Below are 57,074 nucleotides of genomic sequence, written 5' to 3'. Positions count from 1 at the left end.
CCTGCGCGACCTTCAGGTCCTTGCGCACCTTGCTGCGCTTCTTCCACGGCACGCCCAGCAGCCAATCCAGATAGTTGCGCACGACCGCGGCCTCGGCCGACATCGGCGACATCTGCTTGAGCTTGTTGAGCTCGGCCTTGGCCTTGGTCTCCACCGGCTTGGGCATGCCCGCCTCGGCGATCTTGCGCGCCAGCTCTTCCAGTTCGCCGGGCGCGTCGTCGAGATCGCCCAGCTCCTTCTGGATCGCCTTCATCTGCTCGTTGAGGTAGTACTCGCGCTGGCTCTTCTCCATCTGCGACTTGACCCGGCCGCGGATGCGCTTCTCCAGCTGCTGCACGTCGATCTCGCCGTCGACCAGGCCGACCAGCATCTCCAGGCGCTCGCCCACTTCCAGGGTTTCCAGCAGGCGCTGCTTGTCCGACAGGCGCACGCCGATATGCGCGGCGATGGTGTCGGCCAGGCGACCCGGCTCGTCGATGCCCGCTAGCGTCTGCAGCAGCTCCGGCGGCAGCTTGCGGTTGGTCTTGACGTACTGCTCGAACAGCGACATCAGCGAGCGCGCGATCGCCTCGACCTCGCGCTCCTCGCGCGACTCGGCGGCCTCGATCTCGCTGCCTTCGCCCTGCAGCGCGCCGTCGCGCTCGACCACCTTGTCGACGCTGACCCGCGACAGCCCCTCGACCAGCACCTTGATGGTGCCATCGGGCAGCTTCAGCAGTTGCAGGACCTGCGCCAGGGTGCCGACGTTGTACAGATCGGCGGCCACCGGATCGTCGGTCTCGGCGGATTTCTGCGCGACCAGCAGGATGCGCTTGTCGGCCTCCATCGCGTGCTCGAGCGCGCGCATCGACTTGTCGCGGCCGACGAACAGCGGGATGACCATGTGCGGGAAGACCACGACGTCGCGCAACGGCAGGACCGGCAGGTCGAGGACTTCGGATTTGGACTGGGCCATGAGGGTTCCGATGTGGGGTGCGGGAATGCGTAAAAGGCGGGCATAAAAATGCCGATGGCCCCGTTATGGGGCCATCGGCTGGATGATGCAAGGGCAGCGAAAAAGCCCCTTTTCTTTCAACCGCTTAGCCGGCCGCGAAGACCACGGCGGGACAGCGCCGCGGCCTCACCCGAGCCTCACTCGGCGGACGCCACCTTCGGCGCCGGCGGCGGGGTCTGGTAGATCAGGTACGGCTCGGACTTGTGCTCGATCACCGACTCGTCGACCACCACCTTGCTGACGTTTTCCTGCGACGGCAATTCGTACATCGTGTCCAGCAGGACCGACTCGACGATGGTACGCAGGCCGCGCGCGCCGGTCTTGCGCTTGAGCGCCTTCTTGGCGATGGCCAGCAGCGCGTCGGGCCGGAATTCCAGCTCCACGCCTTCCATCTCGAACAGCTTCTTGAACTGCTTGGTGATCGCGTTCTTCGGCTCGGTCAGGATCCGGATCAGCGCCGGCTCGTCCAGTTCTTCGAGCGTGGCGACCACCGGCAGGCGGCCGACGAACTCGGGGATCAGGCCGAACTTGATCAAGTCCTCCGGCTCCACTTCCGCCAGGATCTTGCCGACTTCGCGCTTGCGCTCGGAACTCTTCACCTTGGCGCCGAAGCCGATGCCGCCGACGTCGTTGGAGCGCTGCTGGATCACCTTGTCCAGGCCGGCGAACGCGCCGCCGCAGATGAACAGGATGTTCTTGGTATCCACCTGCAGGAATTCCTGCTGCGGATGCTTGCGCCCGCCCTGCGGCGGCACCGAAGCGACCGTGCCCTCGATCAGCTTCAGCAGCGCCTGCTGCACGCCTTCGCCGGACACGTCGCGGGTGATCGACGGGTTCTCGCTCTTGCGCGAGATCTTGTCGATCTCGTCGATGTAGACGATGCCCTGCTGCGCCTTGTCGACGTCGTAGTCGCACTTCTGCAGCAGCTTCTGGATGATGTTTTCCACGTCCTCGCCGACATAGCCGGCTTCGGTCAGCGTGGTCGCATCGGCGATCGTGAACGGCACGTTGAGCAGTCGCGCCAGCGTTTCGGCCAGCAGCGTCTTGCCCGAACCGGTCGGGCCGACCAGCAGGATGTTGGATTTGGCCAGTTCGACTTCGTCGTTCTTCTGGCGGCTCTCGATGCGCTTGTAGTGGTTGTACACGGCCACGGCGAGCGTGCGCTTGGCGCGCAGCTGCCCGATCACGTACTGGTCCAGTACCTCGAGGATTTCCTTGGGCTTGGGCAGGCTGCTGCGTGCGGACTGCGCCTTCTCCTCGAGTTCCTCGCGGATGATGTCGTTGCACAGCTCGACACATTCGTCGCAGATGAACACGCTCGGCCCGGCGATCAGCTTACGGACCTCGTGTTGACTCTTGCCGCAGAACGAGCAGTACAGAATCTTGTTGCTGTCGCCGGAACGGCCTTGCCGGTCTTCGCTCATTGCTTCGCTTACCCAGTTACCCCACCCGATGAACGGGGGTTCGATTTCGAGAATAGCACAGGGCCGGGAGGACGCTAGCCCGACCCCGGCCCTGCGGAATACGCTGCGTTTTGCAGTACATGCAAGCCTTATGCCGGCTGGATCGACTCTTCCGGACGGCGCTCCAACACCTGATCGACTAGCCCGTAGGTCTGCGCGTCGACGGCGCTCTTGAAGTTGTCGCGCTCGGTGTCGCGGGCGATGGTTTCCAGCGACTGGCCGGTGTGCTTGGCCAGGATTTCGTTCAGCCGCGCGCGCAGGGTCAGGATCTCGCGGGCGTGGATGTCGATGTCGGTGGCCTGGCCCTGGAAGCCGCCCAGCGGCTGGTGGATCATCACCCGCGAATTCGGCAGCGCGTAGCGCTTGCCGGCCGCGCCCGACGCCAGCAGCAGCGCGCCCATCGAGGCGGCCTGGCCGACGCAGATGGTGCTCACGTCCGGCTTGATGTACTGCATGGTGTCGTAGATCGCCATGCCGGCGGTGACCACGCCGCCCGGCGAGTTGATGTAGATGCTGATGTCCTTTTCCGGGTTGTCCGCTTCCAGGAACAGCATCTGCGCCACGATCACGTTGGCCATGTGGTCGTCGATCGGACCGACCAGGAAGATCAGACGCTCCTTCAGCAGGCGCGAATAGATGTCATAGGCGCGCTCGCCGCGGCTGGTCTGCTCGACCACCATCGGAACCAGATTCAAGGCCTTGGTCACATTGTCCACGCGGGAACTCCTGCTCTGTGTGTCGTCCCTGCACGGGGATGTGCAGGGATTGCATCGTGTCGCGCCCCACGGCTGCGAGGGCTTGGATTGCGTCTCCAACCCGCATGCAACATGCGGGCCGCCGCGAAGCGTCGCCTTACTGGCGGATCGCTTCCTGGAACGTCATCGCCTGCTCGGTGTGCTTGGCGCGCTCGGCGATCCAGTCGATCACCTGCTCCTCCATCACACGGCTCTGCAGTCCACCCATCAATTGGGGGTCGTTGCGGTACATCTCAATGACCTGTTCCGGCTCTTCGTAGGTCGAGGCGATCAGGCGCAGGGTTTCCGAGACCCGCTTGGGGTCCAGACGCAGCTCGTTGCGGCGGGCGACCTCGCCGACCAGCAGGCCGACCAGCACGCGCTTGCGCGCCGCGTCGACGAAGCCCTGGTGGGCGTCGTCCGGCACCTGGCCCGGGTCGCGGCCGGAGCGGCGCATCTGCTCGACCTGCTGCGCCAGCATCGAACGCGCTTCGTTCTCGACCAGCCGCGGCGGCATTTCCACCGAGGCGTAGGCGGCGATCAGCTGCTCGCCGACCTCGCGGCGCAGCCGGTTCATCAGCGCGCCCTTGAGCTCGCGCTCCAGGTTGATGCGGATGTCCTTGCGGAACTGCTCGGCATCGCCGCTCTTCACGCCGAAGCTCTTGATGAACTCCTTGTCCACCTCCGGCAGCACCGGCGCGGCGACGTCGACCGCCTTCACGTGCACCTGGACCTGCTTGCCGGCGAACTGCGGCACGCGCCAGTCGGCCGGGAAATCGACCGTCAGGGTCTTTTCCTCGTCCTTGGACAGGCCGACCAGGCCCTGCTCGATCGCCGGGAACATCACGCCCGAGCCGATCACACTGCTGCCCTTCTCCACGCCCTCGGCGGGCAGGCGCTCGTCGCCGGCCTGCGACCAGGTCTCCAGGGTCACCAGGTCGCCGTCCTGCGCCGGGCGCTCGGCAGGCTGCCAGGTGCGGCGCTGCAGGCGCAGGTTCTCGATCATCTGCTCGATGTCGGCATCGGTGACCTCGGCGGTGTGGCGGACCACTTCCAGCTTGGCCACGTCGATGTCGCCGAAGTCCGGCACCACTTCGAAGGTCGCCACGAACTGCAGTTCGTTGTCGCCGGCGCGGTCGATGCGCGGGTTGCCGGCCAGGCGCAGCTCGTGCTCGCGCACCGCCGAGTCGAAGGTCTCGCGCAGCAGGCCGTCCAGCGCCTCGGCGCGGATCTGCGGGCCGAAGCGCTGCTCGATCACCTTCGGCGGGATCTTGCCGGGGCGGAAACCCTTGATCCGCGCGGTCCGCGCGACTTCGCGCAGGCGGCCGCCGATATGGGTCTCCAGGCGCTCCTCCGGCAGGGTGAAGGTCAGACGCCGTTCCAGGGTACCGGTGGTTTCGATCGAAGCTTGCATGTGGACTCCTGCCACCGGGAGCCCACGGCTCTCGGCACGATGTAGAGAAATACGGGTTGACGCGGGCACGGGACGGCCGCCGCAGCCGGATAGTTTCGCCTATTCCCGCGGTGCCTGCCAGCGCACCCGGTCGACCGGCGCCGGCATGGGCCTGGCGCGACGGGCCTGCGGACGGGGCTGCAGGGGGACGGCGGGCCGCGCGAGCGGCGCCGGGATGGTGCGAAAGAGGGGACTCGAACCCCTACGCCTTGCGGCACTGGTACCTAAAACCAGGGCGTCTACCAATTCCGCCACTTTCGCGCTGCGGCGCAGGACGCGCTCGCCTGCGCATTGTTGCAGGCCTGCCGGCAAAGAAAAAGGCACCTGGCGGGGTGGATGCCGCCCATCTGGTCGGCGACCGGGGATGCGCGGCTCGCCTCCTGCCACGCGGGGAAGCGACGCCGACCAGCTTTGCGATCACTACGTTGGGCATGCCTGTCGCGAAGACGGAGGCCGCGTGGCCGACAGATAGGGCGCCTGCCGCTCCTGCGGCCCGCCAGCCGCGAGGCCACGCCCCGCCGCCCTTTCAGCGCTTGGGCGCTCGGCGCCGGCCGCGCACCGCCGCCGGCGCGAGCACGAACGCCAGCGACATCGGCCGGTCGCGCGAGGGATCGCGCGGGCGGCTCAACAGGTCGCACAGCCGCTCCAGCAAGGCGTTGGCTTCGGCCAGTTCGGCCGCGTTGAGCCAGCCCTTGTTGCGTGCCGCCCACAGTTGCCGGGCGGGGCCTTCGACCTCGACCCCGGGCTGCTTCAAGGCCGCCTGGAAGTCGCGCTCGGCGACCTGCGCCAGGCCCTTGGCATACGCGGCCAGGGCCGCAGCCGCCTGTTCGTCGGCCAGATCGTAGGCCAGGCGCAGCGGTGCGCCGGCGCTGCCCGCGAGCCGGAAGATCCGCTCCCCGGCCGCGCCCTCGCCTTCGCGCACGAGTTCGCTCTCGGCGAGCAGTTGCAGGTGGTAGTAGAGGCCGTCCGCCGGCCGCCCCAACTGTTCCGAGAGCTCCGCGACGCTGGCCTCCCCGCCCAGCGACGCCAGCGTATCGACCAGTTCCTGGCGGACCGGCGAGGCCAGAAGACGGATGTGGGCCGGATCACGGATCGCGGCGGCATCGAGCGACGGTTTGGCTTTCTTCGTCATATTGAAATTTTATGGTATTTTTTCAACATACTTTCCGGGAGGTCGTCATGCCAAGGCTGCCACTGCTCCGAGCATGCCTGCTCTTGCTTGCCGCCACGCCGGCGCTGATCGCGCCCGCCCTGGCGGCTGAACGCTACAGCACGCAGCAGCTGCGCGCCGACATCGACGCCCTGGAAGCGGGAATCGCCGCGACCCACCCGCAGCCATCGCATTCGACCGATCCCATGCGGCTGCAGTCCGCGCTCGACGCGCTGCGCCAGCGGGTCGCGAGCGGATTGGACCGCGATGCGGCCTGGCGGGAATTCTCCACGCTCAACCCGCTGCTTGCCGATGGCCACTTCTTCGTCGGCTATGCCGACTGGCGCGCGGAGACGGAACGCCATCTGCGCGACGGGGGCGCCCTGTTTCCCTTCGAGGTCACGGTCGATGCGCAGGCGCGGGTGCGGATCCTGTCCGACCTGGGCGGCGCCCCGACCGCCCTCGCCGGCCGCCGGGTCGCGACCATCAACGGCGTTCGCGCGGACGCGGTCGCGCGCGCATTGCTCGCGCACGTGCACGGCGACAGCGCGCGCTTCCGCGCCGACCTGCTGTCGCGGCGCTGGTGGTTCTTCTACTGGAAAGTGTACGGCGCACCCGCGACATTCCGGCTGACCCTCGCCGGGCCGCCGCAGGCGCGACTGCGCCAGCCCGCAAGCCACGCCCGCCCTTCGATCCTGGTCGGCGAGAACGAGTTCGACCGGCAGTTCGGCTTCGAGCTGCGCCCGGGCGCCGCCGCGGTCATGACCATCCGCACCTTCTCGTGGCCGGAGCCGGCCGCCTTCCTGGAGTTCACGCGCCGCGCGTTCCAGCAGATGCAGGCCAGCGGCGCGCGGACGCTGATCATCGACGTACGGCAGAACGGCGGCGGCGACGATGCGCTGTGGCTGCAAGGGCTGCTGCCCTACATCGCCGATCGCCCCTACCGCTGGGCATCGCGCTACACCAAGAAAGTGATCCGCGCCGATCCGTCGAAACACGAACGGCTGGGCGAGGTGCTGAGCGGCCCCATAGAGACATGGAGTGCCCCGCAGACGGCGGACCCGCTGCACTTCGACGGCAAGGTCTATGTACTGGTCGGCCGCGGCACCTATTCCTCGGCGGTGCTGTTCGCCGACACGATGCAGGACTTCGGCTTCGGAACGCTGCTCGGCGAAGGCGCCAGCGTCAGGAGCACGCAGACCGGCGGCGTGCAGAAGATCGTGCTGCCGCACACCGGGCTGGCCCTGTGGGTTCCGCGGCTGCTGCTGGTGCGGCCGTCGGCAGCGGCGACACCGACGCTGCTGACGCCGGACATCGCCATCGACGACGATCCGCTGCGGCCCGACGCGATGGTGGAGGCGGCATTGGCGATCGCGGCGGCGGCGCGGGACTGAGCAAGGCACCGTGCGCGCCCATGCCATCGCCGGCCGCTCCGCGCGCGGCACATAAAAAAACAGCCACTTGGCTTGCGCTAAGTGGCTGCTTGATTTGGTGGGCCGTCAAGGATTCGAACCTTGGACCTATTGATTAAGAGTCAACTGCTCTACCAACTGAGCTAACGGCCCTGAAACTGAGTCGCGCATTTTATGCGCTTTTTTGCTTCGTTGCAACACTCCGCGAAGCAGCGGGTCACACGATCAATGGGGTGGCTGAGGGGACTCGAACCCCCGACATCTGGAATCACAATCCAGTACTCTAACCAGCTGAGCTACAGCCACCATTGAACTCTTGCAACACCCTGCCCGGCACCGATGTGGCGCGCCCGACAGGAATCGAACCTGTAACCGCCGGCTTAGAAGGCCGGTGCTCTATCCGGTTGAGCTACGGGCGCCCGGGGCCGGATTGTCGCATTCCTCTCCGCCGTTTGGACATCGGATTGGTCGGGGTAGAGGGATTCGAACCCCCGACATCCTGCTCCCAAAGCAGGCGCGCTACCAGACTGCGCTATACCCCGGCGGAACATCCCTCGCGGCCGAGGCCGGAAAGGTCGGCTATTGTGGGAACCTCGCGGCCCGGTGTCAACGGCACGCGGCGTCACCGCGGCCTGCGCTATGCTCGGCACTTGCGGCCGACACGGGCCAATCGTCTTTTTTACAGGGAGAAACAGCATGATCCGCAGCGGCAACCCCGCCTTGAAGGAATCCACCTTCCTCGACCTCGGCAGCGGCGCGGTGGTCTCGCGCGACGGCGAGGCGATGACCCTGAACGGCACCATCCACAAGACCGGCGCGTTGCTGCTGTTGACCGTGCTGACGGCGGCGTTCGCTTGGAGCCAGTCGATCTCGATCGACGGCGCCGGCAAAGAAGTGATCGCCCCGGGCATCATCGGCTACGTGCTGGGCGGCGCCATCGGCGGCTTCATCCTGGCCATGATCACCACCTTCAAGAAGACCTGGGCGCCGATCACCGCGCCGCTGTACGCGCTGGTGGAAGGCTTCTTCCTGGGTTCGATCTCGGCGATGTACGAAGTGCGCTTCAACGGCATCGTGCTGCAGGCGGTGCTGCTGACCTTCGGCACCCTGTTCGCGCTGCTGTTCGCGTACCGCAGCGGGCTGATCAAGGCCACCGAGAACTTCAAGCTCGGCGTGGTCGCGGCCACCGGCGGCATCGCGCTGGTGTACCTGGCGACCATCGTGCTCGGCTTCTTCAACATCCAGATCCCCTTCATCCACGCCTCCGGCACGGTCGGCATCCTGTTCAGCCTGTTCGTGGTGGTGGTGGCGGCGCTGAACCTGGTGCTGGACTTCGACTTCATCGAGAGTGGCGTGGAACAGGGCGCGCCCAAGTACATGGAGTGGTACGGCGCGTTCGGGCTGATGGTCACCCTGGTGTGGCTGTACATCGAGTTCCTGCGGCTGCTGTCGAAGTTGCAGTCGCGAAATTAAGCCGGGAATCGGGAATCGGGATTGGGGATTCGCAAGAGCGGCTCCCCGCGATCGATGAGCGGAAGTGGCTTCAGACAAACTTCCGAGCAAAAGAAAGGGCGCATCGAGGCGCCCTTTCTTTTTTGCGATCTTCCGGCGCGCTCAGAGGCGGCTGGCGATGGCCTTGGCGAAGCCCATGGTGTTGCCGCTGCCGCCGAGGTCCGGGGTCAGTCCGTCCTTGGCTTCCAGCGTGGCGACGATGGCGTTGCGCAGGCGCTCGGCGTTCTGCGGCTGGCCGACGTGGTCCAGCAGCTGCGCCGCGCCCAGCAGCAGCGCGCACGGGTTGGCCTTGCCCTGCCCGGCGATGTCCGGCGCCGAGCCGTGCACGGCCTCGAAGATCGCCGCGTCGACGCCGATGTTGGCGCCCGGGGCCAGACCCAGGCCGCCGACCAGGCCGGCGCACAGGTCCGACAGGATGTCGCCGAACAGGTTGGTGGTGACGATGACGTCGAACTGCTCCGGACGCATCACCAGCTGCATGCAGGCGTTGTCGACGATCATTTCCTGGAATTCGATCTCCGGGTAGTTCGCCGCCACTTCGCGCGCCACCTTCAGGAACAGGCCCGAGGTCGACTTGATGATGTTGGCCTTGTGCACCGCGGTGACCTTCTTGCGGCCGGTCGCCCGCGCCAGGTCGAAGGCGTAGCGGACGATGCGCTCGGAGCCCTTGCGGGTCACCTTGGCCATCGACACCGCGGTCTCGCCGTCGGCCGACACTTCCTGGCCTTCGCTCAGGTAGGCGCCTTCGGTGTTCTCGCGCACGGTGATCAGGTCCACGCCGGCGCCGAAGCGCGACTTGGTGTTCGGGAACGACTTGGCCGGACGCACGTTGGCGTACAGGTCGAACTGGCGGCGCATGGCCACGTTGATCGAGCTGAAGCCCTCGCCCACCGGCGTCGTCAGCGGGCTCTTCAGCGCGATCCTGTTCTTGCGGATCGAGTCCAGGGTGGCGGCCGGCAACAGATCGCCGTGCTTCTCCAGGGCGACCAGGCCGGCGTCGGCGTATTCGTAGGTGAGGCCGGCGTTCAGCGCGTCGAGCACGAACAGCGTGGCGTCCATGATCTCGGGGCCGATGCCATCGCCACGGATGACCGTGATTGTCTGCGTCATAGGATTGCGGTTTCCGTACAGAGGGGGAGCGCGCCGGCCGGAAGCCCGGGCTGCAGGCGCAAGGAGGTTTCACCGGTAATTATGCCCGAAGCCGGTGAAGGCTCCCAAACCGCCGCGGCGCCGAAACGCAGCGCGCCGCCCGCAGGCGGCGCGCATCGGGCCGATCCGGGCGGCGCTCAGGCGTGCGCGTGCTCCGACGGCGCGGCGGCGGCGCCGTCCTCGAGCTTGTCGAGGAAATCCACCGCCCGGCGCAGGTGCGGGATCACGATCGAGCCGCCCACCACCAGGCCCACCGAGAAGGTCTCGAAGAACTCGTCGCGCTGCACGCCGGCCTCCTTGCACTGGGCCACGTGGTAGCTGATGCAGTCGTCGCAGCGCAGCACCAGCGAGGCGACCAGGCCGAGCAGTTCCTTGGTCTTCACGTCCAGCGCGCCAGCCTGGTAGGTCTGGGTGTCGAGCGCGAAGAAACGCCGCACCACCTGGTTCGGCTCGGCCAGGATGCGCTGGTTCATGCGCTGGCGGAACTCGGTGAACTCGCGCACCCGGTCCTGGCCGTCGCCACCCTCGCCGCCGGTCTGCGCAGCGCTCATGCCTGCGCCTCGGGCGCCTGTCCGTCGAGCAGCGGCTGCAGCTTGCCGGCGCGGTGCAGCGCCATCATGTCGTCGTAGCCGCCGACGTGGGTGTCGCCGACGAAGATCTGCGGCACGCTGGTGCGGCGCGCCAGCGCCACCATTTTCTCGCGCTCGGCCGGGTCCAGGTCGATGCGTACCTCGGTCCAGCTGCGGCCCTTGCTCTTCAGGAAGTTCTTGGCCGCCACGCAGTACGGGCAGATCGCGGTGGAGTACAGGGTGATCGGCGGGCCGCCGGCCTGGCCGGCGTCGGCATGCTGGGTGTCCATGGGAAACTCCGGGCGCTGTAAGTGGTCCAAGCCACTATGGTAGCGGGCGGGTGGATTTTCGAGTCCGCTGCCGCAACACTGCGGATTACCCTGGATTCACCCGTCGTTTCCAAACGCCGCCCGCGGCGCCCTGCTTTTCTCCTGGAGCCTGCCTTGCGCCCGCTGCCGCTTGCCTTCGCAATTACCCTGGCCACTGCCGCCGCCGTCGCGCCGGCGCAGGAGAACAAGCTCCCGGACATCGGCTCCTCGGCCGGGGAATTGCTGACCCCGGCGCGCCAGGCCGAGTACGGCAAGATGATGCTGGCCGAGCTGCGCAACTACGACTACGTGCTCGAGGACCCGCTGATCGGCGACTGGCTGCAGACCATGGGCACCCGGCTCGGCGCCAACAGCGACCAGCCGCAGCAGAAGTACACCTTCTTCATGCTGCGCGACCGCCAGATCAACGCCTTCGCCACGCTGGGCGGCTACGTCGCGGTCAACGCTGGGCTGGTGCTGACCGCCGAGCGCGAGGACGAGGTCGCCGCGGTGCTGTCGCACGAGATCGCGCACATCACCCAGCAGCACGTGCTGCGTGGGGTGGAGCGGGCGCAGCGCGACCAGGTGCCGATCCTGCTCGGCATGCTCGCCGCGGTGGTCGCCGCGCAGCAGGCCGGCGGCCGTTCCAGCGGCGACGCCACCCAGGCGGCGATCGCCAGCGGCCTGGGACTGATGCAGCAACGCCAGATCGACTACACCCGTTCCAACGAATCGGAGGCCGACCGGCTGGGCATCCGCACCCTGGCCCGCAGCGGCTACGACGTGGATGCGATGGCCGGCTTCTTCGAGCGCATGTCGCTGGCGATGCGCGGCAACCAGGGCGGCTACAGCACCCCCGACTACCTGATGACCCACCCGGTCACCACCACCCGCATCAGCGAGGCGCGGCAGCGCGCCGAGCAGATGAAGAAGAACACCGTCACCCTGACCACCCGCGTGCCCGGCGGCACCTTGCAGGAGCGGGTCGACCCCAACGACGTGTCGCTGAGCCAGCCGCTGGGCGCGCCCAGCAACCCGTTGCTGCCCGGGAGCCTGCAGCTGCCGTTCGACACCTATGCGCGCGGCACCAGCGGCCAGTTCGAATGGGCCCGCGAGCGCCTGCGCGTGCTCAGCGCCAATACGCCGGCCGATGCGGTGCGCGAGTACGAGGGCCTGCGCCAGGGCAGCAAGCAGGGCCTCAGCGATGCCCAGCGCTACGGCTTGGCGCTGGCCCGGCTGCGCGGCGGCGGCAGCGCGCTGGACGCGACCAAGACCCTGGAGGAGCTGTTGCAGGCGCACCCGGACAGCTGGTGGCTGGGCCTGGCGGTGGCCGAGGCCGAATCGCGCAACGGCCGCGTCGCGCAGGCCAACCAGCGCTTCGACGGCTTGCTCAAGCGGCTGCCGAGCAACCGCGCGGTGGCGCTGACCTATGCCGCCGCGCTGAACGAGCAAGGCGGCCGTGCCGCCGGCCAGCGCGCGCAGGCGGTGCTGCGGCCATTGCTGGCCGCGGCGGCCGACGATCCGGTGTTCCAGCGCACCTTCGCCCGCGCCTGCGAGCTGGCCGGAGACGGCAATCGCGCCGGCGAGGCCTATGCGGAAGCCGCGTATCTGAACGGACGCCCCGAACAGGCGCTGATCCAGTTGAACAACCTGAAGAAGCGCGAGGACCTGGATTACGTGGCGCGCGCCCGCATCGATGCGCGCATTGCGGCGATCACCCCCACGGTGCTGGAGCTGCGCCGCCAGGGCGTGGAGGATCCGGATGTGAAACAACGCTGAAACGCCACACGAGCGCCGTCACTGAATCGTAATAAAACCGTAGTCTACTGGCGACCTCTCCTCCCAGTCCCACGGTGCCGTCGTGCAGAAACGCATCCTGATCGTCGACGACGAACCCGCCATCCGCGACATGGTGGCGTTCGCCCTGCGCAAGGGCGACTTCGAACCGGTCCACGCCGGCGACGCGCGGGAAGCGCAGACCTCCATCGCCGACCGCGTTCCCGACCTGATCCTGCTGGACTGGATGCTGCCCGGCACCAGCGGCCTGGAACTGGCCCGGCGCTGGCGCAAGGACGCGATGACCCGCGAGGTGCCGATCATCATGCTCACCGCGCGCGGCGAGGAAAACGACCGGGTCGGCGGCCTGGAAGCCGGGGTCGACGACTACGTGGTCAAGCCGTTCTCGGCGCGCGAGCTGCTGGCGCGGATCCGCGCGGTGATGCGCCGCACCCGCGACGACGACGAGGACGGCAGCGTCTCGGTCGGCAGCCTGCGCATCGACGGCGCCGCGCACCGCGTGTTCGCCGGCGACGCGCCGGTGCCGATCGGCCCCACCGAATACCGCCTGCTGCATTTCTTCATGACCCATCCCGAGCGCGTCTACAGCCGCGCGCAGCTGCTCGACCACGTGTGGGGCGGCAGCGTCTACGTCGAGGAGCGCACCATCGACGTGCACATCCGCCGGCTGCGCAAGACCCTGGAGCCGTTCGCGGTGGAGAACATGGTGCAGACGGTGCGCGGCTCCGGCTATCGCTTCTCGTCCTCCATCTGACTGCAGCCTTCGCCTGCTATAAACGGCGGACGGACACGATCCATTGCGACAGAGCGCGCTCCCGATGCCCCGCCACATCCGTTCCGCCTGGTTCAAGACCCTCGGCACCCTGGCCGCGCTGCTGCTGCTGGCGGTGCTGGTCGGCTGGCTCGGCGGCCACGTGTGGATGGCGCTGACCCTGATGTCGCTGGCGGTGATGGGCTGGCACTACTGGCGCCTGCGCCGCGTGCTGCGCCGGCTGACCGCGCGCCAGCGCTGGGAGCCGCCGGCCGGCACCGGCGTGTGGAACGAACTGGACCGGCTGCTGTACCGCAGCCAGGCGGAAATGCGCACGCGCAAGCGGCGCCTGCTGGACATGCTGCGCGCCTACCGCGCCGCCGCCGCCGCGCTTCCCGACGCGGTGGTGGTGGTGGACCGCAACAGCCAGCGCATCCAGTGGTTCAACGAAGCCGCCGGCACCCTGCTCGGCCTGCGCCATCCCGGTGACCTCAACGTGCCGGTGGTCGAACGGCTGCAGCCGATGCCGCTGGCGCACTGGCTGGCCGGCGGCCGCAACGCCGAGCCGATGCTGGACACGCCCTCGCCGATCGACGACCGGCTGCGCCTGAACCTGCGCCTGATCCCCTACTCCGACGACTACTGGCTGCTGGTCGCGCGCGACGTCAGCAAGCTGCTGCAGCTGGAGCAGGTGCGCCGCGACTTCGTCGCCAACGTCTCGCACGAACTGCGCACGCCGCTGACCGTGGTGCACGGCTACCTGGACATGCTCGACCCGGAGGATTTCCCCGATTCCGGGCCGATGATCGCCGAGATGCGCAAGCAGTCGCAGCGCATGACCCAACTGGTCGAAGACCTGCTGACCCTGTCGCGGCTGGAATCGCAGGAACACGCCAACGAGGAGAGCATTGCGATGGCGCCGATGCTGGCCACGCTGCGCCGCGAGGCCGAGGCGCATAGCCAGGGCCGGCACCGCATCGAGGTGCACGACGAGGCCGATCTGGATCTGGTCGGCTCCAACAAGGAACTGCACAGCGCGTTCTCCAATCTGGTCACCAATGCAGTGCGCTATACCCCTGCCGGCGGCGCGGTCAGCATCACCTTTGCGCGCGAAGGCGACGGTGCGGTGCTGTCGGTGCGCGACAGCGGCTACGGCATCCCGTCGCACCATCTGCCGCGCATCACCGAACGCTTCTACCGCGTCTCCAGCAGCCGCTCGCGCGAAAGCGGCGGCACCGGGCTGGGACTGTCGATCGTCAAGCACGTGCTGGGCCTGCACCAGGCGCGGCTGGACATCGAAAGCGAAGTCGGCAAGGGCAGCACGTTCTCCTGCCACTTCGGCGCCGGACGCGTGCATCCGCGGCACGACCATGCCACCCTGACCTCCGCCTAACGAGTACCGCCATGCCACGCGCCGCCGCCCTGCCGCCCACGCCGCCACCGGACGTTCCCAGCGACCCGCTGCGCGACCCGTCGCTGTACCTCAACCGCGAACTGTCGCAGCTGGACTTCAATTTCCGCGTGCTGGCGCAGGCGCAGGACCCGAGCGTGCCGCTGCTGGAGCGGCTGCGCTTCCTGTGCATCTCCTGCACCAACCTCGACGAATTCTTCGAGATCCGCGCCGCCACCGTGCGCCACGCGCTGGAATTCGGCTTGCCGCCGGCGCCGGACGGGCTGAGCTCGAGCGCGATCCTCAACACCATCCACGATCGCGCCGCGCAGCTGGTCGACCATCAGTACCGCTGCTGGAACGAGGTGCTGCGCCCGGCGCTGAAGGAAGCCGGCATCGGCGTGCTCGGCCGCAACAGCTGGAACGCGCGGCAGAAGCGCTGGCTGCGCGCCTACTTCCGCAACGAGATCATGCCGGTGCTGTCGCCGCTGGGCCTGGACCCGGCGCATCCGTTCCCGAAGATCCTCAACAAGTCGCTGAACATCGTGGTGGTGCTGAAGGGTACCGATGCGTTCGGCCGCGTTGGCCACCTGGCGATCGTGCGTGCGCCGCGCTCGCTGCCGCGCATCATCCAGCTGCCGGAAAGCCTGTCCGAAGGCGGGCAGAGCTTCGTGTTCCTGTCCTCGGTGCTGTCCACCTTCGTCGACGAACTGTTCCCGGGCATGGAGGTGATGGGGTCCTACCAGTTCCGCGTGACCCGCAATTCCGAGCTGGTGGTGGACGAGGAGGAAGTGGAGAACCTGGCGCTGGCGTTGCGCGACGAGTTGGTCAACCGCGGCTACCGGCCGGCGGTGCGGCTGGAGATCGCCGAGGACTGCCCGAAGTCGATCATGCGCACGCTGCTGCAGAACTTCGAATTGCCGGAGAACGCGGTCTATCGCATCGACGGCCCGGTCAACCTGAGCCGGGTCAACCAGGTCTACGACCTGGTGCAGCGCCCGGACCTGAAGTACCCGTCGATGAATCCGCGCACGCTGCGCGACAGCGAGGGCATCTTCGAGATCGCCGCCGCCGGCGACGTGCTGCTGCACCATCCGTTCGACGCGTTCACCGCGGTGCTGGACCTGATCAAGCAGGCCGCAGTGGACCCGCAGGTGCTGGCGATCAAGCAGACCCTGTACCGCACCGGCAAGGACTCGGGCATCGTCGATGCGCTGGTGCTGGCCGCGCGCAACGGCAAGGACGTGACCGTGGTGGTCGAACTGCGCGCGCGCTTCGACGAGGAAGCCAACCTGGGCCTGGCCGATCGCCTGCAGGAAGCCGGCGTGCAGGTGGTGTACGGCGTGGTCGGCTACAAGACCCACGCCAAGATGCTGCTGATCGTGCGCCGCGAAGGGCGCAAGCTGCGCCGCTACGTGCACCTGGGCACCGGCAACTACCACAGCGGCACCGCGCGCGCCTACACCGACCTGAGCCTGATCACCGCCGATGCGGACATCTGCAACGACGTGCACCTGCTGTTCCAGCAGCTGTCCGGGCTGGCGCCGAAGATCCGCCTCAAACGCCTGCTGCAATCGCCGTTCACCCTGCACCCGGGCGTGCTGCACCGGATCGAGCGCGAGACCAAGCTGGCCCTGGCCGGGCGTCCCGGCCGCATCATCGCTAAGATGAACGCGCTCAACGAGCCGCAGGTGATCCGCGCGCTGTACGTGGCCTCGCAGGCCGGGGTCAAGATCGACCTGATCGTGCGCGGCGCGTGCACGCTGCGCCCCGGCGTGCCGGGCGTATCGGACAACATCCGGGTGCGCTCGATCGTCGGCCGCTTCCTCGAGCACAGCCGCGTCTACTGGTTCGGCAACGACGGCGCGCCGGAACTGTTCTGCGCCAGCGCCGACTGGCTGGAGCGCAACCTGCTGCGCCGGGTCGAGACCTGCTTCCCGATCCTGGATCCGAAGCTGATCCAGCGCATCCATCGCGAAGTGCTGAAGAACTACATGGACGACAACCTCAACGCGTGGGAACTGGACGCCAGCGGCACCTACCGCAAGCTGACGCCGGGCCAGGACCAGCCGCCGCATTCGGCGCAGCTGGCGCTGCTCGACGGGCTCTGAGCCACGCCACGCGCGCGCCGATGGACGGCACCCGCCGTGCATCGGCTACCATTCCGCCCATGCCTCCCATCTCCCCGTACACGCCGTTGCGCGATGGCGACCTGCTGGCCGCCGTCGACCTGGGTTCCAACAGTTTCCACATGGTCGTGGCGCGGTATCAGCTCGGGCAGTTGCGGGTGGTGGACCGCTTGCGCGAGACCGTGCGCATGGCCGACGGCCTGGACAACAAGGGCGGGCTGTCGGCCGAAGCCCGGCAGCGTGCGCTGGAGTGCCTGGCGCGCTTCGGCCAACGTATCCGCGACGTGCCGTCGCTGCGGGTGCGCGCGCTGGCCACCAACACCGTGCGCCAGCTGCGCTCGCCGCAGGCGTTCCTGATCCCCGGCGAGACCGCGCTCGGCCATCCGATCGAAGTGGTCAGCGGGCGCGAGGAAGCGCGCCTGATCTACCTGGGCGTGGCGCATGCGCAGCCGCCCAAGCCGGACCAGCGCCGGCTGGTGATCGACATCGGCGGCGGCTCCACCGAATTCATCATCGGCCGCGGCTTCCAGACCCTGGAGCGCGAGAGCCTGCAGGCCGGCTGCATCGCCAGCACGCGGCGCTTTTTCCCCGGCGGCAAGCTGTCGAAGAAAAAATGGAAGGACGCGCTGACCGAGATCGGCGCCGAGTTCCAGCAGTTCGCCGGGCTGTACCGCGCGCTGGGCTGGCACGAGGCGCTGGGCTCGTCGGGCACGCACAAGGCGATCGGCGAGATCTGCGCGGCGATGAAGCTGACCAAGGGCGCGATCACCGCCGAGGCGCTGCCGCAACTGCGCGAGCGCCTGCTGCTGGCCAAGCGCATCGAGGACATCGACCTGCCCGGCCTGTCCGCCGACCGCCGGCCGATCATCGCCGGCGGCGTGCTGGTGCTGGAAGCCGCGTTCCAGGCGCTGGGCCTGCAGCGCCTGATGGTGAGCAAGGCGGCCATGCGCGAAGGCATCCTGTACGACATGCTCGGCCGCGGCGGCGAGAACGATCCGCGCGAGACCGCGATCGCCGCGCTCACCCAGCGCTACGGCATCGACGAGACCCAGGCCGCGCGCGTGGAAGGCACCGCGATGGCGCTGTTCGAACAGGTCGCCACGGCCTGGGCGCTGGATGCCGACGATGGGCGCATGCTCGGCTGGGCCGCGCGCCTGCACGAGCTGGGCCAGGTCATCGCGCACAGCCAGTACCACGTGCACGGCGCCTACGTGCTCGAGCACTCCGACATCGCCGGCTTCTCGCGGCAGGAGCAGCAGGTGCTGGCGACGCTGGTGCGCACCCACCGCCGCAACGTGCCCAAGACCGCGTTCGATGCCCTGCCCGACCGCCTGCTGCTCAGCGCCAAGCGCAAGGCCGCGCTGCTGCGGCTGGCGGTGCTGCTGCATCGCGCGCACGAATCCGAACCGATCCCGTCGCTGGAGCTGAAGGCCGACGGCGACAACCTGCACCTGATCCTGTCGCAGCCGTGGATCGAAGCGCGGCCGTTGCAGCGCGCCGACCTGATCGGCGAGGTCGAGGGCATGGCCGGGTTGGGGATCAATTTCCGGCCGTTCGTGGCTTGAAGGCCGGGATTGGAGATTGGGGATTCGGGATCGGTAGCGGCGCAGTAGCTGGCGCGTCGCTAAACGCCCTGGGCCGGCGTCATCATTCCTACATCCTCTGGACATGTTCGCTTCACCGCTGCGCGCGAAGCTTTGGCAAACCGGAGCCTCAACATGCGCTACGCGATCGTCACCGAGACGTACCCCCCTGAGGTCAACGGCGTCGCGCTGACCGTGCAGGGGCTGGAACTGGGATTGCGTGCGCTCGGCCATCAGGTCGACGTGGTGCGGCCGCGTCAGGTCGGCGACCACGACGACGATGCGCATCTGGTGCGCGGTGCGGCGCTGCCGCGCTACCCCGGCCTGAAGTTCGGCCTGCCCGCGCCGCGGCGCCTGGCCCGGTTGTGGCAGGCCACGCCGCCAGACGCGGTCTACATCGCCACCGAAGGCCCGCTGGGCTGGTCGGCGCTGCGCACCGCGCGGCGCCTGGGCATTCCGATCGCCACCGGCTTCCACACCCGCTTCGACGAATACCTGCCGCAGTACGGCGCCGCCTGGCTGCAGTCGACCGCGCTGCGTTGGATGCGGCGCTTCCACAACCAGGCCGACGCGACCCTGGTGCCGACTCGCGAACTGCTCGGGTTCCTCGCCGGGCAAGGCTTCGAGCGCGTGCGCCTGCTGGCGCGCGCGGTGGACAACCGCCAGTTCGAACCGCAGCGCCGCGATGCGCAGCTGCGCCGCGAATGGGGCCTGGACGACGCTGGCTGCGCGGCGCTGTACGTCGGCCGCATCGCCTCGGAGAAGAACCTGCCGCTGGCGGTGCGCGCGTTCCGCGAACTGCAGCAGCGGCGGCCGGACGCGCGCTTCGTGTGGGTCGGCGACGGCCCGATGCGCGAGCGCCTGGCGCAGGAGAATCCCGACTTCATCTTCTGCGGCGTGCAGCGCGGCGACGCGCTGGCGCGTCACTTCGCCAGCGGCGACCTGTTCCTGTTCCCCAGCCGCAGCGAGACCTTCGGCAACGTGACCCTGGAAGCGATGGCCAGCGGCGTGGCTACCGTCGCCTTCGACTACGGCGCGGCGCGCGAATACCTGCGCGACGGCGTCAACGGCGCGGCGGTGGCCGACGACGCGGACTTCGTCGCCGCGGCGCTGCGCCTGGGCGGCGACGACGCGCTGCGCCGGCGCCTGGGCGAGGCCGCCTGCGCGGCGATGCAGCAGCTGCGCCCGGAACGGGTGGTGGCCGATTTCGAAGCGCTACTGGGCGAACTGGCATCCAGCAGGAGGACACATGTCGACGCGGCTTGAGATCTTGCGCGGGCACGAAGCCCGCTGGTGCCGTCAGGCCAACCACTGGTGCCGGCAACGTTCCGTGCGGCGCTTCTTCGCGATGATCAGCCGGCTCGGCGACGGCGTGTTCTGGTATGCGCTGATGGCCTTGCTGGTGGTGTGCGACGGCATGGACGGCGTATTCGCGTCCGCGCACATGGCCGCCACCGGGGTGGTCGCGCTGAGCCTGTACAAGGGCCTCAAGCGCTGGACCCGGCGCCCGCGCCCGTACGCGGCCGACCTGCGCATCCGCGCCTGGGTGGCGCCGCTGGACGAGTTCAGCTTTCCGTCCGGGCACACCTTGCATGCGGTGTCGTTCGGCATCGTGGCACTGGCGTACTACCCGTGGCTGGCACCGCTGCTGATCCCGTTCATCGCCTGCGTGGCGCTGTCGCGGGTGGTGCTGGGCCTGCACTACCCCAGCGACGTGCTCGCCGCCACCGGCATCGGCGCGCTGCTGGCCGGGATGTCGCTGTGGCTGCTGCCGATGCCGGCGTTGCTTGGGTGAGACTCGGGACTCGGGACTCGGGACTCGGGACTCGGGACTCGGGACTCGGGACTCGGGACTCGGGACTCGGGACTCGGGACTCGGGACTGCAGGATGATGTCCCGGCGCAAATCGCTGTCAAGCGATTTGATGCAAAAGGGCCGCTGTTTTTAAAGAAAAAAGCGGCCTTTTTTTTGGCTATAGCCAACCGCTTTCTGTAGGAGGGGCTTCAGCCCCGACGCCTTACCGGTAACGCGTCGGGGCTGAAGCCCCTCCTACAGAAAACGCGCATTGCTGCAGACATGGGAAAATCCCGAGTCCCGAGTCCCGAGTCCCGAGTCCCGAGTCCCGAGTTCCGGGTTCCCGAGTCCCGCCCCGTACAATGCCCCAATGACCACCCTGTTCATCTCAGACCTGCATCTGGATCCGGCGCGGCCGGCGATCACCGAGTTGTTCCTCGAGTTCCTGCGTGGCGAAGCGCGCGCTGCCGACGCCCTGTACATCCTCGGCGACCTGTTCGAGGCGTGGATCGGCGACGACACGCCGTCCGCGGCGGCCGATGCGGTGGCGCTCGAACTGCGCGCAGTGAGCGACGCCGGCGTGCCGGTGTATTTCATGCATGGCAACCGCGATTTCCTGCTCGGCGCCGACTACGCGCGCCGCGCCGGCATGCGCCTGCTGCCCGATCCGTGCGTGATCGACCTGTACGGCGAACCGACGCTGCTGCTGCACGGCGACCTGCTGTGCACCGACGACACCGCTTACCAGGCGTTCCGCGCACAGACCCGCGATCCGGCGTTCCAGCAGCAGTTCCTGGCGCAGCCGCTGGCCGCGCGCATCGCCTATGCGCAGCAGGCGCGCGCCGCCAGCCAGGCGCGGCAGGCGGAAATGAAGCAAGGCGATCGGGCGCAGTTCGAAACCGTCACCGACGTGGCGCCGGACGAGGTCGTGGCCACGTTCGCGCGCTACGGCGTGGCGCGGATGATCCATGGCCATACCCATCGCCCCGCGGTGCACACGCTGGAGGCGAACGGCCGCAGTTGCACCCGCATCGTGCTCGGCGACTGGTACGAACAGGGCTCGGTGCTGCGCGTGGACGCGCAGGATTGCCGGCTGCAGCAGCTGTAGTCCGCCGCCGCGAAACAACGCGACAGACGAGCGGCGCGGGCTAGAGCATGCCGCCGGTGCGGTCCTGCGCACGTTGCGCATAGCTGACGAAATCGCCCTCGGTCACGTCGTACCACAGGATCGCGCCGGAGCGTTCGACCCGGTAGCGGTCGCGCACCGGCGCGGTCTGCGGGTCGCCCGGGCAGCCGTCGCCGTGCTTCTCGCGCACCGCGAACTCGATCGCAGCCGGTGCGGCGGCGGCGGCTCCGCTGGTCGCGGGTGGCGGAGCAGCGGCGTCATCGGCCACCGGTTCGGCGTCGGTCTCGGCGTCGTACTGCAGGCACTGCGCATCGGCATAGACATGGTCGGCCGCCAGCCGCGTCTCCAGCATGTCCAGCGCCCGGGTTTCGTCGAACGCCGCCGCAGGCGCATCGCGCGCGACAGGGGCGGCGGCCGGTGCGGCAGCGCTGGCCGGCGCCTGCTGCGGCGCTGCCGGCGGATCGGCCGCCGGGCCGCAGCCCATGCTCAACATCGCCAGCGCCAAGGCGGCTGGCACGCCTATGCTTTTCAACACCATCGCCGGATCCACACGTAGTGAGCGGTGCGCCCGGCCATGCCCGGACGCGTCGTCGCGCAGCATAGCCGAAGCCGGACGCCACGGCGTCCGGCCGGCCGGCAGGATCGGCAAGCGGGGCGTTCCGGCACGCGCCTGGCGCGGCTTGCACCGGAACGCCCCTGGAACGTACTGCCTCGGTCAGCGGAACGCGGCGACCGCCGCCTTGGTGTTGACCAGCACGCGCTGGTTGTCGGCGCTGGTGGCATTGCCCATCGGCACGCCGCCGTAGGTAATGTTCGGGTTGGACCAGTAGTTCAGGCGCGGGCAGCTGACCGGGCAGTTGTAGGCCATGATCGTGCGCCAGTTGTTGCCGTAGCGGTAGCCGTGGCCATAGGCGTACGGCGAGGTGCTGGGATCGGTGGCGATGTCGTGGCGCGCGCTCTGCAGGTGGCCGATCTCGTGGGCGAAGCTGTAATAGCCGGTGGCACAGTCCCAGTACACCGCGGCGAACGCGGTGGCCGCGGTCGAACCAATGCCCGAGGCCAGGCCGCAGTAGCTGGCGTTGTCGATGATCAGCACGCCGACGTCGGCGGCCACGCTGTTGCGCGTGGTGTGGATGCTGTCCATGTAGCCGTCGCTGGTACCGCGGAAGCGGGTCAGGTCGGTGGTGAAGTTGCCCGACTCGGTGTAGGTGGTGGTCTGATAGCCGGCGAGGACCAAGTTGATGCCGACGTTGCTGTTGACATAGCCCTGGTTGGACTCGGCCACCGCCAGCTGCACCAACGACTGCATGTTGCCGCCGTAGCCGCTCACCGCCTGGTTGGTGGCCACCACCAGCACGCGGATCGTCGCGGTCGGGCCGGCGGTCGGGGACGCGATGACCGCACGGTCGTCGATCGCGGCCTGCGGCATGCGGATGGTCGGCAGCAGCGCGTATTCGCCCGGATGCTCGGCCGGCATGCGGCTTTCGTCGACCTCGACCAGCACGTGGCCGCCGCCGGCGATCGGACGCAGGTGGAACAGCGTGCCGTTGCTGCGGATGCTGCCGGTGATGGTGTCGCCGCTGCGCACCAGGATCGCCGAATTCAGCGGATCCAGGCCGGAGCGGGCGCGCGCCTTGGCCGCGGCGGCATTGCCGAGATTGCCGTACCAGATGCTGTTGCCGCCTTCCAGCCGCTCGGTCTTCAGTTGCGTGGCGGTGACGCGCTGGCCCAGCAGGTCCAGTTCCAGCTGCGCCTGCGTGGCATCGACCGCGGCGGCGTCCACGCGCACGCTCTGCACGGCGCCGGTGGCGGGATTGGCCAGCACGCGGCTCAATCCGGGCTCGCCAGGAATGGCCTTGGAAATGTACTGACTGCTCTGGAACAGGGGTTTTCCGGCCGCGGAGGCGGAACCGGCGACACACAGCGCAAGCATCGCGGTAAGGCAGCAGATCGACTTCATGTCGTACTCCCAGGGGTGGTGAGAAGAGACGGAGCGTCGTCCCTCGCGCAGAAGGCGCGTCCACAGCGCGCGGGGATTCCGATTAGCCGCCCGGCCGACAGCCAGCGCAAGCGACAAATGCGCGGCGTTTCCACTCAGAGATAGCCATTCCAGAAGGCGCCGTGATCGCCATCAACGCCGACGACGTCGTGGTTCACGCATCGACTGCACCTGCACGCCATTTCATCTTCGTCATGTCAGCGGCCCGCGCCAGTCGGTGCCGTGCGCGGTCGGTGCAGGAAGGCCCACCCGGCAGCGCGCGCTGCGCAGTTTCGCCGCCGCGCGTCAACCTGCCTGGTGCTGCAGCGCCAGCAGTTCGTCCTCGTCGAAGCCGGCCAGCAAGCGTGCCGGCAGGTTGAACGGGCCGTGCAGATAGCCGCCGGCGTATTCGCGCAGCAGCTCGGCGAAACGGGCGCGCGGCTCGATGCCGGCGCGCGCGCAATACCAGCGGTACCAGCGCGAGCCGGCGGCGACGTGCGCCACTTCCTCGCGCAGGATCAGTTCCAGGATCTCGACCGTGGCCTCGTCACCGAGCGCGCGTAGCTTGACGATCATGCCCGGGGTCACATCCAGCCCGCGCGCCTCCAGCACGCGCGGCACCAGCGCCATGCGCGCCAGGCCGTCGTGCGCGGTCTTCTCGCACATCTCCCACAGCCCGTTGTGCGCGGCGAAATCGCCGTAGTCGTGGCCCAGCGCGCGCAGCCGATCGCGCAGCAGCGCGAAGTGGCGCGATTCGTCGGCTGCCACCGCCACCCAGTCGGCATAGAACGCGTCGGGCAATCCGCGGAAGCGGTACACCGCATCCCAGGCCAGGTCGATCGCGTTGAGCTCGATGTGCGCGATCGCATGGACGAAGGCGGCGCGGCCTTCGGCGCTGCCGAGCCCGCGCCGCGGCAGCTCGCGCGGATGCACCAGCACTGGCCGCGGCGGACGCCCCGGCATGCGGATCGGCTCCGGTTCGCCGGCATCGGCCGGCACGCGCAGTTCGCCGGCGGCGAACGCAGCGGCGTAGTGCTGGGTCAGGGCGACCTTGTCCTCGGGCGCGCTGGCGGCCAGGCACCGCCGCGCGGCTTGCAGCAGATCTCCGCCGGCGTGCGCGTCCTGCATCCGTGCGCTCCGCAGCGCCGCGTCAGGCGCGGCGCTTCTTCTTCGCTTCGTCCGAACGCAGTTGCATGATGCGCTCGAAGTAGCCGGGCTCGATGCCGGTGGTGTATTCGCCGTTGAAGCACGAGGAATCGAAGGTCTTCAGTTCCGGGTTGCCCTCGCGCACCGCGGTCTCCAGGTCTTCCAGGTCCTGGTAGATCAGCCAGTCGCAGCCGAGGAATTCCTGGATCTCCTGCTCGCTGCGGCCGTGCGCGATCAGCTCGTCGGCGGCCGGCATGTCGATGCCGTAGATGTTCGGGTAGCGCACCGGCGGCGCGGCGCTGGCCAGGTAGACCTTGCGCGCGCCGGCCTCGCGCGCCATCTGCACGATCTGCCGGCTGGTGGTGCCGCGCACGATCGAATCGTCGACCAGCAGCACCACGCGGTTGCGGAACTCCAGGTGGATCGGATTGAGCTTGCGGCGCACCGACTTCACCCGCTCGACCTGCCCCGGCATGATGAAGGTGCGGCCGACGTAGCGGTTCTTGACGAAGCCCTCGCGGTACTTCACCCCGAGCACGTTGGACATCTCCAGCGCGGCGTCGCGCGAGGTGTCCGGGATCGGGATGATGGTGTCGATGTCGTGGTCCGGGCGCAGGCGCAGGATCTTCTCGCCCAGCTTCATGCCCATGCGCATGCGCGCCTTGTGCACCGAGACGTTGTCGATCATCGAGTCCGGGCGCGCGAAGTACACGTACTCGAAGATGCACGGGGTATGGTCGGTCGGCGAGGCGCAGACCTCGGAGAACAGCTCGCCGCGGCCGGTGATGACCAGCGCCTCGCCCGGGCGCACGTCGCGCAGGCGGGTGAAGCCGAGGATGTCCAGCGCCGAGGACTCGGAGGCGACGATGTACTCGTCGCCTTCGGCGCTCTCGCGCTTGCCCAGCACCAGCGGACGGATGCCGTGCGGGTCGCGGAACGCCACCAGGCCCAGGCCCAGCACCACGCTGACCACCGCGTAGCCGCCCTTGCAGCGGCGGTGCACGCCGGCCACCGCGCGGATCGCCGCTTCCGGGGTCAGCATGCGCTGCGCGTCCAGCTCGTAGGCGAACACGTTCAGCAGCACTTCGCTGTCCGAATCGGTGTTGATGTTGCGCCGGTCGGCCTCGAACACCTGCTGCCGCAGCGCCTCGGTATTGATCAGGTTGCCGTTGTGCGCCAGCGCGATGCCGTAGGGCGAATTGACGTAGAACGGCTGCGCCTCGTCCATGCCTTCCGAGCCGGCGGTGGGGTAGCGGCAATGGGCGATGCCGACCCGGCCTTCCAGCACCGCCATGCGCTTCTCGTCGAAGACGTCGCGGACCAGGCCATTGGCCTTCTGCACGCGCAGGCGGGTGCCATCGGCGGTGGCGATGCCTGCGGCATCCTGTCCGCGATGCTGCAGCACGGCCAGGCCGTCATACAGTTGCGCAGCGACATTCTGATTGCCGACGATTCCGACGATGCCACACATTTGAGCGCTCTCCGCGGCGACTGCGCCGCTATTGGGAAGGTGGCCGTGCCTGGCCGTTGGATTCGACCCGTGCCGGGTCGTTTGCTGCCGGACGCGCCTGCGCCGGATCGATGTTCGCAGGCAGAACCTGGGTCGGATCGCCTCCGGGCTGCGCGGATTGGGCACCCGGACGCCCCAGGGCCTTGGACACGATGTCCTGCAGGCCGCTGGCCGACAGGGCATTGCCCAGGGCGGCATTATCGCCTGCCGCGGGCAACTTGCCCAAATCCATCTGCTGCATGTTCATCTGCTGCATGTTCAGTTGCGGCATCTGCGGCATCTGCGGCATGCGCCAGTCCGGCAACTGCGCGCGCATCCAGTGCACGCCGGGGCTGAGCACCGGCAGCACCACCGACTGGTGCCAGGCCGGTTCGCGGGTCAGCGGGGTGAAGCTCATCAGCAGCACCAGCACCGCGGCGAAGAACCCTCCGCGCAGCGTGCCCAGGCCGAAGCCCAGCGCGCGGTCGGTGCCGGACAGCGCGGTGGCGCGCACCGCGCTGCGGATCACCATGCCGGTGATGCCGACCACCGCCATCGTCACCACGAAGGTCAGCGCATAGCCGCCGAGATAGTAGGTCATGCTCGGGCGCGCGCCGTCGGCCAGCCAGCGTCCGGCGTCGCCGCCGAACTGGAAGGTGGCCCAGCCGGACAGCAGCCACGACAGCGTGCCGACCACGATGCCGACGAAGCCGCGCAGGGCGCCGAGCAGCGCCGAGACCAGGATCACCGCCAGCAGCACCATGTCGATCATGCGCGCCTCCCGCGGTCGGGCCGTGCCATGGCGGCGGCAGCGCGCCGCGGTTCCCTTCCCTGGTACATGCTTGCGACTCCGCGGGCCGAAACCCGGTTCAAGGGTGTGGACGTACCATACCGCTGATGCCGACCTTCGATGCGACCTGCGCGCGCAGCTGCTCGGCATCGGCGCGATTGGCGACCGGGCCGACCCGCACCCGGTTCAACGCGCCCTTGTCGGTGCGCACCTGTTCGACGAAGGCGCTGAAGCCGGCGGCGCGGACCTTGTCGCGCAAGGCGTTGGCATCCTCGGCCTTGCCGAAGGCGCCCAGCTGCACGGCGAAGCCGGTGCCGGACGCGGCCGGGGCCGCCGGCACGCTCGGGGCGGGCTTGGCCGCCGCGACCGGCGCCGGCGTCGCCGCCGGCTTGGCCGGTTCGGGCCTGGCCGGTTCGGGCTTGGGCGTCGCGGCGACCGGCGGCTTGGCCGCGGCCACCGGCTTGGCCGGCTCCGGCGGTAGGGTTTCGGTCTTGGCCGGCGCGGCGGCGGCTGGCGCCGCGGCGGCCACCGACGTGGCGCTCGGCGCGTCCAGGGTCACCACCTGGGCGTTGACGTCGTTGCGCACCTTGACCGCCTGCAGCCGCACCGACTCGGCCTGGGCCCGGTCGGCATACGGGCCGATGCGCACGCGCCAGGCCTGGCGCCCGCCGATCGTGGCCGCCTCGCGGAAGCCCGGCAGCTGCGCCTGCTTGAGCCGCGCGATCACCGCATCGGCGTCGGCCGGCGTGGAGTAGGCGCCGAAATTGACCGCGTAGTTGCCGGCCGCCACGGTCGGCGGCAACGGCTGCGCGGCACTGCCGGCGGCGGCCGGCGCTGGCGTGGCCAGATCGGCGGCATCGGGGTTGTCCTGCACCGGCGCCGGCGCGGCGGGCGCGCTGGCCATGCCCACGGCGCCGCCGCTGGGCGTGTCGCCCGGCGTCACCAGCGGCAATTCGCGGGTCTGGAACTGGCCGTCGGCCGGAGCGTCCGGGGCGTTCAGCGGGACATTGGCGACGCCGCTGTCGGGCGCGGGGCCCTTGACCAGCATCGGCAGGAAGATCACGGCGAGCGCCACCAGGACGAGGGCGCCAATCAGTCGCTGTTTCAGGACGGTATCCACGGAAAGCTTGAGGGGGCGGCATGGCGGAGTGCCGCCGCGATTATAAGGTCGAGCCGGCCGCGGGCGGGGTCAGCCGGCTGAATGCAGCCAGTGCAAGGCGTCGGCGGCGGTGCGGAACGAGCCGAATACCAGCACCCGATCGCCCGGCTGCGCCTGCGCCAGGGCCTGCTGCAGCGCCTGCGCCACGCTGTCGGCGACCGTGGCCGCAGCCGCCGCGTCGGTACCGGCCAGACGCGCCTGCAGCTGCGCACCGCTCTGGCCGCGCGCGCCCGGCAGCCCGGCCAGGTACCAGGCAGCGACCTGCCCGGCCAGCGCCTGCACCGCGCCGGCCGCGTCCTTGTCGGCCAGCGCGGCGAACACCGCGCGGGTGCTGCCGGCGCGCGGTTGCGCCTGCAGCGCCGCGGCCAGCTCGCGCGCGGCCTGCGGGTTGTGGCCGACGTCGACCAGCACCTCCACGCCATCGCGCACGAACGGCTGCAGGCGTCCGCGCAGCTGCGCCGCGGCGACGCCTTCGGCATAGGCGTTGCGCGGCAAGGCTTTGCGCAGCGCGCGCAACGCGGCGATGGCGGTGGCGGCATTGGCGCGCTGCACCGGCGCGCGCAGCTGCGGCGATGGCAGTTCCAGTGTGGTGCCGACGTCGCGCCAACGCCATTGCTCGGCGTCGATCGGCTCATGGAAGAAATCGCTGCCGGCGCGGATCGCGTTGGCGCCGATCGCATAGGCGCGGCGCAGCACGCTCGACGGCGGATCGATCTCGCCCAGCACCAGCGGCTTCCACGGCCGCGCGATGCCGGCCTTCTCCGTACCGATCGCCTCGCGGTCCGCGCCCAGCCAGTCGGTGTGGTCGATGTCGACGGTGGTGATCACCGCCACGTCGGCATCGACCAGGTTCACTGCGTCCAGGCGCCCGCCCAGGCCCACTTCCAGCACCGCCAGGTCCAGGTCGGCCTGCTCGAACAGCCACAGCGCGGCCAGCGTGCCGTATTCGAAATAGGTCAGCGGCGTGTCGCCGCGCGCGGCCTCCACCGCCTCGAAGCCGGCCACCAGTTGCGCGTCGCCGGCCTCTTCGCCGCCGATGCGCACGCGCTCGTTGTAGCGCAGCAGGTGCGGCGAGGTGTAGCTGCCCACCGCCCAGCCGCCGGCGCGTGCGATCGCCTCGACGAAGGCCACGGTCGAGCCCTTGCCGTTGGTACCGCCGACGGTGATGACCTTCTTCGCCGGCCGGGTCAGGCGCATCCGTTCGGCCACCGCGCGCACGCGCTCCAGGCCCATCGCGATGTCCTGCGGGTGTTGCTGCTCGATGTAGGCGAGCCATTCGGGGAGGGTTTTCACGGCATTCACGGGCATGAGAAAGGGAACCAGCAGCCTCTCATTATCGCGATTTCAGCAAGCGCAAGCGGCGCGGCATCCGGCAGTGATCCCTATCCGCAGGCGTCACCAGACATCACGCCCGCGCAGCACCGTGCGTCGCTATTGAGTGGTGTAAACCTTTTCGATTCGCATGCCGAGCGCAGAACGCTGGCCGGTCAACAGCACGGGTACCTCCTGCTCAGGATGGCGTCGGTAGAAGGATTCGCTGATGCAAAGATATTTCGGGATCGAATGCTTCATCGGCCCGCCTAGCAATCGGTAGTCGCAGGAGCGCCGGCTGTGCTGGTAGTGCGCTTGCATGACGTAGACCTCGCGAAACGGCGTACCTGCCATCCGCGTGAACATCCACGGCAAGCTCTTGGCCACGATCAGCCAGCTCATGAAGCCAAGCAGCAGCGGCGATGCGAAGATCATGAAGACTGAAAAGAGCGGGCCTTTTTCGGTAATGACAGACAGTCGCCCCTGGCGATGCCCATGCACGAACAGCAAGGCAGTCAGCACGCCCCCGACAAGCAGCATCGGCAACAGCCACTGTCGTCCGTACGGAAATACCGCCGGCACGAAATCAACGAACATGCCCAGCGGTACAAGCCCCAATAGGGCGAGCAACGCGAGCAGCTTGCCCAACAGGACATACTTTTCTTTCTTCCAAGCCACCGTCCACCTCCATGTGGCGCGAATCAGAGCGCCCGGTGCTTGGCCTCGCCGAAGAACGGGGTGTGGTGCGCGCAATCGTTCAGGCGCACCACTTCCAGATGCTCCACGTCCGGGCCTTCGAGCAGGTTCAGCGTGGTCGGCGCCTGGCGGAAGCTCCACAGCTTGGCAATCGGCAGGCCCAGCACCCGGCACAGGATCACCCGGTTGACCGCATCGTGCGCCACCACCAACAAGGTGTCGTCCCCGCCCAGGCCCTCGGCGGCGCGGGTCAGACCGCGCCAGGAACGGTCCAGCACCTGGCGCAGCGATTCGCCGCCCGGCATCAGCACCGTGTCCGGCTCCTCGCGCCAGGCGCGCAGCCGCGCCGGATCCTTATCGTTGATCTCGCTGGCCAGCAGGCCTTCCCATTCGCCGTGAGCGATTTCCTGCAGGTCCGGATCGGTCAGCAGCATCGCCTCGCGCTCCGCGCCGAGCGCGTAGCGGGCCGTGCTCTGCGCGCGCGACAGCGGCGAGGCCACCGCGCGAGTCAACGGCACCTCGCGCAAACGTGCGCCGAGCGCCTGCGCCTGTGTTTCGCCGACCGGCGACAACGCGATGTCGATCTGGCCCTGGTAGCGGCCTTCGGCGTTCCACGGGGTTTCGCCGTGACGAGCGAGCAGGATGCGCATGCTGCGGAATTCCGTTTGGGAGAGGTCCCGCCTCGCGAACGAAACGGAGCGGCATGATACCTGCTCCGTTGCCGGAAACCCCCGAACCGCATCCCGCTCCGCCGCCGCAACCGCCGCCGTTTAGCGGCGGGCAGGCCAGGCACTGGCGGCGGCCGCGCGCCGCCGCCGTGCCGCGCGGTTACTGCTTCAGGTTCAGCTCTTTCAGCAGCCGCGGCGCCGGCGCCACTTCCTGCATGATCCAGTGCAGGTAGCGCGCATCGACCGCGATCATCCGGGTCATGGCCGGGTCGAACACCCAGTTGGAGCTCACCGATTCCCAGTTGCCGTCGAACGCCAGGCCGACCAGCTTGCCCTGCGCATCGAGCACCGGCGAGCCGGAGTTGCCGCCGGTGATGTCCAGGTCGGACAGGAAATTGACCGGCACCGAACCCAACCGCTTGTCCTCCAGCCCGCCGTAGCGCTTGGCCTTGGCCGCGTCGAGCAAGGCCTTCGGCGAATCGAACGGATCGGCACCGGTGTCCTTGGCCAGCACGCCTTCCAGCGTGGTGAACGGGGTGTAGGCCACGCCGTCCTTGGGCGTATAGCCCTTGACGTTGCCGAAGGTGATGCGCAACGAGGAGTTGGCGTCCGGATAGACCGACTCGCCCTGGCTCTTCTTGTAGTCGGCCAGCGCCTGCAGGTAACGCGGACGCGCCAGCAGCTCCTCGCCTTCGCGGCGCTTCTCCTCGCGCTCGATCTGCAGCAGCGCCGGCATCAGCGCGACCGCATAGCGCAGCGCCGGGTCGTCGCTGGCTTCGAACGCGGCACGGTCGGCGCGCAGCCACTTCAGCCGTTCCTCGGTGCTGCCCAGCTTGGTGCCGGCCAGGCGCGCGGCGGCGGTCTGCGCATCGGCGCCGGCCAGCCACTGGTCCAGCGCCGGCAGCCGCTGCGCCTTGGGCAGCTTCAGGTACTGGTCGAACCAGTAGCGCTGCAGTTGGCCATCCATCGAGGCGACGTAGCGGCGCTCCATCTGCTTCTGCGCGCCCTCGATCTCCGGCAGGTCGCGCTCCTGGTAACCGGGCTCGCGCTCGGCATCGGGCTTGGCGCGTTCGATCGACAGGCGGTACAGCGACACCGCACTGCCGAGCACGCCGGTGCGGCGCAACTGGCGCAGCACCAGATCGCGGTCGCGGGTCGCCTTGGCCTGGTCGTCCAGCGCCAGCAACTGCGCATGCGCCTGCAGGGCCGCCTTGCCGTCGCGGCCCTGGCGCTTGAGCCAGGCCAGCACCGCGCGCTCTTCGGCCTGCTTCTGCGCAGCCGCGTCGATGCGCTTGAAGCCCTCCAGCTGCCCTTCGTAGTTCTTGGCGACATTGTTCCAGCTGGCCATCGTCGCCGCGTACTTCACCTGGATGTCCGGGTCCTGCTTGCCGGCCTGCTCGACCAGCGCGATCAGGTCGCGGTACTGGCGCCCTGCGGTCGGATAGGCCCAGCCGGCGGTGGCATCGAACTCCGAGGCCAGCGCGTACCGGTTGGTGCGGCCCGGATAGCCGGCCACCATCACGAAATCGCCGGCGCCCAGCGGCTGGTCGGCGAACTTCAGGAAATGCTTGGGCTGATACGGCACGTTGTCCTTGGCGTAGGCGGCCGGCTTGCCGTCCTTGCCGACATAGGCGCGGTAGAACGAGAAATCGCCGGTGTGCCGCGGCCACATCCAGTTGTCGACGTCGCCGCCGAACTTGCCGATCCCCGACGGCGGTGCGTACGCCAGGCGCACGTCGCGGATCTCCAGGGTGCGGAACAGCCGGTAGGTGTTGCCGCCGGCGAAGCTGTACAGCTCGCAGCGGTAGCCGGCCTCGGCTTCGCAGGCCGCGACCTGGGCCTTGTCGAACGCCTCCAGCGCCTGGGTGCGCTTGAGCGCGTCGGTGCCGGCAACGGCCATCGCCGCCTTGGCCTGCTCGGTGACGTCGCTGATGCGGTCGAGCACGTAGATGCGCGCGTTCGGCCCGGCGCTGAGTTCGGCGCCGGCGCTGGCGGCGCTGAAGCCGTCGCGGATCAGGTTCTTCTGCGGCGTGGAATTGAGCTGGATCGCGCCGTAGGCGCAATGGTGATTGGTCACCACCAGGCCCTGCGGGGAGACGAAGCTGGCGGTGCAGCCGCCCAGCGACACCACCGCGCCCATCGGATCGCCGGTCAGGTCGGCCAGTTGCTGCGGCGACAGCTTCAGTCCGGCCTGCTGCAGCGGGCCGGCGATATCCGGCAATTGCTGCGGGACCCACATGCCTTCGCCGGCATGGGCGGCCGGGGCACAGGCCAGGGTGGCGACAACGGCGACAGCCAACAGATTCGAGCGCATCGAATGGATTCCTTCGCGACTAACGTTAGACAGACGTTAGATTGTAACGAACGCAACCGATCCCGCGACCGTGACCAACGGCACCCCGCACGCGCCGCAACATGGCCGCGCCCGCGGGCGGCTTATACTTCGCGCCCTCCCAACCCCGAGTCTTGCACCGCCATGGCGCAAACAATGAAAGCGCTGGTCAAGCGCGACGCAGCCAAGGGCATCTGGCTGGAACAGGTGCCGGTGCCGGTACCCGGCCCCAACGAGGTGCTGATCAAGCTGGAGAAGACCGCGATCTGCGGCACCGACCTGCACATCTACCTGTGGGACGAATGGAGCCAGCGCACGATCAAGCCCGGCCTGACCATCGGCCACGAGTTCGTCGGCCGCATCGCCGAGCTCGGCTCGGCGGTCAGCGGCTACCAGATCGGCCAGCGCGTGTCGGCCGAAGGCCACATCGTCTGCGGGCATTGCCGCAACTGCCGCGGCGGCCGCCCGCACCTGTGCCCGAACACGGTCGGCATCGGCGTCAACGTCAACGGCGCCTTCGCCGAATACATGGTGATGCCGGCCTCCAACCTGTGGCCGATCCCGGACCAGATCCCGTCGGAACTGGCCGCGTTCTTCGATCCGTACGGCAACGCCGCGCACTGCGCGCTGGAGTTCGACGTGATCGGCGAGGACGTGCTGATCACCGGTGCCGGCCCGATCGGCATCATCGCCGCCGGCATCTGCAAGCACATCGGCGCGCGCAACGTGGTGGTCACCGACGTCAACGACTTCCGCCTCAAGCTGGCCGCCGACATGGGCGCCACGCGCGTGGTCAACGTCGCCAACACCTCGCTCAAGGACGTGATGGCCGACCTGCACATGGAAGGCTTCGACGTGGGCCTGGAGATGAGCGGCAACCCGCGCGCGTTCAACGACATGCTCGACTGCATGTACCACGGCGGCAAGATCGCCATGCTCGGCATCATGCCGCGCGGCGCCGGCGCCGACTGGGACAAGATCATCTTCAAGGGCCTGACCGTGCAGGGCATCTACGGCCGCAAGATGTACGAGACCTGGTACAAGATGACCCAGCTGGTGCTGTCCGGCTTCCCGCTCGGCAAGGTGCTGACCCACCAGCTGACCATCGACGAATTCCAGAAGGGCTTCGACCTGATGGAAGAAGGCAAGGCCGGCAAGGTGGTATTGAGCTGGTGATGCCTGCCGCGGCGGTGGCGATGCCGCCCGCTGCGTCGGCTGGATCTGCGTAGTCGCTGGTCATCGCACAAAAAAGAAGGGCGCCCCAGGCGCCCTTCTTCGTTCGCGGCGCTGCGCCCCGATCAGAACGCGATCATGCCCGAGACCACGACACGGTGGTCGGCCAGCTTCTCGCCGAAGTTCTGGTTGCCCTTGTCGTCGGTGTCGTAGTAGCCCACGCTCAGCGCCAGCGGACCGACCGCCTTGCCGACGCTGACGCTGTAGTCGGTGTAGTCCTGGTACTGGGGCAGCGCGCTGGCATAGGTGGTGCGGCCGACGTGCGCGCCGATGGTGAACTCGTGCGGCAGGGTCCAGTTCCCGTCCAGCGCGTAGTAGAAGCTGTCCTCGTCCAGGCCGTAGATGTCGTCGGTGTAGGCGACGGTCAGCGCGTAGGTGTCGAGGAACTTGGTCTTGGTGATCAGCTCGTTGTAGTTCGAACCGCCGGCGCCGGGATAGCCGTAGCGGTTGATCATCACGTCGAAGTTCCAGTTCTCGGAGAAGTCGACGTTGTAGCCGATGAAGCCGTCCACTTCCCAGTCCGGATCGCCGGCGCCGAAATCGACGTTGGAGCCCCAGGTGCCGACGTACAGGCCGAACGGCGAGGTGTAGGTGAGGCCGGCCTGGAACGCGGCGCCTTCGTCGGTCTGCGACACGCCGCGGAACACGTAGTCGCTGACCACGCCGTAGGAACCGGAGATCGGCGAGGCAGGCGCCTCGTCCTGGGCCAGGGCACTCAACGGAGAGGCGGCCAGCGCTACGGCCAGGGCGACACCAAGCTTGATCTTGTTCACCGGTAATTCTCCTGCGGTTGTCGAGGGGTGGTTCCAGCGCCTTGCCCCGCACTGGCTTCACACTTTTTTAACCGCTTTTTTCTTGCAGTGCAACACTTTCAAGACAAACCAGTCATTGCAGGCCTTGCGCGGGCGTTCTTGGGGTCAAAGCTTGTCTACGTCATGCCACGCGGTCGGCGCCGGCACAGGCCGGTCGGCAAACCACTTGTGGGAGCGACTTCAGTCGCGACGGGCCTCCCCCCGGGAAAGCCTCGTCGCGACTGAAGTCGCTCCCACAATCCGGTCCGCTTGGCCGCAGATGCTCCGTCGAAAACGCGCAAACGCCGCTGCGCGCCTGGCTCCCGATCGCTAGCTGCGCTGCGCGAACAGGCCGAAGCGGCGCGCGCTCAGTTGCAGCACCTGGCCGGGCGCATAGCGCGCCGTGCCCTCGCCCGCCGGCAGTTCCACTTCCACTTCATCCTGGCCATGCGTCAGTTGCGCGCGCAGGCGCAGCCGCGAACCGCTGCGCTGCGAGGACAGCACCGTCGCCGTCCAGCCGCTGTCGCCGGGTGCGAGATCTTCCGGGCGCACGTACAGGTCGACCGGGCCGCTGGACAACGGCGTGTCCGGCGCCGGCAGCGCCAGTCCGGCGACCTGCAGCTGGCCGTCGCGCAACTGCGCCGGCAGCCGGTTGACCGCGCCGACGAAACCGTACACGAACGGCGACACCGGGCGGTCGTAGACATCGGCCGGGCTGCCGAGCTGCTCGATGCGCCCGCGGTTGAGGATCGCCACGCGGTCGGCCAGTTCCAGCGCCTCTTCCTGGTCGTGGGTGACGAACACGGTGGTCAGCCCGGTGCGGTCGTGCAGCTCGCGCAGCCAGCGCCGCAGGTCGCGCCGCACCTGCGCGTCGAGCGCGCCGAACGGCTCGTCCAGCAGCAGCACGCGCGGCTCGATCGCCAGTGCGCGGGCCAGCGCCACGCGCTGGCGCTGGCCGCCGGACAGTTGCGTGGGATAGCGCGATTCCAGTCCGTCCAGTTGCACCAGCGCGAGCAGTTCGGTCACCCGTGCCCGGATCGCCGCCTCGGCCAGGCGTCCGGCGCCGCGGCGCACGCGCAGGCCGAAGGCGATGTTGTCGCGCACCGTCATGTGCCGGAACAGCGCATAGTGCTGGAACACGAAACCGACCCGGCGCGACTGCACCGGCAGGCCGGTCGCATCCTCGCCGTCGATCAGCACGCGCCCGGCGTCGGCATGCTCCAGCCCGGCGATGACCCGCAGCAGCGTGGTCTTGCCCGAGCCGGACGGCCCCAGCAGCGCCAATAGCTCGCCCTGGCGGATGTCTAGGCTGACGTCGTCGAGCGCGACGAACGCGTCGAAACGCTTGCCCAGTTGCTGTACGCGGATGGTCATCGCAACCTCAGTGTCGGTGATTGGCGGCCAGCGATTCGCCGTGGCGCCATTCCAGGTAGGACTTCAGCGCCAGGGTCAGCAGCGCGGTCAGGGCCAGCAGGCTGGCGCAGGCGAACGCGGCGCTGTAGGCGTATTCGTTGTAGAGGATCTCCACGTGCAGCGGCAGCGTGTTGGTGCGCCCGCGGATGTGCCCGGACACCACCGAGACCGCGCCGAACTCGCCCATCGCCCGCGCACTGCACAGCAGCACGCCGTACAGCAGCCCCCAGCGGATATTGGGCATGGTCACCCGCCAGAACATCTGCCAGCCGCTGGCACCCAGGCTCAGCGCCGCCAGTTCCTCGTCGCTGCCCTGCTGCTCCATCAGCGGCATCAGCTCGCGGGCGATGAACGGGAAGGTGACGAAGGTCGTCGCCAGCACGATGCCGGGCAACGCGAACACGATCCGCGGCAGCTGCAGCAGCACTTCGCCGAACACCGGCGAATGCAGCCGGATACCTTCGTCGACCAGCGGCCACGCCCAGCCGTTGCGGCCGAAGATCAGGATGAAGACCAGGCCGGCGACCACCGGCGACACCGAGAACGGCAGGTCGATCAGGCTCACCAGCAGGCGCTTGCCGGGAAAGCGGTGCTTGCTCACCGCCCATGCCGCGGCCACGCCGAACACCAGGTTCAACGGCACCACGATCGCGGTCACCAGCAGGGTCAGGCGGATCGCGGCCAGCGCATCCGGATCGGAGACCGCCCGCCAGAACACGCCCAGGCCGCCGCGCAGCGCTTCGACGAACACCAGCAGCAACGGCAGGAACAGGAACGCCAGCAGGAAGCCCAACGCGCCGAGGATCAGCAACGCCTGCACCCACCGCGGTTCGGTGGTGACCGACGCGGCGCGGCGGCGGACGGGCGGCGATGCGCTCAACGCGTTCTCCGAAAACGGCACGGTCAACGTGGACACGGTATCGCTCATCTCAATGCGCCGCCAGGCCGCGCCGCGCGAACCGCGCCTGCACGCCGTTGACCAGCAGCAGCATCACCAGCGACAGCAGCAGCATCGCCGCGGCGATGGCGGTGGCGCCGGCATAGTCGAATTCCTCCAGGCGGATGGTGATCAGCAGCGGCGCGATCTCGGTCGCGTTGGGCAGGTTGCCGGCGATGAAGATCACCGAGCCGTATTCGCCCACGCCGCGCGCGAAGGCCAGCGCGAAGCCGGTCAGCACCGCCGGCCACAGTCCGGGCAGCACCACGCGGCGGATGGTCTGCCAACGGCCGGCGCCGAGCGTGGCCGCGGCCTCCTCCAGTTCGCGCTCGGCCTCGGCCAGCACCGGCTGCACGATCCGCACCACGAACGGCAGGCCCACGAACACCAGCGCCACCACGATGCCGAGCGGCGTGTACGCGACCTTGATCCCGTCGGCTCCGCTCGCCTGCATCAGCCCGGCATAACCGATCACGATGACGCCGATGCACACTGCGGCCAGACTCGCCGCGGCCACGGCACCGAACAGGCGGCGCAGCGCCAACAGCGGTGCCGGCAGCACGGCATGGCCGCGGCGCAGCAGCGCATAGCCGCCGGCGGACAGAGCCAGCAGCAGCGCCAGCCGCGGCCACAACCAGGCCAGGGTCGGCAAGTTGGCCGCCAACGCCTGCGCCGGCTGCTCCAGCCACTGCCCGACCCAGCCGTTGCCGCCGTACAGCGCGGTCAGCGCGATGCCGGCCACCGCGGTCGGCAGGGCGAACGGCAGGTCGATCATCGCGTCGAACAGGCGCTTGCCGGGGAAGCGGTAACGCACGAACACCCAGGCCACCCAGGTGCCCATCACCGCGTTGAACGCGGCAGCGACGAAGGCGGTGCCGAAGCTGACCCGCAGCGCCGACAGCACCCGCGGTTCGCTCCACACCTGCCACACGCCGTGCCAGCCCAAGCCGCTGGTCTTGAGCACCACGCCCAGCAACGGGATCAGCACCACCAGGCCAAGCCAGGCAAGCGTGATCCCCAGGCTCAGGCCGAGCCCGGGGATCACCCTGCGCCGCGACCGCGGCCGCGTGCCTGCCACGGCATTCACTCCCATCGCGTCACTTGCTCGCCTGGATCTGGTCGAACAGGCCGCCGTCGTTGAAGTGTTCGGCCTGGGCCTTGGCCCAGGAGCCGAACTGCTGGTCGATGGTCACCAGCTGCACCTTCGGCAGGCGCGCGATGTCGGCGCGGTCGGCGTACTCGGGATGGCGCGGACGGTAGTAGTGCCTGGCCGCAATCTTCTGCCCTTCCGGCGAATACAGGTATTTCAGGTACTCCTCGGCGGCGGCGCGGGTGCCGTGCTTGTCCACGTTCTTGTCGACCACCGCCACCGACGGTTCGGCCAGGATCGACAGCTTCGGCACCACGATCTCGAACTTGTCCTTGCCCAGTTCCTCCTGGGCCAGGAACGCCTCGTTCTCCCAAGCCAGCAGCACGTCGCCGATGCCGCGCTGGACGAAGGTGGTGGTGGCGCCACGCGCGCCGGTGTCCAGCACCGGCACGTTGCGGAACAGCGCGCGCATGTAGCCGAGGATGCGCTCGCGGTCGCCCTTGAAGATGTGGTCGGCATAGGCCCAGGCGGCCAGGTAGTTCCAGCGCGCGCCGCCGGAGGTCTTCGGGTTCGGGGTGATCACCGACACGCCGGTGCGCAGCAGGTCCGGCCAGTCCTTGATCTTCTTCGGATTGCCCTTGCGCACCAGGAACACGATGGTGGAGGTGTACGGCGCGCTGTTGTCGGGCAGGCGCTTGGCCCAGCCCGGGTCGATCAGCTTGCCCTTCTCGGCGATCGCGTCCACGTCGTAGGCCAGCGCCAGCGTCACCACGTCGGCCTCGACCCCGTCGATGACCGAGCGCGCCTGCTTGCCGGAACCGCCGTGCGAGGTTTCCACCGTCACCTTGTCGCCGCTGTGGGTCTGTTCCCAGTGCTTGGCGAAGGCCGTGTTGTAGTCGCGGTACAGCTCGCGCGTGGGATCGTAGGACACGTTGAGCAGTTGCACGTCGCGCGCGGCCGCGGTGCCGGCGAACGCGCACAGCGCGAGCGCGAGCAGCGGGCTGAATCGGCGCGGCAGGAGGCTGGGCATGGGCGGATCTCCGGAGTGAGGGGGCGGGCGGCACGGCGGTCCGGCCGCGCGAACCACGGCCAGTGCGCCATGCTGCGCAGCCGCATTCGTGCGGTGAAATGACTTCGCCGCCGATGCTTATGCCATTTGTGCATGACGCCCGCCGACCTTCGCATACGCCGCGTTAAAATCTTCGCTTCTTTCCCTGCGCGTGCCCGTCATGACCGATTCCCGCCTCACCCAGCACTACGCCGACGAACTGGATGCGATCCGCGCGCAGGGCCTGTTCAAGTCCGAGCGCATCATCGTCGGCCCGCAGTCGGCCGAGATCACCCTGGCCGACGGCCGCACGGTGCTGAACTTCTGCGCCAACAACTATCTCGGCCTGGCCGACCACCCGGACCTGATCCAGGCCGCCAAGGACGCGCTGGACAGCCACGGCTTCGGCATGGCCTCGGTGCGCTTCATCTGCGGCACCCAGGACCTGCACAAGCAACTGGAAGCGCAGATCGCCGCGTTCTTCGGCACCGAGGACACCATCCTCTACGCCGCCTGCTTCGACGCCAACGGCGGCCTGTTCGAGCCGCTGCTCGGCGAAGCCGATGCGATCATCTCCGACGCGCTCAACCACGCCTCGATCATCGACGGCGTGCGCCTGTGCAAGGCCAAGCGCTTCCGCTACGCCAATTGCGACATGGCCGACCTGGAAGCGCAGCTGCAGGCGGCCGACGCGGCCGGCTGCAAGACCAAGCTGATCACCAGCGACGGCGTGTTCTCGATGGACGGCTTCATCGCCCCGCTGGACGAAATCACCGCGCTGGCGCGCAAGTACGGCGCGCTGGTGCACATCGACGAATGCCATGCCACCGGCTTCCTCGGCGCGACCGGCCGCGGCTCGGCCGAGGTCAAGGGGGTGATGGACCGGATCGACATCTTCACCGGCACCCTCGGCAAGGCGATGGGCGGCGCGCTGGGCGGCTTCACCACCGGCCGGCGCGAGGTGATCGAACTGCTGCGCCAGCGCTCGCGCCCCTATCTGTTCTCCAACTCGCTGCCGCCGCACGTGGTCGCCGCCGGGATCAAGGCATTCGCGATGCTGGATGCGGCCGACGCCCTGCGCGCGCAACTGGTCGAGAACACCCGCCACTTCCGCGAACGCATGGCCGCGGCCGGCTTCGACATCAAGCCCGGCACCCACCCGATCTGCCCGGTGATGCTGTACGACGCGCCGCTGGCGCAGCGCTTCGCCGAGCGGCTGCTGGAGGAAGGCATCTACGCGATCGGCTTCTTCTTCCCGGTGGTGCCCAAGGGCCAGGCGCGGATCCGCACCCAGATCAGCGCCGCGCACACCCGCGAGCAGTTGGACCGGGCGATCGACGCGTTCGTGCGGATCGGGCGCGAGTTGAACGTGATCCCTGCCTGAGGTGCGTACGCTCCTGCGCCAACGGCTGTTGCTGGCGGCGCAGACCGACGCGCAGGCGCAGCCGGTGGACGGCGGCTGGGAGACACGGTGCCTGCACTGCCGGCGCCGCCTGCGCGTGCGCGACGACGGGGAACCGCTCGGCCACAGCACGCTGGAACACGTGGTACCGCAGGCCTGGTTCGGCCGCCGTGCGGCCATCGCGTTGTGCGGACTCGTCGGCGACGACCCCAACGACGCACGCAATCTCGCGCTGGCCTGTGCCGGCTGCAACCACACCAAGGGTCGCCACCACGACGCGCGCGGTCCGCAGGATGCGCGCGCCTACGACGTAGTCGCCGCCCTGCTCAGCGCGCGACTGGCGCGCTGGCGTCCGCCGCCGACACCAGTGCAGCGACTTCCGTCGCACTGAGTTCACGCCAGGCGCCCTTGCCCAGTTCGCCCAGCGCCAGTCCGCCGATCGCCACGCGCATCAGGCGCAGCACGCCCAGGTCGAGTTCGGCGAGCAGGCGCCGGATCTGCCGGTTGCGGCCCTCGTCCAGCACCACTTCCAGCCAGGCGTGCTTGTCGCCCTGGCGCAGCAGCCGCACCTGCTTGGCGCGCAGCGCTTCGCCCTCGGCGACCACGCCGGCGCACATCCGCGCCAGCAGGTCCGCATCCGGCACCGCATCGACCTGCACGTGATAGGTCTTGTCCGGGCCGCTGGCCGGGTCGGTGACCCGCGCCGCCCACTGCGGGTCGTTGCAGAACAGCAGCAACCCCTCGCTGGCCTTGTCCAGGCGCCCGACCGGCGCCAGCCAGGGCAGCCCGGCGCCGTCGAAACAGCGGTAGACGGTGTCGCGGCCGCGTTCGTCCTGCGCGGTGGTGACCAGGCCGCGCGGCTTGTTGAGCATCAGATAGAGGCGCTGGGTCGCAGCCAGCGGCGCGCCGTCGAGCGCGAGGCGATGCCGGCCGCGCAGGATCGGGAATTCGGGATCGGTGACGGTGCGCCCGTCGACCGCGACGCGGCCGGCGGCGATCCAGCGCGCGGCCTCGGTGCGCGAGCACAGGCCGAGCTTGGACAGGGTCCGCGCCAGGCCGTGGCGGGCCTCGCCGGCCGCGGCGGCAGCAGGCGGCCGGTTGGCGCCGGCCGCTGACGCCGACGCGCGCGATGCGGGACGGCGGGAACGCGAAGGAGGCTTCACCGCTCGCGCTTCGTACGCAGGCGCGGTCGGCGACCGCGCGCCGCGCTTACTGCTTGTCGGCCGGCTTGGCCGCGTCGGGCGCCGCCGCGGCCGGCACTACCGCCGCGGCCGGACGCGCCTTGACCACGCGCACGCCGCGCGCCTTCATCCAGGCGTCGAATTCCTCGGCGGTCATGCGCTTGCCGTTCTGGCTCATGTCGAAACGCCAGGGCGTGTTGTCGAACGCGGTGGTCGGCTTGTACGCGGCCGGATCGTTCGGCTTCACCGCGCCGCCGGCGGGCACGACGTTGGCCAGGCTCTGGCAGCCTTCGGCGCGCAGCCGCAGCAGCACACGGTCCAGCGACTGGTCGCCGCTGTAGGCCTGGGCCAGCACGCCGCTGGGCATGCCCAGCTGCAGGTTGCGCGTGGACAGCTCGGAAGCGACCGGCGCACCGACCGTGGCCGGCAACGGCAGCGGCTTGGGCAGAACGTCGCCGGAGCAATCCGGTGCGGCATGGGCGGCAGGAATCAGGGCCAGACCAAGCAGGCCAGCCGTAACGATACGCAGCATCGGGTTTTCCATTCAGGCGAGACGACGCCGCGAGTGTAGGCAGGGCCAGGCGCAGTTTCAACCGATACCGGCACTGCATGCGCTAAATAATTGGGAAGGCTGAAAAAGTTCAGCTTGAAGACGTTTGTGCTGCGTTTGCAGAAGTGCCGCTTTTCCGAGTCCCGAGTCCCGAGTCCCTGGTCCCGGCTCCACACGCACAAAAACAAAGCCCGGCGCGAGGCCGGGCTTTGCTTGAAGCATGAAGCGTCCGATTAGTTCTGGACGTTCAGCTCGGTACGACGGTTCTTCGCACGGCCTTCCGGGTTGTCCGAACCATCCGGGTTGGTGTTCGGCGCAATCGGGCGGCTCTCGCCGTAACCGATCGGACCGACCAGACGCGAAGCGTCCACGCCGTTCTTGGTCAGGTAGTCATACACGGTGGTCGCACGACGCTCGGACAGCTTCTGGTTGTAGGCGTCGGTACCCTTCGAGTCGGTGTGACCGGCGACCTCGACCTTCAGGTCGGGGTAACGCTTCAGGATCTCGGTGGCCTCGCTCAGGATCGCGATCGCGTCCGGACGCAGGGTCGACTTGTTGAAGTCGAAGTTGACGCCCTTCAGGTCGATCGACACCGGCACCGGGCAACCGTCCGGACCAATGGTCTGGCCAGGCTGCGAAGCCGGGCACTTGTCGTCGCAGTTGTTGACGCCGTCACCGTCGTCGTCCATGTCCGCGCAGCTCGGGGCAGCGGTCGGAGCAGGAGCGGCAACCGGAGCCGACGGCGGCGGGCCGAGCGGGATCACGACGCCGACCGAGGCCAGCACGTCGCCGAACCAGTTCTCCGACGGAGCGGAAACGCTCTGGTCGTCGAAGTCAGCGCGGTAGGCCACTTCGGCACGCACGGCAACGCGCTTGTCGAAGGTGGTCTGCAGGCCGACGCCAGCCTTGGCGGCGAAGTTGCCGTCCTTGCGCTGACCCGGGGACACGGCGGCGCCGGTGTCGAACTCTTCTTCCGAGCGCTGGTAGCCCAGGCCGAACAGCAGGTACGGGTTCCAGCCGCGGCCTTCCTGGATGAAGTGGCGACGCAGGTCGAACGAGACGCCGTACTGGCTCCAGTTCAGGTCCTGGTTGGCATCGAAGTTCGGGTTCTGATAGTTCAGTTCACCGTCGATCGACCAGTTCGGGCTGACGAACTTGCCCAGGCCCAGGGTGACGAACGGGGCGTCGTTGGTCAGACGGTCGTTGTCCTGGAAGTTGAAGCCGGCCGAACCGGTCAGGTACCAGCGGTCGTCGAATTCCTGTGCGGACGCTGCCTGGGCGACGGCCAGACCGCCCAGCAACGCGGCGGTGAGAATTTTCTTGTTCATTAATACAGCTCCTTGTTTCGGGGATATAGAAACCGATAGGGCATGGTTCAGTACAGATGTCTCGTCACATCCAGACGGCCGTTTCCGCACGCCATCGCCGCGCACATTATGCTCGGCATGGTGAAGACGGCGTTAACGGGCGCGTAACATGTGAAACCCATGGCCAGACCCTCAACGGTCGTGGATACACCGTATACAGCTTCATGAAATGATGCAATGCGGCGCCTGGGCGGCCGTCTGCGTCCGTAGACAGTACGCCTGCGTGTTGTTTTTGCGACTCAGGCCAGGCGCTCCCAGGGCGGCGGGTCGGCCAGTTGCACCTGCATGAACTCGACGAAGGCGCGCACCCGCGGCGGCATCAGCCGGCGCTGCGGCATCACCGCATAGATGCCGGTCTCGGCGATCGCGTATTGCGGCAGCACCTGGCGCAGGCGCCCGCGGCGCAGGTCCTCGGCCACATGCCACACCGAATGCAGTGAGATGCCCTGGCCGTTCAGCGCCGCATCGCGCAGCACCTCGCCGAAGTTGGATTCCAGCGGACCGCGCACCCTGACCGCGACCTCGCCCTCGGCGCCGTGCAGGCGCCAGGTGTCCTGGCGGCCCTCGGCGCCGGTCAGCAGCAGGCAGGCGTGCGCGGCCAGGTCCGCCGCGGTCGCCGGTTCGCCGTGACGGCGCAGGTAGTCGTCAGACGCGCACAGCACGCGGCGGTTGCCGGCCAGGCGCCGCGCGACCAGGCTGGAATCGCGCAGCGCGCCGATCCGGATCGCCAGGTCGAAGCCCTCGCTGATCAGATCCACCACGTTGTCGCTCAGGTGCACGCTCAGCCGCATCTGCGGATACAGGGCCATGAACTGCGGCAGCAGCGGCGACACGTACTGGCGCCCGAACGAGGCCGACATGGTCACCCGCAAGGTGCCGGCGGCGGCGCTGCCGGCGGCGCGCAGGCCGCCGGCCAGCGACTCCAGGTCCTCGACCAGGACGCGCCCCTGCTCGGCCAGCTGCAGGCCTTCGGGGGTGGGATGCAGGCGCCGCGTGGTCCGGTGCAGCAGGCGCACGCCGAGGTCGCGCTCGAGCCGCTTCAGCCGCTGGCTGGCGACCGCCACCGACAGGTCCAGGCTGCGCGCCGCGGCGCTGATCGATCCCAGGTCGAGCACGCGCAGGAACAGGGCGATGTCGCCGATCCGATCCACTTTATCGATTCCGTTGAAAGTCACTCAATATATTGCCCGTTTCTGCTGATAAAGCGCGGACCTAGGCTGTGCCCTCCCGTCTTCCGGAATCGCCCATGCCTCCCTCCCCCACGCCGCCGCCCGCTGCTGCGCCACCGCCGCGGCTGCCGCTGGCCCTGTTCGCGCTGACCGCCGGCGCCTTCGGCATCGGCACCACCGAGTTCGTGATCATGGGTCTGCTGCTGCAGGTCGCGGCCGACCTGCAGGTCAGCGTGCCGGCTGCCGGGCTGCTGATTTCCGGCTACGCGCTGGGCGTGTTCGTCGGCGCGCCGCTGCTGACCGTGGCCAGCCGGCGCTGGCCGCGCAAGCGGGTGCTGGTGACGCTGATGCTGGTGTTCACCGCCGGCAACCTGGCCTGCGCGCTGGCGCCGGACTACGCCACGCTGATGGCGGCGCGGGTGGTCACCTCGCTGGCGCACGGCACCTTCTTCGGCGTCGGCGCGGTGGTCGCCACCGGCCTGGTGGCGCCGCAACGCAAGGCTTCGGCGATCGCGACCATGTTCACCGGGCTCACCGTCGCCACCCTGCTCGGGGTGCCGGCCGGCGCCTGGCTGGGCCTCCAGTTCGGCTGGCGCGCGACGTTCTGGGCGGTGGCCGCGATCGGCCTGCTGGCCACCGTGGTGATCGCCGCGCTGGTGCCGGCCGGCGACGACGCCACGCCGACCCTGCCGCTGCGCGAGGAACTGCGCGCGGTCGGCCGCGCGCCGGTGCTGCTCGGGCTGGCGACGACGGTGCTCGGCTATGCCGGCGTGTTCACCGTCTACACCTATATCCAGCCGATCCTGACCCGGGTCACCGGCCTGGGCGACGGCGTGGTCTCGCCGCTGTTGCTGGTGTTCGGGGTCGGCATGATCGTCGGTAACCTGCTCGGCGGGCGCCTGGCCGACCGCCATCCGCGGCAGGCGCTGCCGCTGACCCTCGGGCTGCTGGCGCTGGTGCTGGCGGCGCTGGCCTTCGCGCTGCGCTCGGTGCCGGCGATGGTGCTGTTGGTCGGCCTGCTAGGGGTGGCCGCGTTCGCCACGGTGGCGCCGCTGCAGCTGTGGGTGCTGGGCAAGGCCGGCGATGCCGGCCGACATCTGGCCTCGAGCCTGAACATCGGCGCGTTCAACCTGGGCAATGCGCTCGGCGCCGGGCTCGGCGGGCTGGTGATCGGCCACGGCGGCAGCCTGACGCAGTTGCCGTGGGCGGCGGCGCTGGTCACCGCGACCGGCCTGGCGGTGGCGCTGCTGGCGCTGCGGCTGTCGCCCACCGTCGCCCATGCGCCGGCGCACGCCTGCGCCGCGGGCGGTGCGGCATGAGCCGGCAGCTGCGCCAGGCCGCGCTGGCCACCACCTTGCTGGGCGCGCTCGCATTGCCGGCCGGCGCCGCCGAGCGCGACTGGATCGCGACCTGGCAGGCCAGCCCGCAGCCGCTGTGGGCCGCCGACTTCCCGTTCCCGACCCAGACCCCGTTCAACCTGTGGCAGCAGACGGTGCGCCAGGTGGCGCGGATCAGCCTGGGCGGCGATACGGTGCGCGTGGAGCTGTCCAATGCCTACGGCCGCGAACCGCTGCATATCGGCGCCGCGCACCTGGCGCTGGCCGGCGACGGCGCGGCGACCGTGCCCGGCTCGGACCGCGAACTGCGTTTCGGCGGGCAGCGCGCGGTGACCATCCCGCCCGGCGCGCCGGTGCTCAGCGACCCGGTCGCGCTGCGCGTGCCGGACCTGGCCCGGCTCAGCGTCAGCCTGTACCTGCCGCAGCCGACCGCGCCGTCCACCTTCCATTGGGAAGGCTTGCAAAGCGCCTGGCTGGCCGCGGGCGAGCGCACCGCGGACGCGACGCTGGCCGACGCCACCGCGCTGCCGGTGCGCCTGTTCGTCAGCGGCATCCAGGTGCGTCGCGCCGATGCCGCCGGCGCGGTGGTGGCGCTGGGCGATTCGATCACCGATGGCGCCGCGTCCACCCCGGGTCGCGACCGGCGCTGGCCGGACCAGCTCGCCACGCGGCTGGCCCCGCGGCGCGTGGCGGTGCTCAACGCCGGCATCTCCGGCGGCCGCGTGCTGCGCGACCGCATGGGCCGCAACGCGCTGGCACGGCTGGACCGCGACGTGCTGGCGCAACCGGGCGTGCATACGCTGGTGCTACTGATCGGCATCAACGACATCAGCTGGTACGCCACGCCGTTCGCGCCGGACGACGCGCCGGTGTCCGCGCAGGAGCTGATCGCCGGCTACCGCCAGCTGCTGCAGCGCGCGCAGGCGCGCGGCCTGCGGGTGATCGGCGCCACGCTGACCCCGTTCGAAGGCGCATTGCCGGACACGCCGATCCACGGCTACTACAGCTCGGACAAGGAACGCGTGCGCCAGCAGGTCAACGCATGGATACGAAACGGCAACGGTTTCGATGCGATCATCGATTTCGACGCCCTGCTCCGCGACCCCGCGCACCCCACCCGCATGCTGCCCGCGTTCGATTCCGGCGATCACCTCCACCCCGGCGACGCCGGCTATGCCGCCATGGCCGAGGCCGCCGCGCGCGTGCTCGGCAGCGCGGCCGACACGCACGCCGTCTCCGCTTCGCCACGCTGATTTCCGCATCCCGCCATTTCCCCCTGCATCAAGGAGTCTCACCATGGAATACCGTCATCTCGGCGCCTCCGGCTTCAAGGTCCCCGTGCTCAGCTTCGGCACCGGCACCTTCGCCGGCTCGAACGAGTTCTTCGCCGCCTGGGGCAATTCGGACGTGGACCAGGCGCGGCGCCTGATCGACATCTGCCTGGAGGCCGGGGTCAACCTGTTCGACAGCGCCGACATCTATTCCGGCGGCGCCGCCGAATCGGTGCTGGGCGCGGCGATCAAGGGCCGCCGCGACCAGGTGCTGATCTCGACCAAGGCCACCTTCCGCTTCGATCCCAACGACCCCAACAGCGTCGGTTCCTCGCGCTTCCACCTGGTGCGCGCGGTCGAGGCGGCGCTCAAGCGCCTGGGCACCGACTACATCGACCTGTTCCAGCTGCACGGCTTCGACGCGAAGACGCCGGTGGAGGAAACCCTGTCCACGCTCGACGACCTGGTCCGCGCCGGCAAGATCCGCTACCTGGGCGTGTCCAACTTCTCCGGCTGGCACCTGATGAAGTCGCTGGCGGTGGCCGACCGCTACGGCTGGTCGCGCTACGTCGCCAATCAGACCTACTACTCGCTGATCGGCCGCGACTACGAGGAAGAACTGATGCCGCTGGGCCTGGACCAGGGCGTCGGCGCGGTGGTGTGGAGCCCGCTGGGCTGGGGCCGGCTGACCGGCAAGATCCGCCGCGGCCAGCCGCTGCCGGAAAGCAGCCGCCTGCACAACAGCAAGGTCACCGAGGCCGGCCCGCCGGTCGAGGACGAGCGCCTGTACCGGGTGGTCGACGCGCTGGATGCGATCGCCGCCGAAACCGGCAAGAGCGTGCCGCAGATCGCACTGAACTGGCTGCTGCAGCGGCCCACGGTGAGCAGCGTCATCATCGGCGCGCGCAATGAGGAGCAGCTGCGGCAGAACCTGGGCGCGGTCGGCTGGAACCTCGACGCCGCGCAGGTGCGGCGCCTGGACGAAGCGAGCGCGGCGGTACCGCCGTACCCGTACTGGCACCAGCGCGGCTTCGCCGAACGCAATCCGCGGCCGGTATGAGCCGGACACGCAACGCCTTCCCGCCACCGATTCCCCCACGCCTGGAGACATCATGAAAGCCGTCGCCCTCACCCATTACCTGCCGATCGACGATCCGCAGTCGCTGCTCGACGTGGACCTACCCAAGCCGCCCGCGCCTACCGGTTTCGACCTGCTGGTGCGGGTCGAGGCGGTGTCGGTCAACCCGGTCGACACCAAGGTGCGCGCCCCCAAGCCGCAGGTGGAGGCGCAGCCCAAGGTGCTGGGCTACGACGCGGCCGGGGTGGTCGAGGCGGTCGGTGCCGACGTCGAGGGCTTCGAACCCGGCGACGAGGTCTATTACGCCGGCGACATCACCCGCGCCGGCAGCAATGCGCAATATCAGCTGGTGGATGCGCGCATCGTCGCGCGCAAGCCGGCGACGCTGGATTTCGCGCAGGCCGCGGCGCTGCCGCTGACCACGCTGACCGCGTGGGAACTGCTGTTCCAGCGCATGCCGTTCGACTTCGACGACGAGCGCAACCGCGGCCGGCGCCTGCTGGTGATCGGCGGCGCCGGCGGCGTCGGCTCGATCGCGATCCAACTGGCGCGGCACGCCGGCTTCGAGGTCATCGCCACCGCGTCGCGCCAGCAGACCCGCGACTGGTGTCTGCAACTGGGCGCGCAGCACGTGATTGACCATCGCCAGCCGCTGGCGCCGCAGCTGCAGGCCCTGGGCATCGAACAGGTGGATGCGGCATTGAACCTGGCCGACACCGACCGCTACTGGGACGCACTCGGCGAACTGGTCGCGCCGCAGGGCCATGTCGGCCTGATCGTGGAACCGGCCGGCGCGCTGCGCATCGGCGATCCGTACAAGTCCAAGTGCATCGGCATCCACTGGGAAATGATGTTCGCGCGGGCGCGCTTCAAGACCGCCGACATGATCGAGCAGCACCGTATCCTGGCACGCACCGCCAGCCTGGTCGATGCCGGCGAACTGCGCACCACGCTGACCGAAACGCTGACGCCGATCGACGCGGCCAACCTGCGCGAAGCGCACCGGCGTCTGGAATCGGGCAGCACCATCGGCAAGCTGGCGCTGGCCGGCTGGGGCTGAGCGACCGCGCAGTTCGATCGGGAGCGCGCGCGATCGCCCTGCTTTGCGCGTGGCGGTCATTGGCCGCTCCATAGAACGCGCGCCAGCTCCGCTGTTGCCGTTGCCTTTGCTGTTGCCTTTGCTTGGCTTTTGATCTACCGGGTCCCCTCAGCGCGGCAGACCCGGCGGGCGAATACCCGAAGGGCGGCGCGCAGGATGCGCGACGTTTTTCGTTGGCACATGGATGTGCCATCGAAAAATGCCCGTCGGGGCTGCGGACCTGGAGCGCGCAGCGCGGAAGGCGCGCTGCGGGGGTGTGCTTGACCAGCCTTCGGCTGTGGTAAAGCGCTTCTTTTGGTTACTTTTCTTTGCACAAGCAAAGAAAAGTGACCCGCGCTAGCGGAAGCTGTTGCTATTGCTTCAAAGCTCAAAAATCCCAGCACCAGAACCAAGACAACGGCAAAGGCAAAGACGAAGGTTTTCGCCTTGCGGCGAGTCACTTCGGTCGCGACGCAGCGTCTGTCAGCGACCGATTTCAGACCCTGTCGGGACTGAAGTCCCTCCCACAGTGCACCCAGCCGGCATTCGCTACACTGTTCCTTGTGGGAGCGGCTTCAGCATTACCGCTAAAAGCCTGTCGCGACTGAAGTTGCTCCTACAAGGGTTATAGATACCGCAGGACAAGAACCCCATCCTCCGGGCCGCGCCCCTTCTACCGTAGGCAACCCGCGCACGCCCCTCTTGCCGTAGCCCAGGTTTCACGTCACCCTGCGCGCTTCCGTACGCCAGCGTATCCAAGCCATGTCGTCCGCCTCCGGCCAGCCCGACCCGTCCCCCGCCGCCTACCCGCACCTGTTCGCCCCGCTCGACCTGGGCTTCACCCAACTGCGCAACCGGGTGCTGATGGGCTCGATGCACACCGGCCTGGAGGACCGCGCCCGCGACTTCCCCAAGCTGGCCGCGTATTTCGCCGAACGCGCCGCCGGCGGCGCCGGGCTGATCGTCACCGGCGGCTTCGCCCCGAACGTGGTCGGCTGGTTGAAGCCGTTCGGCGGCAAGCTGTCGTGGCCGTGGGAAGTGCGCCCGCACCGGCAGGTGACCCGCGCGGTGCATGCGCACGGCGCCAAGATCTGCCTGCAGCTGCTGCATGCCGGGCGCTACGCCTACCACCCGCTGTCGGTGGCACCGTCGAAGCTGAAGGCGCCGATCAATCCGTTCACCCCGCGCGCGCTGTCCGCACGCGGCGTCGAGCGCCAGATCGGCGCCTACGCCCGCGCCGCGCGGCTGGCGCGCGAAGCCGGCTACGACGGCGTCGAGGTGATGGGCTCAGAAGGCTATCTGATCAACGAGTTCGTGGCCCCGCGCAGCAACCGCCGCGACGATGCCTGGGGCGGCGACGCGAGCAAGCGCATGCGCTTCGCGGTGGAGATCGTGCGCCGCATCCGCGAGGCCTGCGGGCCGGACTTCATCATCATCTACCGGCTGTCGCTGGTGGACCTGGTCGAGGACGGCAGCGACTGGCAGGAGATCGTGGCGCAGGCGCAGGCGATCGAGGCCGCCGGCGCGACGCTGATCAACTCCGGCATCGGCTGGCACGAGGCGCGCGTGCCGACCATCGCCACCTCGGTGCCGCGTGCCGCCTTCGCCGGGGTCACCGCCAAGCTCAAGCCGCATGTGCGGGTGCCGCTGATCGCCACCAACCGCATCAACATGCCCGACGTGGCCGAGCGCATCCTCGCCGGCGGCGGCGCCGACATGGTGTCGCTGGCGCGGCCGCTGCTGGCCGATCCGGAGTGGCCGAACAAGGCGCGGCGCGGCCAGGCGCAGGCGATCAACACCTGCATCGCCTGCAACCAGGCGTGCCTGGACCACGTGTTCGAGAACAAGACTGCCAGCTGTCTGGTCAATCCGCGCGCGGCGGCCGAAACCGAACTCAACTACCTGCCCACGGCGACGCCGCGGCGCATCGCCGTGGTCGGCGCCGGCCCGGCCGGGCTGGCCTGCGCCACGGTGGCCGCCGAGCGCGGCCACCGCGTGACCCTGTTCGACAGCGCCGCGGAGATCGGCGGCCAGTTCAACGTCGCCAAGCGCATTCCCGGTAAAGAAGAGTTCCACGAGACGCTGCGCTATTTCCGCCACCAGCTCGACGCCACCGGCGTGGACGTGCGCCTGCGCACCACCGCCGATGCGGCGCTGCTGGCCGACTTCGACGAGGTGGTGCTGGCCACCGGCATCGTGCCGCGCGTGGTCGATTTCCCGGGCGCGGATCATCCCAATGTGGTCAATTATCTCGACGTACTGCAAGGCCGGGTACAGGCCGCGGAAAAGGTCGCGATCATCGGCGCCGGCGGCATCGGTTTCGACGTCGGCGAATTCCTGGTGCATGCCGGCGAATCGACCGCGCTGGACCCGGCGCGCTGGATGGCCGAATGGGGCGTGGATCCGCAGTTCGAAACGCGCGGCGCGTTGCGCAAGCCGCAGCCGGAAGCGCCAGCGCGCACGGTGTGGCTGCTGCAGCGCAGTGCCGGCCGACCCGGCGCGCGCCTGGGCAAGACCACCGGCTGGATCCACCGCGCCGCGCTCAAGGCCAAGGGCGTGAGCATGCTCGGCGGGGTCGAGTACCTTGGCATGGACGACGCCGGCTTGCGCATCCGCGTGGACGGTACAGAACAGCTGTTGCCGGTCGGCACCGTGGTGGTCTGCGCAGGCCAGGAGCCGCGCCGCGACCTGCACGATGCACTGCAGGCTGCCGGCCGCAAGGTGCACCTGATCGGCGGTGCCGACGTCGCCGCGGAACTGGATGCCAAGCGTGCGATCGCCCAGGGCAGCCGCCTGGCGGCGCAGCTCTAGGCGCGCGTGCGGCGATAGCGGCACGCACTTAGCGAGCGCAAGGAAAGGACGCGCAACACCTGGATCACAAAGGGCGAGGCGCTATCGCAACTGCGCAGGTGGCAATGCGCTGAACGCGGTGTACACGCGCTCGGCCAGTCGTGGCGCAGCACGCGCGTGGTGCCGGCACACCACTGCACGCCTCGGCGCGCTATCGGCGACACCCGCGATGTAGGGCTGCGCCACGTCGCTGGCCTGCTGCCGATGGCGTTCGGCGCGCTGCGGCTCCAGTCCGGCAACGGCCTGCGGATCTCCCTTCCGGAGTTGCAGCAGGCGCTGTCCGGATAATTGATAGACAACGCATTCGACTTGCGCGCAGGCACGGCCGATACAGGCAAGGCACCGCGTCCGCCGCCAACAGACAGAATATGGCCAACGCGTAACGTCATGCGCACGCTTCAGCGCGGTTCGCTATGCGGCAACGCATACAACGCGATGTTCGCGTCATGCAGCTTGGCGATGCAGTTGCGGTTCTCCGACTTAGCGCATTGTCGAAGCCGGAACCGCAATCGCGCATCCACATGCGGCGTTCGCCACGACGCTATAGGCACAGCGTTGTCACTGTCGCCGCTCAGCACATCGTTGCCGCGTTCGATTCTTCGATGGAATCGTCATTGCGCGATACGCGTCGAGACCAATCGCGCAACTCCATGCAGCGTGATGCAAATGTGATGCACAAGGTTCGCGCATGCGCAACGATGCGACGGTCGACTCGCGCTGCAGCGCACCACAGCCAATGTGAGCGCTGTCAATGTCAGGGGTTCAGTTGCGATTGGGGAAGCGGCGCCTATTGTGCGCGCCACTTCTGATCCACCCATCTTGGTGGATCCGCCGGCCTCCAGATTGCGCCGGCACCCGGGCGGCCCGTGACAGGCCGCCTCCCCATGACGCCAAGCCGCATCGCCTTGCCGCGCCACCCGGTGCAGCCCCGATGACGGCCCATACGGAGCAAGGAGTCATATGAAACTGGCCTGGATTCTCTGGCTGTCGCAGCTGTTGCCGCAACCCGCCGCCGATTCGTTGTGTTTGAGCACCACCGTGTATCTGGAAGCGCGCGACCAGACGCTGCGCGGCCAGCAGGCGGTCGCCGAAGTGGCGCTGCGGCGCCTGGACAGCGGCCTGTGGGGCAACTCGATGTGCCAGGTGGTCACCGCGCGCAAACAGTTCGCGCCGGGGCTGGTGAAACCCGGGACCGAACTGAAGAATGACGACGCCTGGGCCGATGCGGTCGACGTCGCCTTTGCCGCGGAGCGCAACTGGGCGCTGCCGCAGGGCCAGCGCAAGGAGATCGTGCCCGGCGCCAGCCACTTCGCCGCGCATGCGATCGCCAGCCCCAGCTGGCGCAATGCCTACCAGGTGGCGACGATCGGCGACCACACGTTCTACCGCGTACAGAAGCTGCGGCCGCGCAACGCGTCCTGATCGCGCACTGCCGCACTATCGCCAACGGCATGCAGGGCCGGGTACGCTTCCCGGCCCTTTGTCTGTGCGGAGTGCCGCAATGAAACTGTATTCCAAGCCCGGCGCCTGCTCGCTGGCCGACCACATTGCGCTGCGCTGGGCGGGCCTGCCGTTCGAACTGCAACTGCTCGATGCCGCGTCGATGAAGGCGCCGGCCTATCTCGCCCTCAATCCCGCCGGCGCGGTGCCGACGCTGCAGGTGGACGACTGGGCGCTGACCCAGAACTCGGCGATCCTCAACTACATCGCCGACCTGGCGCCAGCCGCGCAGCTTGCCGGCGACGGCAGCGCGCGCGGCCGCGCCGAAGTGCAGCGTTGGCTCGCCTTCCTCAACGCCGACCTGCATCCGGCCTTCCATCCCCTGTTCGGCAGCACGCGCTATCTGGAAGACGCGGCGGTGATCGCGCACACCCAGGACCATGCGCGCGAACGCCTGCGCACGCTGTATGCGTGCGTGGACGCGCACCTGGCGACGCAGGCGTGGCTCGGCGGCGCGCAACGCTCGATCGCCGATGCCTATCTGTTCGTCACCTTGCGCTGGGCACGCGCCTTGAAGATCGAGTTCGGCACGCACCTGCAACGCTTCTTCGAACGCATGATGGCCGATCCGCAAGTGCAGGCGGCGCTGCATGCCGAAGGATTGGACTGAGCGCAGGCAACCGCGGCGCATGCAGTGTGACGCGCTGCGTGAATGAGCAATTGCCAGAAAAATTCCGCATCGACTGATGCCAACCTGTGGGAGCGACTTCAGTCGCGACGGGCTCTACCGGCAATGCGTCGCGACTGAAGTCGCTCCCACAAACGCGCCGCGGGCTGCAACGGTCCGCATCCGAACTGCATCCGCAAGACAGCCGACCCGCAGGTGCAGGTGGCGCGGCAGTCGGAAGGCCTAGAGAGTCCATGCAATTCGAGCGATCTTTTTTGCTTGTTTGCACGCAAACGAAACCTTTAGGAGCGGTTTCAGCCGCGACAGGCTCTATCGGACACATCCTGTCGCGGCTGAAGCCGCTCCTACAAGGGCCACACTGCGACGCCAGCCGTCTTAGAGCATGCTGCCTGCATCGGCCATGGCCACGAACGGGGCTGCGCTGATCTCCAGCGCAGGCGATCGCCATGCAGCAGCCGTGACGCGGGCTGCGCGCGTTCTGGATCGGCAGGCATTGCACGCCGGCATCTGCGTGCGCGTGGCATTGGTGTTTGATCGCGACTACTGCGCATCCGCGCCGAGCGTATCCTGCAACCAGCGCGCGGCCAGCGCCGGACTCTTGGCCTTGCCTATCGCGGTGGCCAAGTCCGGCAGCAGCGCTTCGAGCGCAGCGGCGTCGCTGCAGCGCTCGATCTTCAGCTGCATGAAATAGCCCTTCAATCCCAGGTACTGGCGTACCGCTTCGCTCATCGCATCGTAGAGGCGCGAATAGCGCTGCGCCGCTTCGCGCGACACCGGCGCATCGGCGCGATCGGCCAACGCCTGGAGGGCGTCGGTCACCGTTGCCGCGGACGCCGCCAACGGTGCGCTCGATGCCGATGCCGATGGCGATGGCGATGGCGATGGCGATGGCGATGGCGACGATACCGGTGATGCCGGCAGCGACGCATCGCCGCCGCGGCGGATCAGGCCCATCTGCTGCAATTGCGCCAAGGCATCGTCGGGCGCATGCACGCCGGCAACGATCTGCTGCAGCGTGCTGTCGTCCTTCTGTCCGTCCACCACCAGCAGGATCGAGCGCAGTTGCGCCGGCAGCCGGCGCGCGCGGTCCGCGATTTCCTGCCGTCCGGCCTCGGTCTTGGCATACCACCCGTTCTCGCTCATCCCCCGCCCCCCCCTGGTTGCGCGTCAGCGTCGGCCGCCGCGATTGCCGCGCGATGCAGGCGCGCGGCGGTGCCTCATCGCCCCAGCACCCTGCGAATCTCGTCGAGCGCAGCGGGATCGTCCAGCGTCGACAGATCGCCCGGATCGCGCTGTTCGGCCAACGCCTGCAGCGAGCGCCGCAGCAACTTGCCCGAGCGCGTCTTCGGCAGCGCCTGCACCAGATGCACCTGCGCCGGCCGCGCCACCGCACCGAGCCGCTCGACCACGCATTGCCGCAACTGCTCGGCGACGCCGCCCGCATCGGACGCCGCCTGTTTCAGCGTGGCGAACACCACCGGCACCTGTCCCTTCAGTTCGTCGTGCATGCCGATCACTGCGACCTCGGCCACGTCCGGATGGCCGGCGATGGCTTCTTCGATCTCGCGCGTGCCCAGACGATGGCCGGCGACGTTGATCACGTCGTCGGTGCGGCCGAGGATGAAGGTGTAGCCGTCGTCGTCGCGGATCGCCCAATCCAGCGAGCTGTACAGCAGCTCCTCGAAATGGCTGAAGTAGCTGCGCAGGAAACGCGCGTCGTCGTTCCACACCGTGGTCATGCAGCCCGGCGGCAACGGCGGCTCGATCACCAGCACGCCCTTGCGCCCGGCCGGCACTTCGGCGCCTTGCGGGTCGACGATCTTCATCTTGTAGCCGAGGTTGGGAAACCCGGGCGACCCCAGTTTGACCGGGCGCATGTCCACTCCCGGCAGCAAGGTCAGCGCCGGCCAGCCGGTCTCGGTCTGCCAGTAGTTGTCGATGACCGGCTTGCCCAGCGCCTCGCCGATCCACAGCGCGGTCGGTTCGTCCAGCGGTTCGCCGGCCAGGAACAGGTACTGCAGCGCGCTCAGGTCGTGATCGCGGATGTGGCGCAGCGGATGCTTCTTCAGCACGCGGATCGCGGTCGGCGAGGAGAACATCGTGCGCACCCGGTACTTCTCGCACAGCGCCCACCACACGCCGGGATCCGGCTGCACCGGCAATCCTTCGTACAGCAGCGAGGTGCAGCCGGCGATCAGCGGACCGTACACGTTGTACGAATGGCCGACCGCCCAGCCGACGTCGGAGGTGGAGAACATCACCTGGCCG

At 68.8% G+C, this 57,074-nt stretch carries 48 protein-coding genes, 5 tRNA genes and 2 pseudogenes (2 of these 55 running past the window's edge); 20 read left to right on the top strand and 35 right to left on the bottom strand.

Annotated features, from left to right (window positions below; genetic code table 11):
- The 6 genes from lon to NUG20_RS05860 all read right to left on the bottom strand — a co-directional run.
- Positions 1–955, bottom strand: the start of a protein-coding gene (gene lon, locus NUG20_RS05885; protein WP_263397464.1) for an endopeptidase La. The gene continues 1,517 nt to the left of window position 1, outside the view; 955 of the gene's 2,472 nt are visible here — the first part of the coding sequence; it begins with the start codon at positions 953–955; its stop codon lies off the left edge, out of view.
- Positions 956–1,131: 176 nt separating this feature from the next.
- Positions 1,132–2,418, bottom strand: a complete 1,287-nt coding sequence (gene clpX / locus NUG20_RS05880; protein ID WP_003468538.1) for an ATP-dependent Clp protease ATP-binding subunit ClpX — start codon at positions 2,416–2,418, stop codon at positions 1,132–1,134.
- Between the two features lie 128 nt (positions 2,419–2,546).
- Complete coding sequence (gene clpP / locus NUG20_RS05875) at positions 2,547–3,173, bottom strand: ATP-dependent Clp endopeptidase proteolytic subunit ClpP (protein WP_145701584.1); 627 nt, start codon at positions 3,171–3,173, stop codon at positions 2,547–2,549.
- 136 nt (positions 3,174–3,309) lie between these two features.
- A complete protein-coding gene (gene tig, locus NUG20_RS05870) occupies positions 3,310–4,605 on the bottom strand; it encodes a trigger factor (protein WP_263397463.1) in 1,296 nt (431 codons plus the stop codon).
- A gap of 215 nt (positions 4,606–4,820) precedes the next feature.
- Positions 4,821–4,905, bottom strand: a tRNA-Leu gene (locus tag NUG20_RS05865).
- Positions 4,906–5,170: 265 nt separating this feature from the next.
- Positions 5,171–5,776: a winged helix-turn-helix domain-containing protein gene (locus tag NUG20_RS05860; protein WP_263397462.1), complete on the bottom strand. Its 606-nt coding sequence runs from the start codon at positions 5,774–5,776 to the stop codon at positions 5,171–5,173.
- Between the two features lie 83 nt (positions 5,777–5,859).
- Between NUG20_RS05860 and NUG20_RS05855 the strand changes: the two genes are divergently transcribed.
- Positions 5,860–7,188 (top strand): S41 family peptidase, encoded by a 1,329-nt coding sequence (locus tag NUG20_RS05855; RefSeq protein ID WP_263397461.1) that lies wholly within the window; start codon positions 5,860–5,862, stop codon positions 7,186–7,188.
- A gap of 95 nt (positions 7,189–7,283) precedes the next feature.
- On the opposite strand, the gene NUG20_RS05850 is transcribed toward NUG20_RS05855, so the two are convergent.
- The 4 genes from NUG20_RS05850 to NUG20_RS05835 all read right to left on the bottom strand — a co-directional run bounded on the left by NUG20_RS05850 (position 7,284) and on the right by NUG20_RS05835 (position 7,748).
- Positions 7,284–7,359 (bottom strand) — tRNA-Lys (locus tag NUG20_RS05850).
- Between the two features lie 76 nt (positions 7,360–7,435).
- Positions 7,436–7,512: transfer RNA gene (locus tag NUG20_RS05845), tRNA-His, on the bottom strand.
- 36 nt (positions 7,513–7,548) lie between these two features.
- Positions 7,549–7,625: transfer RNA gene (locus NUG20_RS05840), tRNA-Arg, on the bottom strand.
- 46 nt (positions 7,626–7,671) lie between these two features.
- Positions 7,672–7,748: transfer RNA gene (locus NUG20_RS05835), tRNA-Pro, on the bottom strand.
- Positions 7,749–7,902: 154 nt separating this feature from the next.
- Between NUG20_RS05835 and NUG20_RS05830 the strand changes: the two genes are divergently transcribed.
- A complete protein-coding gene (locus NUG20_RS05830; protein WP_286038036.1) occupies positions 7,903–8,679 on the top strand; it encodes a Bax inhibitor-1/YccA family protein in 777 nt (258 codons plus the stop codon).
- A 141-nt stretch (positions 8,680–8,820) separates the two neighbouring features.
- Here NUG20_RS05830 and NUG20_RS05825 read toward each other — a convergent pair whose 3' ends face one another.
- The 3 genes from NUG20_RS05825 to grxC all read right to left on the bottom strand — a co-directional run bounded on the left by NUG20_RS05825 (position 8,821) and on the right by grxC (position 10,726).
- Positions 8,821–9,828 (bottom strand): isocitrate dehydrogenase, encoded by a 1,008-nt coding sequence (locus NUG20_RS05825; RefSeq protein ID WP_263397460.1) that lies wholly within the window; start codon positions 9,826–9,828, stop codon positions 8,821–8,823.
- Between the two features lie 176 nt (positions 9,829–10,004).
- Complete coding sequence (locus NUG20_RS05820) at positions 10,005–10,418, bottom strand: carboxymuconolactone decarboxylase family protein (RefSeq protein WP_263397459.1); 414 nt, start codon at positions 10,416–10,418, stop codon at positions 10,005–10,007.
- The gene (gene grxC / locus NUG20_RS05815; protein ID WP_263397458.1) at positions 10,415–10,726 is read right to left on the bottom strand and encodes a glutaredoxin 3; all 312 of its coding nucleotides are present in this window, start codon (positions 10,724–10,726) and stop codon (positions 10,415–10,417) included. The genes NUG20_RS05820 and grxC overlap by 4 nt, the downstream gene beginning before the upstream one ends.
- A 153-nt stretch (positions 10,727–10,879) precedes the next feature.
- On the opposite strand from grxC, the gene NUG20_RS05810 reads away from it, so the two are divergent.
- The 8 genes from NUG20_RS05810 (at position 10,880) to lpxH (ending at position 21,296) form a co-directional block, all read left to right on the top strand.
- Positions 10,880–12,523 (top strand): M48 family metalloprotease, encoded by a 1,644-nt coding sequence (locus NUG20_RS05810; protein ID WP_263397457.1) that lies wholly within the window; start codon positions 10,880–10,882, stop codon positions 12,521–12,523.
- 82 nt (positions 12,524–12,605) lie between these two features.
- Positions 12,606–13,295 (top strand): phosphate regulon transcriptional regulator PhoB, encoded by a 690-nt coding sequence (gene phoB / locus NUG20_RS05805; RefSeq protein WP_003468516.1) that lies wholly within the window; start codon positions 12,606–12,608, stop codon positions 13,293–13,295.
- Positions 13,296–13,359: 64 nt separating this feature from the next.
- Positions 13,360–14,685: a phosphate regulon sensor histidine kinase PhoR gene (gene phoR / locus NUG20_RS05800; protein WP_263397456.1), complete on the top strand. Its 1,326-nt coding sequence runs from the start codon at positions 13,360–13,362 to the stop codon at positions 14,683–14,685.
- 11 nt (positions 14,686–14,696) lie between these two features.
- Entirely contained in the window at positions 14,697–16,793 is a 2,097-nt protein-coding gene (gene ppk1, locus NUG20_RS05795; protein ID WP_263397455.1) for a polyphosphate kinase 1, read from the top strand.
- Between the two features lie 59 nt (positions 16,794–16,852).
- Positions 16,853–18,376, top strand: a complete 1,524-nt coding sequence (gene ppx / locus NUG20_RS05790) for an exopolyphosphatase (RefSeq protein WP_263397454.1) — start codon at positions 16,853–16,855, stop codon at positions 18,374–18,376.
- Between the two features lie 153 nt (positions 18,377–18,529).
- Positions 18,530–19,660 (top strand): glycosyltransferase family 4 protein, encoded by a 1,131-nt coding sequence (locus tag NUG20_RS05785; RefSeq protein WP_263397453.1) that lies wholly within the window; start codon positions 18,530–18,532, stop codon positions 19,658–19,660.
- Positions 19,644–20,189 carry a phosphatase PAP2 family protein gene (locus NUG20_RS05780; RefSeq protein ID WP_263397452.1) on the top strand — a complete coding sequence of 182 codons (546 nt, stop codon included), beginning with the start codon at positions 19,644–19,646 and terminating at the stop codon, positions 20,187–20,189. Before NUG20_RS05785 ends, NUG20_RS05780 begins: the two co-directional genes overlap by 17 nt.
- 369 nt (positions 20,190–20,558) lie before the next feature.
- On the top strand, positions 20,559–21,296 hold the full coding sequence (gene lpxH, locus NUG20_RS05775; RefSeq protein ID WP_263397451.1) for a UDP-2,3-diacylglucosamine diphosphatase: 738 nt from the start codon (positions 20,559–20,561) through the stop codon (positions 21,294–21,296).
- A 40-nt stretch (positions 21,297–21,336) separates the two neighbouring features.
- Here lpxH and NUG20_RS05770 read toward each other — a convergent pair whose 3' ends face one another.
- The 10 genes from NUG20_RS05770 to NUG20_RS05725 all read right to left on the bottom strand — a co-directional run bounded on the left by NUG20_RS05770 (position 21,337) and on the right by NUG20_RS05725 (position 32,865).
- A complete protein-coding gene (locus NUG20_RS05770; protein WP_263397450.1) occupies positions 21,337–21,852 on the bottom strand; it encodes a hypothetical protein in 516 nt (171 codons plus the stop codon).
- Positions 21,853–22,029: 177 nt separating this feature from the next.
- Positions 22,030–23,274 (bottom strand): zinc-dependent metalloprotease, encoded by a 1,245-nt coding sequence (locus NUG20_RS05765; protein ID WP_263397449.1) that lies wholly within the window; start codon positions 23,272–23,274, stop codon positions 22,030–22,032.
- 324 nt (positions 23,275–23,598) lie between these two features.
- Complete coding sequence (locus NUG20_RS05760; RefSeq protein WP_263397448.1) at positions 23,599–24,420, bottom strand: ferritin-like domain-containing protein; 822 nt, start codon at positions 24,418–24,420, stop codon at positions 23,599–23,601.
- A 22-nt stretch (positions 24,421–24,442) separates the two neighbouring features.
- Positions 24,443–25,909 carry an amidophosphoribosyltransferase gene (gene purF / locus NUG20_RS05755; RefSeq protein ID WP_263397447.1) on the bottom strand — a complete coding sequence of 489 codons (1,467 nt, stop codon included), beginning with the start codon at positions 25,907–25,909 and terminating at the stop codon, positions 24,443–24,445.
- A gap of 28 nt (positions 25,910–25,937) precedes the next feature.
- Entirely contained in the window at positions 25,938–26,699 is a 762-nt protein-coding gene (locus tag NUG20_RS05750) for a CvpA family protein (RefSeq protein ID WP_263397446.1), read from the bottom strand.
- A gap of 97 nt (positions 26,700–26,796) precedes the next feature.
- Positions 26,797–27,837 carry an SPOR domain-containing protein gene (locus NUG20_RS05745; protein WP_263397445.1) on the bottom strand — a complete coding sequence of 347 codons (1,041 nt, stop codon included), beginning with the start codon at positions 27,835–27,837 and terminating at the stop codon, positions 26,797–26,799.
- Positions 27,838–27,906: 69 nt separating this feature from the next.
- Positions 27,907–29,178 (bottom strand): bifunctional tetrahydrofolate synthase/dihydrofolate synthase, encoded by a 1,272-nt coding sequence (folC, locus tag NUG20_RS05740; RefSeq protein ID WP_263398400.1) that lies wholly within the window; start codon positions 29,176–29,178, stop codon positions 27,907–27,909.
- A 129-nt stretch (positions 29,179–29,307) separates the two neighbouring features.
- The gene (locus NUG20_RS05735; RefSeq protein WP_263397444.1) at positions 29,308–29,865 is read right to left on the bottom strand and encodes a hypothetical protein; all 558 of its coding nucleotides are present in this window, start codon (positions 29,863–29,865) and stop codon (positions 29,308–29,310) included.
- Positions 29,866–29,888: 23 nt separating this feature from the next.
- Positions 29,889–30,533 (bottom strand): histidine phosphatase family protein, encoded by a 645-nt coding sequence (locus NUG20_RS05730; protein WP_263397443.1) that lies wholly within the window; start codon positions 30,531–30,533, stop codon positions 29,889–29,891.
- Between the two features lie 178 nt (positions 30,534–30,711).
- The gene (locus tag NUG20_RS05725) at positions 30,712–32,865 is read right to left on the bottom strand and encodes a S46 family peptidase (protein ID WP_263397442.1); all 2,154 of its coding nucleotides are present in this window, start codon (positions 32,863–32,865) and stop codon (positions 30,712–30,714) included.
- Between the two features lie 162 nt (positions 32,866–33,027).
- Here NUG20_RS05725 and tdh point away from each other — a divergent pair, with 162 nt between their 5' ends.
- Positions 33,028–34,059: an L-threonine 3-dehydrogenase gene (gene tdh / locus NUG20_RS05720; protein WP_263397441.1), complete on the top strand. Its 1,032-nt coding sequence runs from the start codon at positions 33,028–33,030 to the stop codon at positions 34,057–34,059.
- Between the two features lie 122 nt (positions 34,060–34,181).
- Here tdh and NUG20_RS05715 read toward each other — a convergent pair whose 3' ends face one another.
- The 6 genes and pseudogenes from NUG20_RS05715 to NUG20_RS05690 form a co-directional block, all read right to left on the bottom strand.
- Complete coding sequence (locus NUG20_RS05715) at positions 34,182–34,889, bottom strand: TorF family putative porin (RefSeq protein WP_263397440.1); 708 nt, start codon at positions 34,887–34,889, stop codon at positions 34,182–34,184.
- A 348-nt stretch (positions 34,890–35,237) separates the two neighbouring features.
- Positions 35,238–36,281, bottom strand: coding sequence for a sulfate/molybdate ABC transporter ATP-binding protein (locus tag NUG20_RS05710; RefSeq protein ID WP_263397439.1), 1,044 nt, complete (start codon positions 36,279–36,281; stop codon positions 35,238–35,240).
- A gap of 7 nt (positions 36,282–36,288) precedes the next feature.
- On the bottom strand, positions 36,289–37,248 hold the full coding sequence (gene cysW / locus NUG20_RS05705) for a sulfate ABC transporter permease subunit CysW (protein WP_263397438.1): 960 nt from the start codon (positions 37,246–37,248) through the stop codon (positions 36,289–36,291).
- Position 37,249: 1 nt separating this feature from the next.
- Positions 37,250–37,690 (bottom strand): annotated as a pseudogene (locus tag NUG20_RS05700) (ABC transporter permease subunit); the annotation flags it as partial.
- 246 nt (positions 37,691–37,936) lie between these two features.
- Positions 37,937–38,350: pseudogene (locus tag NUG20_RS05695) on the bottom strand (molybdate ABC transporter permease subunit); the annotation flags it as partial.
- Positions 38,351–38,354: 4 nt separating this feature from the next.
- Positions 38,355–39,377 carry a sulfate ABC transporter substrate-binding protein gene (locus tag NUG20_RS05690; protein WP_263397437.1) on the bottom strand — a complete coding sequence of 341 codons (1,023 nt, stop codon included), beginning with the start codon at positions 39,375–39,377 and terminating at the stop codon, positions 38,355–38,357.
- Positions 39,378–39,576: 199 nt separating this feature from the next.
- Here NUG20_RS05690 and kbl point away from each other — a divergent pair, with 199 nt between their 5' ends.
- Both kbl and NUG20_RS05680 read left to right on the top strand, forming a co-directional pair.
- Positions 39,577–40,779 carry a glycine C-acetyltransferase gene (gene kbl / locus NUG20_RS05685; protein WP_263397436.1) on the top strand — a complete coding sequence of 401 codons (1,203 nt, stop codon included), beginning with the start codon at positions 39,577–39,579 and terminating at the stop codon, positions 40,777–40,779.
- A gap of 1 nt (position 40,780) precedes the next feature.
- Entirely contained in the window at positions 40,781–41,188 is a 408-nt protein-coding gene (locus NUG20_RS05680; protein ID WP_263397435.1) for an HNH endonuclease, read from the top strand.
- Here NUG20_RS05680 and NUG20_RS05675 read toward each other — a convergent pair.
- The 4 genes from NUG20_RS05675 to NUG20_RS05660 form a co-directional block, all read right to left on the bottom strand.
- Positions 41,124–41,960 carry a pseudouridine synthase gene (locus tag NUG20_RS05675; RefSeq protein ID WP_263397434.1) on the bottom strand — a complete coding sequence of 279 codons (837 nt, stop codon included), beginning with the start codon at positions 41,958–41,960 and terminating at the stop codon, positions 41,124–41,126. The genes NUG20_RS05680 and NUG20_RS05675 overlap by 65 nt on opposite strands.
- A 46-nt stretch (positions 41,961–42,006) precedes the next feature.
- The gene (locus NUG20_RS05670) at positions 42,007–42,510 is read right to left on the bottom strand and encodes a hypothetical protein (RefSeq protein WP_263397433.1); all 504 of its coding nucleotides are present in this window, start codon (positions 42,508–42,510) and stop codon (positions 42,007–42,009) included.
- Between the two features lie 251 nt (positions 42,511–42,761).
- The gene (locus NUG20_RS05665) at positions 42,762–43,856 is read right to left on the bottom strand and encodes an OmpA family protein (protein WP_263397432.1); all 1,095 of its coding nucleotides are present in this window, start codon (positions 43,854–43,856) and stop codon (positions 42,762–42,764) included.
- A gap of 278 nt (positions 43,857–44,134) precedes the next feature.
- Positions 44,135–45,046, bottom strand: coding sequence for a LysR family transcriptional regulator (locus NUG20_RS05660; RefSeq protein ID WP_263397431.1), 912 nt, complete (start codon positions 45,044–45,046; stop codon positions 44,135–44,137).
- Positions 45,047–45,141: 95 nt separating this feature from the next.
- On the opposite strand from NUG20_RS05660, the gene NUG20_RS05655 reads away from it, so the two are divergent.
- The 7 genes from NUG20_RS05655 to NUG20_RS05625 all read left to right on the top strand — a co-directional run bounded on the left by NUG20_RS05655 (position 45,142) and on the right by NUG20_RS05625 (position 54,788).
- Positions 45,142–46,383, top strand: a complete 1,242-nt coding sequence (locus tag NUG20_RS05655) for an MFS transporter (RefSeq protein ID WP_263397430.1) — start codon at positions 45,142–45,144, stop codon at positions 46,381–46,383.
- Positions 46,380–47,654, top strand: a complete 1,275-nt coding sequence (locus NUG20_RS05650) for an SGNH/GDSL hydrolase family protein (RefSeq protein ID WP_263397429.1) — start codon at positions 46,380–46,382, stop codon at positions 47,652–47,654. Before NUG20_RS05655 ends, NUG20_RS05650 begins: the two co-directional genes overlap by 4 nt.
- 43 nt (positions 47,655–47,697) lie before the next feature.
- Positions 47,698–48,732: an aldo/keto reductase gene (locus tag NUG20_RS05645; protein ID WP_263397428.1), complete on the top strand. Its 1,035-nt coding sequence runs from the start codon at positions 47,698–47,700 to the stop codon at positions 48,730–48,732.
- 52 nt (positions 48,733–48,784) lie between these two features.
- On the top strand, positions 48,785–49,810 hold the full coding sequence (locus tag NUG20_RS05640; protein ID WP_263397427.1) for a zinc-binding alcohol dehydrogenase family protein: 1,026 nt from the start codon (positions 48,785–48,787) through the stop codon (positions 49,808–49,810).
- Between the two features lie 780 nt (positions 49,811–50,590).
- Positions 50,591–52,639, top strand: coding sequence for an NADPH-dependent 2,4-dienoyl-CoA reductase (locus NUG20_RS05635; RefSeq protein WP_263397426.1), 2,049 nt, complete (start codon positions 50,591–50,593; stop codon positions 52,637–52,639).
- Positions 52,640–53,638: 999 nt separating this feature from the next.
- Positions 53,639–54,100, top strand: a complete 462-nt coding sequence (locus tag NUG20_RS05630; RefSeq protein WP_228320640.1) for a cell wall hydrolase — start codon at positions 53,639–53,641, stop codon at positions 54,098–54,100.
- 79 nt (positions 54,101–54,179) lie between these two features.
- Entirely contained in the window at positions 54,180–54,788 is a 609-nt protein-coding gene (locus NUG20_RS05625) for a glutathione binding-like protein (RefSeq protein ID WP_263397425.1), read from the top strand.
- Between the two features lie 558 nt (positions 54,789–55,346).
- Here NUG20_RS05625 and NUG20_RS05620 read toward each other — a convergent pair.
- Positions 55,347–55,949, bottom strand: a complete 603-nt coding sequence (locus NUG20_RS05620; protein WP_263397424.1) for a hypothetical protein — start codon at positions 55,947–55,949, stop codon at positions 55,347–55,349.
- A 74-nt stretch (positions 55,950–56,023) separates the two neighbouring features.
- Positions 56,024–57,074, bottom strand: partial view of a propionate--CoA ligase gene (gene prpE, locus NUG20_RS05615; RefSeq protein WP_263397423.1) — the 3' portion only. 821 nt of this gene lie beyond the right edge of the window; 1,051 of the gene's 1,872 nt are visible here — the last part of the coding sequence; its start codon lies beyond the right edge, outside the window; the stop codon is at positions 56,024–56,026.

The organism is Xanthomonas sp. CFBP 8443, from assembly GCF_025666195.1.
GTDB lineage: Bacteria > Pseudomonadota > Gammaproteobacteria > Xanthomonadales > Xanthomonadaceae > Xanthomonas_A.
The sequence above is the reverse complement of the archived record's forward strand: the minus strand, read 5'-3'. Positions and strand labels throughout refer to the sequence as shown.

Bases quoted from the DNA above. Each gene is read 5' to 3' on its own strand.
- NUG20_RS05825 (WP_263397460.1), bottom strand. From the start codon at position 9,828: ATGACGCAGACAATCACGGTCATCCGTGGCGATGGCATCGGCCCCGAG.
- NUG20_RS05765 (WP_263397449.1), bottom strand. From the start codon at position 23,274: ATGAAGTCGATCTGCTGCCTTACCGCGATGCTTGCGCTGTGTGTCGCC.
- NUG20_RS05820 (WP_263397459.1), bottom strand. From the start codon at position 10,418: ATGAGCGCTGCGCAGACCGGCGGCGAGGGTGGCGACGGCCAGGACCGG.
- NUG20_RS05725 (WP_263397442.1), bottom strand. From the start codon at position 32,865: ATGCGCTCGAATCTGTTGGCTGTCGCCGTTGTCGCCACCCTGGCCTGT.
- NUG20_RS05760 (WP_263397448.1), bottom strand. From the start codon at position 24,420: ATGCAGGACGCGCACGCCGGCGGAGATCTGCTGCAAGCCGCGCGGCGG.
- kbl (WP_263397436.1), top strand. From the start codon at position 39,577: ATGACCGATTCCCGCCTCACCCAGCACTACGCCGACGAACTGGATGCG.
- NUG20_RS05670 (WP_263397433.1), bottom strand. From the start codon at position 42,510: ATGCTGCGTATCGTTACGGCTGGCCTGCTTGGTCTGGCCCTGATTCCT.
- NUG20_RS05630 (WP_228320640.1), top strand. From the start codon at position 53,639: ATGAAACTGGCCTGGATTCTCTGGCTGTCGCAGCTGTTGCCGCAACCC.
- NUG20_RS05710 (WP_263397439.1), bottom strand. From the start codon at position 36,281: ATGACCATCCGCGTACAGCAACTGGGCAAGCGTTTCGACGCGTTCGTC.
- NUG20_RS05640 (WP_263397427.1), top strand. From the start codon at position 48,785: ATGAAAGCCGTCGCCCTCACCCATTACCTGCCGATCGACGATCCGCAG.
- purF (WP_263397447.1), bottom strand. From the start codon at position 25,909: ATGTGTGGCATCGTCGGAATCGTCGGCAATCAGAATGTCGCTGCGCAA.
- tdh (WP_263397441.1), top strand. From the start codon at position 33,028: ATGGCGCAAACAATGAAAGCGCTGGTCAAGCGCGACGCAGCCAAGGGC.
- clpX (WP_003468538.1), bottom strand. From the start codon at position 2,418: ATGAGCGAAGACCGGCAAGGCCGTTCCGGCGACAGCAACAAGATTCTG.
- lpxH (WP_263397451.1), top strand. From the start codon at position 20,559: ATGACCACCCTGTTCATCTCAGACCTGCATCTGGATCCGGCGCGGCCG.
- NUG20_RS05750 (WP_263397446.1), bottom strand. From the start codon at position 26,699: ATGATCGACATGGTGCTGCTGGCGGTGATCCTGGTCTCGGCGCTGCTC.
- NUG20_RS05650 (WP_263397429.1), top strand. From the start codon at position 46,380: ATGAGCCGGCAGCTGCGCCAGGCCGCGCTGGCCACCACCTTGCTGGGC.
- NUG20_RS05620 (WP_263397424.1), bottom strand. From the start codon at position 55,949: ATGAGCGAGAACGGGTGGTATGCCAAGACCGAGGCCGGACGGCAGGAA.
- NUG20_RS05785 (WP_263397453.1), top strand. From the start codon at position 18,530: ATGCGCTACGCGATCGTCACCGAGACGTACCCCCCTGAGGTCAACGGC.
- NUG20_RS05635 (WP_263397426.1), top strand. From the start codon at position 50,591: ATGTCGTCCGCCTCCGGCCAGCCCGACCCGTCCCCCGCCGCCTACCCG.
- NUG20_RS05625 (WP_263397425.1), top strand. From the start codon at position 54,180: ATGAAACTGTATTCCAAGCCCGGCGCCTGCTCGCTGGCCGACCACATT.
- ppk1 (WP_263397455.1), top strand. From the start codon at position 14,697: ATGCCACGCGCCGCCGCCCTGCCGCCCACGCCGCCACCGGACGTTCCC.
- NUG20_RS05730 (WP_263397443.1), bottom strand. From the start codon at position 30,533: ATGCGCATCCTGCTCGCTCGTCACGGCGAAACCCCGTGGAACGCCGAA.
- tig (WP_263397463.1), bottom strand. From the start codon at position 4,605: ATGCAAGCTTCGATCGAAACCACCGGTACCCTGGAACGGCGTCTGACC.
- NUG20_RS05655 (WP_263397430.1), top strand. From the start codon at position 45,142: ATGCCTCCCTCCCCCACGCCGCCGCCCGCTGCTGCGCCACCGCCGCGG.
- ppx (WP_263397454.1), top strand. From the start codon at position 16,853: ATGCCTCCCATCTCCCCGTACACGCCGTTGCGCGATGGCGACCTGCTG.
- NUG20_RS05780 (WP_263397452.1), top strand. From the start codon at position 19,644: ATGTCGACGCGGCTTGAGATCTTGCGCGGGCACGAAGCCCGCTGGTGC.
- grxC (WP_263397458.1), bottom strand. From the start codon at position 10,726: ATGGACACCCAGCATGCCGACGCCGGCCAGGCCGGCGGCCCGCCGATC.
- NUG20_RS05665 (WP_263397432.1), bottom strand. From the start codon at position 43,856: ATGAACAAGAAAATTCTCACCGCCGCGTTGCTGGGCGGTCTGGCCGTC.
- phoR (WP_263397456.1), top strand. From the start codon at position 13,360: ATGCCCCGCCACATCCGTTCCGCCTGGTTCAAGACCCTCGGCACCCTG.
- NUG20_RS05860 (WP_263397462.1), bottom strand. From the start codon at position 5,776: ATGACGAAGAAAGCCAAACCGTCGCTCGATGCCGCCGCGATCCGTGAT.
- cysW (WP_263397438.1), bottom strand. From the start codon at position 37,248: ATGAGCGATACCGTGTCCACGTTGACCGTGCCGTTTTCGGAGAACGCG.
- NUG20_RS05830 (WP_286038036.1), top strand. From the start codon at position 7,903: ATGATCCGCAGCGGCAACCCCGCCTTGAAGGAATCCACCTTCCTCGAC.
- NUG20_RS05770 (WP_263397450.1), bottom strand. From the start codon at position 21,852: ATGGTGTTGAAAAGCATAGGCGTGCCAGCCGCCTTGGCGCTGGCGATG.
- NUG20_RS05645 (WP_263397428.1), top strand. From the start codon at position 47,698: ATGGAATACCGTCATCTCGGCGCCTCCGGCTTCAAGGTCCCCGTGCTC.
- NUG20_RS05690 (WP_263397437.1), bottom strand. From the start codon at position 39,377: ATGCCCAGCCTCCTGCCGCGCCGATTCAGCCCGCTGCTCGCGCTCGCG.